57 protein-coding genes and 1 tRNA gene (1 of these 58 running past the window's edge) are annotated in these 55186 nt (G+C 67.4%); 23 read left to right on the forward strand and 35 right to left on the reverse strand.

All coding sequences use genetic code 11. From position 1 onward, the window contains the following. The 11 genes from FOB72_RS15630 to FOB72_RS15680 form a co-directional block, all read left to right on the forward strand. Positions 1–940 carry the 3' portion of an NAD(P)/FAD-dependent oxidoreductase gene (locus FOB72_RS15630; RefSeq protein ID WP_150373451.1) on the forward strand. The gene continues 341 nt to the left of window position 1, outside the view, so only the last 940 of its 1281 coding nucleotides appear in the window; its start codon lies off the left edge, out of view; its stop codon occupies positions 938–940. A 17-nt stretch (positions 941–957) separates the two neighbouring features. Next, positions 958–1866, forward strand: a complete 909-nt coding sequence (locus tag FOB72_RS15635; protein WP_150373452.1) for an EamA family transporter — start codon at positions 958–960, stop codon at positions 1864–1866. Positions 1867–2112: 246 nt separating this feature from the next. Then, positions 2113–2439 (forward strand): c-type cytochrome, encoded by a 327-nt coding sequence (locus FOB72_RS15640; RefSeq protein WP_109585286.1) that lies wholly within the window; start codon positions 2113–2115, stop codon positions 2437–2439. Positions 2440–2557: 118 nt separating this feature from the next. Then, on the forward strand, positions 2558–3013 hold the full coding sequence (gene soxY / locus FOB72_RS15645) for a thiosulfate oxidation carrier protein SoxY (protein ID WP_150373453.1): 456 nt from the start codon (positions 2558–2560) through the stop codon (positions 3011–3013). Between the two features lie 24 nt (positions 3014–3037). Then, on the forward strand, positions 3038–3349 hold the full coding sequence (gene soxZ / locus FOB72_RS15650) for a thiosulfate oxidation carrier complex protein SoxZ (RefSeq protein WP_109585284.1): 312 nt from the start codon (positions 3038–3040) through the stop codon (positions 3347–3349). A gap of 41 nt (positions 3350–3390) precedes the next feature. Then, positions 3391–3849: a DsrE family protein gene (locus FOB72_RS15655; protein ID WP_150373454.1), complete on the forward strand. Its 459-nt coding sequence runs from the start codon at positions 3391–3393 to the stop codon at positions 3847–3849. Positions 3850–3929: 80 nt separating this feature from the next. Then, positions 3930–4769: a sulfur oxidation c-type cytochrome SoxA gene (soxA, locus tag FOB72_RS15660; protein ID WP_150373455.1), complete on the forward strand. Its 840-nt coding sequence runs from the start codon at positions 3930–3932 to the stop codon at positions 4767–4769. Positions 4770–4783: 14 nt separating this feature from the next. Beyond that, positions 4784–5473, forward strand: coding sequence for a sulfur oxidation c-type cytochrome SoxX (soxX, locus tag FOB72_RS15665; protein ID WP_150373456.1), 690 nt, complete (start codon positions 4784–4786; stop codon positions 5471–5473). A 5-nt stretch (positions 5474–5478) separates the two neighbouring features. Next, entirely contained in the window at positions 5479–5979 is a 501-nt protein-coding gene (locus tag FOB72_RS15670) for a TlpA family protein disulfide reductase (protein WP_150373457.1), read from the forward strand. Between the two features lie 11 nt (positions 5980–5990). Further along, positions 5991–7715: a thiosulfohydrolase SoxB gene (soxB, locus tag FOB72_RS15675; protein WP_150373458.1), complete on the forward strand. Its 1725-nt coding sequence runs from the start codon at positions 5991–5993 to the stop codon at positions 7713–7715. A gap of 72 nt (positions 7716–7787) precedes the next feature. Further along, positions 7788–7863 (forward strand) — tRNA-Ala (locus FOB72_RS15680). A 76-nt stretch (positions 7864–7939) separates the two neighbouring features. Here the strand turns inward: FOB72_RS15680 and FOB72_RS15685 are convergent. The 5 genes from FOB72_RS15685 to FOB72_RS15705 form a co-directional block, all read right to left on the reverse strand. Then, a complete protein-coding gene (locus FOB72_RS15685; protein ID WP_150373459.1) occupies positions 7940–8356 on the reverse strand; it encodes a hypothetical protein in 417 nt (138 codons plus the stop codon). A gap of 138 nt (positions 8357–8494) precedes the next feature. Further along, positions 8495–8686 (reverse strand): hypothetical protein, encoded by a 192-nt coding sequence (locus FOB72_RS15690; protein WP_150373460.1) that lies wholly within the window; start codon positions 8684–8686, stop codon positions 8495–8497. A gap of 221 nt (positions 8687–8907) precedes the next feature. Then, a complete protein-coding gene (locus FOB72_RS15695; protein ID WP_150373461.1) occupies positions 8908–9825 on the reverse strand; it encodes a XamI family restriction endonuclease in 918 nt (305 codons plus the stop codon). Then, positions 9822–11402: an Eco57I restriction-modification methylase domain-containing protein gene (locus FOB72_RS15700; RefSeq protein ID WP_150373462.1), complete on the reverse strand. Its 1581-nt coding sequence runs from the start codon at positions 11400–11402 to the stop codon at positions 9822–9824. The genes FOB72_RS15695 and FOB72_RS15700 overlap by 4 nt, the downstream gene beginning before the upstream one ends. Continuing rightward, a complete protein-coding gene (locus tag FOB72_RS15705) occupies positions 11399–11566 on the reverse strand; it encodes a plasmid-related protein (protein WP_223851360.1) in 168 nt (55 codons plus the stop codon). The genes FOB72_RS15700 and FOB72_RS15705 overlap by 4 nt, the downstream gene beginning before the upstream one ends. Positions 11567–11733: 167 nt before the next feature. Here FOB72_RS15705 and FOB72_RS15710 point away from each other — a divergent pair, with 167 nt between their 5' ends. Further along, positions 11734–12651 (forward strand): cation diffusion facilitator family transporter, encoded by a 918-nt coding sequence (locus tag FOB72_RS15710; protein ID WP_150373464.1) that lies wholly within the window; start codon positions 11734–11736, stop codon positions 12649–12651. A 10-nt stretch (positions 12652–12661) separates the two neighbouring features. On the opposite strand, the gene FOB72_RS15715 is transcribed toward FOB72_RS15710, so the two are convergent. Continuing rightward, positions 12662–13291 (reverse strand): LysE family translocator, encoded by a 630-nt coding sequence (locus FOB72_RS15715; RefSeq protein ID WP_150373465.1) that lies wholly within the window; start codon positions 13289–13291, stop codon positions 12662–12664. A 451-nt stretch (positions 13292–13742) separates the two neighbouring features. Between FOB72_RS15715 and FOB72_RS15720 the strand changes: the two genes are divergently transcribed. Further along, on the forward strand, positions 13743–14615 hold the full coding sequence (locus tag FOB72_RS15720) for a CPBP family intramembrane glutamic endopeptidase (RefSeq protein WP_150373466.1): 873 nt from the start codon (positions 13743–13745) through the stop codon (positions 14613–14615). A gap of 15 nt (positions 14616–14630) precedes the next feature. Here FOB72_RS15720 and FOB72_RS15725 read toward each other — a convergent pair whose 3' ends face one another. From FOB72_RS15725 to FOB72_RS32570, 3 genes are all read right to left on the reverse strand, one after another. Next, positions 14631–15251, reverse strand: coding sequence for a DNA-3-methyladenine glycosylase I (locus FOB72_RS15725; RefSeq protein ID WP_150373467.1), 621 nt, complete (start codon positions 15249–15251; stop codon positions 14631–14633). 120 nt (positions 15252–15371) lie between these two features. After that, on the reverse strand, positions 15372–16682 hold the full coding sequence (locus FOB72_RS15730; protein ID WP_150373468.1) for an MFS transporter: 1311 nt from the start codon (positions 16680–16682) through the stop codon (positions 15372–15374). A 93-nt stretch (positions 16683–16775) separates the two neighbouring features. Then, complete coding sequence (locus FOB72_RS32570) at positions 16776–17195, reverse strand: hypothetical protein (RefSeq protein WP_223851361.1); 420 nt, start codon at positions 17193–17195, stop codon at positions 16776–16778. A 198-nt stretch (positions 17196–17393) separates the two neighbouring features. Here FOB72_RS32570 and FOB72_RS15740 point away from each other — a divergent pair, with 198 nt between their 5' ends. Beyond that, entirely contained in the window at positions 17394–18287 is an 894-nt protein-coding gene (locus FOB72_RS15740; RefSeq protein ID WP_150373469.1) for a DODA-type extradiol aromatic ring-opening family dioxygenase, read from the forward strand. Here FOB72_RS15740 and FOB72_RS15745 read toward each other — a convergent pair. The 5 genes from FOB72_RS15745 to FOB72_RS15765 form a co-directional block, all read right to left on the reverse strand. Then, positions 18251–19441, reverse strand: coding sequence for an MFS transporter (locus FOB72_RS15745; RefSeq protein ID WP_223851362.1), 1191 nt, complete (start codon positions 19439–19441; stop codon positions 18251–18253). The genes FOB72_RS15740 and FOB72_RS15745 overlap by 37 nt on opposite strands. A 32-nt stretch (positions 19442–19473) precedes the next feature. Then, positions 19474–20739, reverse strand: coding sequence for an MFS transporter (locus FOB72_RS15750; RefSeq protein ID WP_150373470.1), 1266 nt, complete (start codon positions 20737–20739; stop codon positions 19474–19476). 110 nt (positions 20740–20849) lie between these two features. Next, a complete protein-coding gene (locus FOB72_RS15755) occupies positions 20850–21272 on the reverse strand; it encodes a VOC family protein (RefSeq protein ID WP_150373471.1) in 423 nt (140 codons plus the stop codon). A 42-nt stretch (positions 21273–21314) separates the two neighbouring features. Continuing rightward, positions 21315–21734, reverse strand: a complete 420-nt coding sequence (locus FOB72_RS15760) for a GNAT family acetyltransferase (protein WP_150373472.1) — start codon at positions 21732–21734, stop codon at positions 21315–21317. Between the two features lie 43 nt (positions 21735–21777). Continuing rightward, positions 21778–25371, reverse strand: a complete 3594-nt coding sequence (locus FOB72_RS15765; RefSeq protein WP_150373473.1) for an indolepyruvate ferredoxin oxidoreductase family protein — start codon at positions 25369–25371, stop codon at positions 21778–21780. A 317-nt stretch (positions 25372–25688) separates the two neighbouring features. Between FOB72_RS15765 and FOB72_RS15770 the strand changes: the two genes are divergently transcribed. After that, positions 25689–27053: an NYN domain-containing protein gene (locus FOB72_RS15770; RefSeq protein WP_150373474.1), complete on the forward strand. Its 1365-nt coding sequence runs from the start codon at positions 25689–25691 to the stop codon at positions 27051–27053. Between the two features lie 3 nt (positions 27054–27056). On the opposite strand, the gene gspF is transcribed toward FOB72_RS15770, so the two are convergent. The 11 genes from gspF to gspG all read right to left on the reverse strand — a co-directional run bounded on the left by gspF (position 27057) and on the right by gspG (position 38676). Next, positions 27057–28274 (reverse strand): type II secretion system inner membrane protein GspF, encoded by a 1218-nt coding sequence (gene gspF, locus FOB72_RS15775; protein ID WP_150373475.1) that lies wholly within the window; start codon positions 28272–28274, stop codon positions 27057–27059. 19 nt (positions 28275–28293) lie between these two features. Next, positions 28294–29859, reverse strand: coding sequence for a type II secretion system ATPase GspE (gene gspE / locus FOB72_RS15780; RefSeq protein WP_150373476.1), 1566 nt, complete (start codon positions 29857–29859; stop codon positions 28294–28296). A gap of 9 nt (positions 29860–29868) precedes the next feature. Then, positions 29869–32274 carry a type II secretion system secretin GspD gene (gene gspD, locus FOB72_RS15785; protein ID WP_150373477.1) on the reverse strand — a complete coding sequence of 802 codons (2406 nt, stop codon included), beginning with the start codon at positions 32272–32274 and terminating at the stop codon, positions 29869–29871. Positions 32275–32308: 34 nt separating this feature from the next. Next, positions 32309–33115, reverse strand: coding sequence for a type II secretion system protein N (locus tag FOB72_RS15790; RefSeq protein ID WP_150373478.1), 807 nt, complete (start codon positions 33113–33115; stop codon positions 32309–32311). Beyond that, complete coding sequence (locus FOB72_RS15795; RefSeq protein WP_150373943.1) at positions 33115–33711, reverse strand: type II secretion system protein M; 597 nt, start codon at positions 33709–33711, stop codon at positions 33115–33117. Before FOB72_RS15795 ends, FOB72_RS15790 begins: the two co-directional genes overlap by 1 nt. A 20-nt stretch (positions 33712–33731) precedes the next feature. Further along, on the reverse strand, positions 33732–35309 hold the full coding sequence (gspL, locus tag FOB72_RS15800; RefSeq protein WP_150373479.1) for a type II secretion system protein GspL: 1578 nt from the start codon (positions 35307–35309) through the stop codon (positions 33732–33734). Positions 35310–35540: 231 nt separating this feature from the next. Further along, a complete protein-coding gene (gspK, locus tag FOB72_RS15805) occupies positions 35541–36587 on the reverse strand; it encodes a type II secretion system minor pseudopilin GspK (protein ID WP_150373480.1) in 1047 nt (348 codons plus the stop codon). Beyond that, positions 36584–37327, reverse strand: a complete 744-nt coding sequence (locus FOB72_RS15810; RefSeq protein WP_150373481.1) for a type II secretion system protein J — start codon at positions 37325–37327, stop codon at positions 36584–36586. Before FOB72_RS15810 ends, gspK begins: the two co-directional genes overlap by 4 nt. Further along, positions 37305–37700 carry a type II secretion system minor pseudopilin GspI gene (gene gspI, locus FOB72_RS15815; protein WP_150373482.1) on the reverse strand — a complete coding sequence of 132 codons (396 nt, stop codon included), beginning with the start codon at positions 37698–37700 and terminating at the stop codon, positions 37305–37307. The genes FOB72_RS15810 and gspI overlap by 23 nt, the downstream gene beginning before the upstream one ends. After that, positions 37697–38179: a prepilin-type N-terminal cleavage/methylation domain-containing protein gene (locus tag FOB72_RS15820; RefSeq protein ID WP_150373483.1), complete on the reverse strand. Its 483-nt coding sequence runs from the start codon at positions 38177–38179 to the stop codon at positions 37697–37699. The genes gspI and FOB72_RS15820 overlap by 4 nt, the downstream gene beginning before the upstream one ends. Before the next feature lie 14 nt (positions 38180–38193). Further along, positions 38194–38676: a type II secretion system major pseudopilin GspG gene (gene gspG / locus FOB72_RS15825; protein WP_150373484.1), complete on the reverse strand. Its 483-nt coding sequence runs from the start codon at positions 38674–38676 to the stop codon at positions 38194–38196. A gap of 218 nt (positions 38677–38894) precedes the next feature. On the opposite strand from gspG, the gene FOB72_RS15830 reads away from it, so the two are divergent. The 5 genes from FOB72_RS15830 (at position 38895) to FOB72_RS15850 (ending at position 42976) form a co-directional block, all read left to right on the forward strand. After that, positions 38895–39350, forward strand: a complete 456-nt coding sequence (locus FOB72_RS15830; protein WP_150373944.1) for an RrF2 family transcriptional regulator — start codon at positions 38895–38897, stop codon at positions 39348–39350. Positions 39351–39436: 86 nt separating this feature from the next. After that, positions 39437–40657, forward strand: coding sequence for a globin domain-containing protein (locus FOB72_RS15835; protein WP_150373485.1), 1221 nt, complete (start codon positions 39437–39439; stop codon positions 40655–40657). A gap of 97 nt (positions 40658–40754) precedes the next feature. Then, positions 40755–41459 carry a general secretion pathway protein gene (locus tag FOB72_RS15840; RefSeq protein ID WP_150373486.1) on the forward strand — a complete coding sequence of 235 codons (705 nt, stop codon included), beginning with the start codon at positions 40755–40757 and terminating at the stop codon, positions 41457–41459. A gap of 173 nt (positions 41460–41632) precedes the next feature. Then, on the forward strand, positions 41633–42244 hold the full coding sequence (locus FOB72_RS15845; protein WP_150373487.1) for an EF-hand domain-containing protein: 612 nt from the start codon (positions 41633–41635) through the stop codon (positions 42242–42244). A gap of 240 nt (positions 42245–42484) precedes the next feature. After that, positions 42485–42976, forward strand: coding sequence for an Lrp/AsnC family transcriptional regulator (locus FOB72_RS15850; RefSeq protein ID WP_109585244.1), 492 nt, complete (start codon positions 42485–42487; stop codon positions 42974–42976). Between the two features lie 96 nt (positions 42977–43072). Here FOB72_RS15850 and FOB72_RS15855 read toward each other — a convergent pair whose 3' ends face one another. Continuing rightward, positions 43073–43771, reverse strand: coding sequence for a GNAT family N-acetyltransferase (locus FOB72_RS15855; protein WP_150373488.1), 699 nt, complete (start codon positions 43769–43771; stop codon positions 43073–43075). Between the two features lie 316 nt (positions 43772–44087). Between FOB72_RS15855 and FOB72_RS15860 the strand changes: the two genes are divergently transcribed. Both FOB72_RS15860 and kefC read left to right on the forward strand, forming a co-directional pair. Beyond that, positions 44088–44678: an NAD(P)H-dependent oxidoreductase gene (locus tag FOB72_RS15860; RefSeq protein ID WP_150373489.1), complete on the forward strand. Its 591-nt coding sequence runs from the start codon at positions 44088–44090 to the stop codon at positions 44676–44678. Then, positions 44675–46486, forward strand: coding sequence for a glutathione-regulated potassium-efflux system protein KefC (gene kefC / locus FOB72_RS15865; RefSeq protein WP_150373490.1), 1812 nt, complete (start codon positions 44675–44677; stop codon positions 46484–46486). Before FOB72_RS15860 ends, kefC begins: the two co-directional genes overlap by 4 nt. A gap of 2 nt (positions 46487–46488) precedes the next feature. Here the strand turns inward: kefC and FOB72_RS15870 are convergent, their stop codons facing one another. From FOB72_RS15870 to paaA, 7 genes are all read right to left on the reverse strand, one after another. Next, on the reverse strand, positions 46489–47112 hold the full coding sequence (locus tag FOB72_RS15870; protein ID WP_150373491.1) for a TetR/AcrR family transcriptional regulator: 624 nt from the start codon (positions 47110–47112) through the stop codon (positions 46489–46491). A gap of 22 nt (positions 47113–47134) precedes the next feature. Continuing rightward, positions 47135–47929 carry a DUF1835 domain-containing protein gene (locus FOB72_RS15875; protein ID WP_150373492.1) on the reverse strand — a complete coding sequence of 265 codons (795 nt, stop codon included), beginning with the start codon at positions 47927–47929 and terminating at the stop codon, positions 47135–47137. A gap of 127 nt (positions 47930–48056) precedes the next feature. Beyond that, a complete protein-coding gene (gene paaE, locus FOB72_RS15880; RefSeq protein ID WP_150373493.1) occupies positions 48057–49151 on the reverse strand; it encodes a 1,2-phenylacetyl-CoA epoxidase subunit PaaE in 1095 nt (364 codons plus the stop codon). 13 nt (positions 49152–49164) lie between these two features. Continuing rightward, positions 49165–49710: a 1,2-phenylacetyl-CoA epoxidase subunit PaaD gene (paaD, locus tag FOB72_RS15885; protein WP_150373494.1), complete on the reverse strand. Its 546-nt coding sequence runs from the start codon at positions 49708–49710 to the stop codon at positions 49165–49167. 4 nt (positions 49711–49714) lie between these two features. Continuing rightward, positions 49715–50533: a 1,2-phenylacetyl-CoA epoxidase subunit PaaC gene (gene paaC, locus FOB72_RS15890; RefSeq protein WP_150373495.1), complete on the reverse strand. Its 819-nt coding sequence runs from the start codon at positions 50531–50533 to the stop codon at positions 49715–49717. Then, on the reverse strand, positions 50514–50801 hold the full coding sequence (gene paaB, locus FOB72_RS15895) for a 1,2-phenylacetyl-CoA epoxidase subunit PaaB (protein ID WP_150373496.1): 288 nt from the start codon (positions 50799–50801) through the stop codon (positions 50514–50516). Before paaB ends, paaC begins: the two co-directional genes overlap by 20 nt. Continuing rightward, positions 50791–51801: a 1,2-phenylacetyl-CoA epoxidase subunit PaaA gene (gene paaA, locus FOB72_RS15900; protein ID WP_150373497.1), complete on the reverse strand. Its 1011-nt coding sequence runs from the start codon at positions 51799–51801 to the stop codon at positions 50791–50793. The genes paaB and paaA overlap by 11 nt, the downstream gene beginning before the upstream one ends. A gap of 212 nt (positions 51802–52013) precedes the next feature. Here paaA and FOB72_RS15905 point away from each other — a divergent pair, with 212 nt between their 5' ends. Further along, positions 52014–52484, forward strand: coding sequence for a universal stress protein (locus tag FOB72_RS15905; protein ID WP_150373498.1), 471 nt, complete (start codon positions 52014–52016; stop codon positions 52482–52484). A gap of 14 nt (positions 52485–52498) precedes the next feature. On the opposite strand, the gene FOB72_RS15910 is transcribed toward FOB72_RS15905, so the two are convergent. Next, positions 52499–52774: a DUF1488 domain-containing protein gene (locus FOB72_RS15910; RefSeq protein WP_150373499.1), complete on the reverse strand. Its 276-nt coding sequence runs from the start codon at positions 52772–52774 to the stop codon at positions 52499–52501. 70 nt (positions 52775–52844) lie between these two features. Next, a complete protein-coding gene (locus FOB72_RS15915) occupies positions 52845–54956 on the reverse strand; it encodes an FUSC family protein (RefSeq protein ID WP_150373945.1) in 2112 nt (703 codons plus the stop codon). Between the last annotated feature and the right edge of the window lie 230 nt (positions 54957–55186).

A 55186-nucleotide genomic window follows, 5' to 3' on the forward strand; every position in this document is an offset into this window, starting at 1 on the left:
TCCGTCGCGCCGTACCGTGCGGCTGGCCGGCGGCGATACGCTGCCCTATGACCGGCTGGTGTTGTCGCCGGGCGTGGAGATGCAGACCGGCGCCATCGCGGGCCTGAGCCGTCCCGGCGGCGACCAGATCCTGCATGCGTGGAAGGCCGGCCCGCAGACCGAGGCACTCGCCAGGCAACTGGCGGCCATGCGCGACGGCGGCACGTTCGCGATCACGGTGCCGCTGGCGCCGTACCGCTGCCCGCCCGGGCCATACGAGCGCGCAAGCCTCGTAGCCGACTATCTCAAGCGCAACAAGCCGCGCAGCAAGGTGCTGATCCTCGACGCGAATCCGGACATCACGTCCAAGGGCGCGCTGTTCCGGCAGGTCTGGCAGACGCGCTATGCCGGCATGATCGAGTACCGGCCGCAGTACGAGACCGTCGATGTCGATCCGGCCACGCGCACGCTCAAGTTCGACGTACAGGACGACGAGCGCGCCGACGTGATCAACCTCCTGCCGCCGCAGCGCGCGGGGGCGATCGCGGTCGCCACGGGGCTGGCCACGGCCAATGGCCGCTGGTGCGAGGTGGACTTCCTGACGATGGCGTCGCGCGCGGCGCCCGATATCCACGTGATCGGCGACGCCATCCAGATCGCGCCGCTGATGCCGAAGTCGGGCCATATGGCCAACCAGCACGGCAAGGTGGCCGCGGGCGCCATCGTCGCACTGCTGGCGGGGCAGGCGCCCAATCCCGCGCCGCTCTACAACAACACCTGCTACAGCTTCACGTCGGCCAGCGAGGCCGTCCACATCGCAAGCGTGCACCGCTACGACCCCGCGCAGAAGACCATGGTGACGGTGCCCGGCTCGGGCGGTCTGTCGCCGGCGCCGAGCGATCTCGAAGGCCGCTATGCGCAGGCCTGGGCGCAGGGCATCTGGACGGACATGCTGGGCTAACCCCCGCCCCTATTTTCATGCTGGCCAAAGACCGCCTTCTCGCCCTCGGCATCATCGTCGTCTGGGGCCTCAACTTCGTCGTCATCCGGATGGGCCTCAACGGCATGCCGCCCATGCTGCTGGGCGCGCTGCGATTCCTGCTCGTCGCGTTTCCCGCCGTGCTGTTCGTGCCGCGCCCGCGCGTGCCCTGGCCGAAGCTCGTGGCCTACGGCGCGTTCATCAGCCTGGGCCAGTTCGCGTTCCTGTTCTATGCGATGACGGTGGGCATGCCCGCGGGCGTGGCCTCCCTGGTGATGCAATCGCAGGTGTTTTTCACGGTCGCCTTCGCGGCCCTGTATCTGCGCGAACCCGTGCGCTGGCACCATCTGGCGGGCATGATCGTCGCGGCCGCGGGCCTCGCGCTCATCGGCACCGGCATGTCCGGACAGACGGGCGGCGGCGCGCAGGGCATGACGCTCGCCGGCTTCGTGCTCACGCTGTGTGGCGCGGCCTGCTGGGCCACGGGCAATATCGTCAGCAAGACCATCGGCCCCGTCGATCTGCTCGGACTGGTCGTATGGGGCGCGCTGGTGCCCGTCGTGCCGTTCCTGCTGCTGTCCCTGGCGCTGGAGGGGCCCGCGCGCGTCGCCGACAGCCTGACGCACCTGTCGGGCATGGCCGTCTTCGCGGTCTGCTATCTGGCGTTCGCCGCGACGCTCTTCTGCTACACGATCTGGGGCCGCCTGCTGAACCGTTACCCGGCCAGCAAGGTCGCGCCGCTCACGCTGCTGGTGCCGCCGGTCGGACTGATTTCCGCCCACCTGCTGCTCGGCGAGGACCTCGCGGCCGCGCAGTGGATCGGCGCGATGGTGGTCATGGCCGGGCTGCTGCTCAGCGTGTTCGGCGGCCGGCTGGTGCCGGCGCGCAGGCTGGATCGACCCTCGTGAACCCGCAATGCGAGGGTTAACCCTTAAATCGGCGCCGCGACCCCTTGCCGCAGGCATATCGATATCACCGCGGCGTCCGTAGGGCATTGGATTCTTGAGGCAAAATAGCGGACTGGCCGCTTATGCCCGGGGAACATCGGGCACCGCCCCCCATCCTGATCACCGATACGATGCGGGTGGCCAACACGCGTCGCACGCGGCGCCTTTTGCCGTCCCCACGGCTTACGAGTTTGGAGCCAACAACAAATGAAGCAGTTCGTAATCGCAACGCTGATGCTGGCGGCTGCCGCGTCGGCGCACGCCGTCGATGCCGCCAAGGCACAGGACATCGCCAGCAAGAACGCCTGTATGGGTTGCCATCAGGTCGACAAGAAGCTGGTGGGTCCGTCGTTCAAGGACGTCGCCGCCAAGTACAAGGGTGACAAGGGCGCGCTGGCCAAGCTGACCGCGAAGGTCAAGAACGGCGGCGCGGGCGTCTGGGGTCCGGTGCCGATGCCCGCGAACGCGGGTGTCAGCGATGCCGACATCAAGACCGTGGTCGAGTGGGTCCTCGCGGGCGCGCCGGCCAAGTAAGCCAGATCGCAACGCAACAACGGCGGCGGCCTCCGGCACGACACGGCGGCCGCCGCTGGCAGTCAGGCAGTGCAGCAAAACCTATAGCAGTCGAAACGGGTAGCAGACAAAAGACGACATGAATCAGAAACGACGAGACGTCCTGCGGGTCACCGCCGTGCTGTCGCTGATGGCCGCCACCGGCCTGATCAGCGAAGCGCAGGCCGCGGAGTGGAACAAGAACGCTTTTGACGGCAAGAGCGTGGCCGACGTGATCAAGGCGCTCGGCGGCAACGGTACCGAGAAATCCGGTTCGATCACCTTCACCGCACCCGATATCGCCGAGAACGGTGCCGTGGTGCCCGTGGCGGTAACGAGCAGCATTCCCGATACCGAACAGATCGCGATCCTGGTGGAAAAGAACCCCTACACGCTGGCGGCGGACTTCAAGATCCCGGCCGGCACCGAGCCGTTCGTCTCCACGCGCGTGAAGATGGGCCAGACCTCGGTCGTGTACGCCGCAGTCAAGGCGGGGGGCAAGTGGTACGTGGCCCAGAAGGAAATCAAGGTCACGCTCGGCGGCTGCGGCGGCTGAGGCATTCATCAGGAGAGAGAGAACATGGCAGATCCGATGCGCGTCCGCGCCACCGAGAACGGTGGCGTCGTGGACGTCAAGATTCTGATGAAGCACGACATGGAAACCGGCCAGCGCAAGGATGCGAGCGGCAAGACCGTTCCGGCCTGGCATATCCAGACCGTCGTCGCGCAATGCAATGGCAAGGAAGTCTTCAACGCGCAGTTCGGCACGGCGGTGTCCAAGGACCCGTTCCTGAACTTCAAGTTCAAGGGCGGCAACAAGGGCGACAAGGTCACGGTGACCTGGGTCGACAACCGCGGCGACAAGCGCACCGACGAAGCGACCATCGCCTGATCCGGCGACGCCTCGAACACGCATATACGAAGGAACGCAGCATGCGGCGAGCATTCTTCAAGGCCACGGCGGCACTCGCCGCGGTGGGTCTGTCCGCGAAGGCCATGGCGCAGGCCAGTCCGGCCGCGCAGGGCAAGGGCGGCAACAAGGTCAAGGTCGTCTACCAGATGTCGGAAGGGCTCGATCAGGCCGTCCGCATGATGAGCAACCTGCGTAACCATCTGAACGGCGCGCCGGGCACGAAGATCGTGGTGGTGGCCTTCGGTTACGGCATCGACTTCCTGCTGGAAGGCGCCAAGGATGCGCGCGGCAATGCGTTCGACGCGCCGGTGGCCGCGCTGGCCGCTGATGGCGTGGAATTCCGCGCCTGCGGCAACACGCTGGCCGCGCGCCGCATTTCGCCGTCGAGCCTGCTGCTCGAGGCCAAGGTCGTCCCCGCGGGCGTGGTGGAAGTTGCCAACCTGCAGTTCAACGAAGGGTACGCGTACATCAAGCCGTAACGCTGTCACGGCCCGTACGCCCGAATCCCTCCATAACGCGAACGATGCGGGAGCCACCGCATCGCGAGGAGAAGGTCCCCATGCAGAACCATCGACGCCGCCCCGGTGCGGCGCTGCTGGCCATTGCCGCCACCGCCGCTGCGGCCGCCGCCATGGTCGCGGCACTGCCCGTCCAGGCGCAGGGCAGCACCGCCGAAGAGCTGGCCAAGTACCGCCAGATGCTGGCCGAAGGCAATCCCGCCGAACTGTGGGAAGCCGCTGGCGAGGAGCTGTGGAAAAAACCGGCCGGCCCGAAGAACGTCTCGCTCGAACAGTGCGATCTGGGCAAGGGTCCGGGCGTGACCAAGGGCGCCTACGCCGAACTGCCGCGTTACTTCAAGGACGCGGGCAAGGTCATGGACCTCGAGCAGCGCCTGGCCTGGTGCCGCGTGACGCTGCAGGGTCTGACGCGCGCGCAGGCCACGGCGAATCCGTTCTCCTCGCCCGGAAAATCCTCCGATATCGAACGGCTGGTCTCGTTCATCGCCGGCGAATCGCGCGGCGTGAAGATCAACGTCCAGCTGAGCACGCCTGAAGAGAAGAAGGTCTACGCGCTCGGCCAGAAGATCTTCTTCTACCGCGGCGGCGCGTACGACTTTGCCTGCGCCACCTGCCATGCGGTGGATGGCCAGCGCATCCGGCTGCAGGATCTGCCGAACCTGCTGCACGCCAGCGGCGCGCAGGCGGCCTACACGACGTGGCCCGCCTATCGCGTCTCACAGGGCGAGGTACGCACGATGCAGCACCGCCTGTACGACTGCCTGCGCCAGCAGCGCTTTCCCGAACCCGACTACGGTTCCGACGTGATCACCGCCCTGACGATGTTCCTCGCGAAAAACGCGAACGGCGGCACCTACGACGGTCCGAACCTGAAGCGCTGAGCGGGAGAGCCAATATGAATCGAATCCATGCATGGATGCTGACGAGCGCCGTGGCGACTGCGGCGATCGCAACGCCGGCGTTTGCACAGGACAGCAAGCCGGCCGCGAAAACCGCCGCCAAAGCTTCGGCCAAAACCACCGCGCCCGTCGCGGACGTGGGCGAGGGCGACCTGAAGAAACTCATCGCGCTGTCGTTCCACTCGAAGGGCCCGGCCACGCTCGAAGGCGTGCTCCAGCAGGACGCCACGCAGCAGGCGTGCAGCCAGTATCCGGACCGCACGAGCGTGCCCGAAGCCGTGGCCAAGAAGATCGAGGCGGCCGAGATCAAGCAGGTGAAGTACCCAACGGACGGCAAGTACCTCGGTGACTGGAAGGCGGGCGAGCAGATCGCGCAGAACGGCCGCGGCATGCAGTTCTCCGATCCGGTCGGCGGCACCAACGGCGCCAACTGCTACGCGTGCCACCAGCTCACCAAGGCCGAGATCTCGTTCGGCAATATCGGGCCGTCGCTGTATCAGTACGGCAAGCTGCGCGGCAACTCGGAAGCGGTCATCAAGTACACGTGGGGCAAGATCTGGGACTCGAACGCGTTCAGCGCGTGTTCCAACATGCCGCGCTTCGGGCACAAGGGCATCCTCACCGAGCAGCAGATCCGCGACGTGATGGCACTGCTGCTGGACCCGGCCTCGCCGGTCAACCAGTAAGCACGATGGGCGCGCGCCGGCGGTTCCTGCTCGCCCTCGCGGCCGGGGTCCTGTCCGCCGCCGGCGTGACCGGCGCCACGGCCGCCGAGGTGGGCGACGTCATCGCGCTGCCGCCCGTGCAGCTGCTCGACGGCCGCACGGTGCCGCCCTCGCAGTGGGCCGGCAAGCCGCTCGTGATCGAGGTGTGGGCGTCGTGGTGCCCGTTCTGCGCGCTGCAGAACCCGCGCTTGCAGGCGCTCTACGACAGCACGCGCAAGGCGGGGCATCCGCTTCAGGTGCTGACCATCAGCATCGACAAGGAACCGAAAGTCGCCGCCGAGTACCTGAAGCAGCGCGGCTACACGTTCCCGGCCACGATGGACTCGCCCGATCTGCGCAAGGCGCTGGGTCCGCGCAAGGGCCTGCCCGAACTCTATGTGCTGGACGCGCGCGGCCGCGTCGTCCAGAAGGAGCTCGGCGAAATGCTCGACGACGACGTGGCTGCGCTGGCCCGTTACGCGAAGTAGGCGAAAGACGCATGAATCGGCGCGAATTCCTCCAGATACTGGCCGTCGCGGGGGCTGGCGGCATGGCGTTCCCCACGAGCGAGGCGCTGGCCGCGAGCGCTGTGGATAACCTCTACGACGTGCCGCGCTTCGGCAATGTGCATCTGCTGCACTACACCGATTGCCACGCGCAGCTGCGACCGATCCATTTTCGCGAACCCAACGTCAATCTCGGCGTGGGAGAGTGGGCCGGCAAGCCCCCGCATCTGGTGGGCGACGCGTTCCTGCGCACCTACGGCATCGCGCCGGGCAGTGCCGCCGCGCATGCCTTCACATCCCTGAATTTCACGGATGCCGCGCGGCGCTACGGCAAGGTCGGCGGGTTTGCGCACCTGTCCACGCTGGTCAGGCGCATGCGCGCGGGCCGGCCGGGTGCGCTGCTGCTCGATGGCGGCGACACGTGGCAGGGCTCCGCCACTGCGTTGTGGACCAAGGGTCAGGACATGATCGATGCGGCGCTGCTGCTCGGCGTCGATATCATGACCGCGCACTGGGAAATGACGCTCGGCGCCGAGCGCGTGCGCGAGGTCGTGGAGAAGGATTTCAAGGGACGCGTGGCGTTCCTCGCGCAGAACATCAAGACGAACGACTTCGGCGACCCCGTGTTCGATGCGTACACGATGCGCGAGATGAACGGCGTGCCGGTGGCCATCATCGGCCAGGCATTTCCCTATACGCCGATCGCCAATCCGCGCTACTTCGTGCCCGACTGGACGTTCGGCATCCAGGAAGAGAATCTGCAGCAGGTCATCGACGAGGCGCGCGGCAAGGGCGCGAAGGTCGTGGTGCTGCTGTCGCACAACGGGATGGACGTCGACCTGAAGCTCGCCTCGCGCGTGCGCGGCCTCGACGCGATTCTCGGCGGCCATACGCACGACGGCGTGCCCGCGCCCGTGCCGGTGCGGAATGCGGGCGGCACGACGCTGGTAACCAACGCGGGCTCCAACGGCAAGTTCCTCGGCGTACTCGACTTCGACGTGCGCGACGGCCGCGTGACGGACTTCCGCTACAAGCTGCTGCCGGTGTTCGCGAACTACCTGCCGGCCGATACGGAAATGAACCGGCTGATCACCCGCGTGCGGGCGCCATACGAGAAGCAGCTGAACGAGGTACTGGCCGTGAACCGCGGCCTGCTGTACCGCCGCGGCAACTTCAACGGCACGTTCGACCAGCTGATCCTGGACGGCCTGATGGCGGTCCAGAACGCCGAAATCGCGTTCTCGCCAGGCTTCCGCTGGGGCACCACGCTGCTGCCAGGCGAGGCCATCACGATGGAAGCGCTGATGGACCAGACCGCCATCACGTACCCCTACACGACCGTGACCCCGATGACGGGCGAGACGATCAAGACCGTGCTCGAGGACGTGGCGGACAACCTGTTCAATCCGGACCCGTACTACCAGCAGGGCGGCGACATGGTCCGCGTGGGCGGCCTGCAGTACACGATCGACCCCAACCAGACGATCGGCCACCGCATCACGGACATGCGCCTTCACGGCAAACCGCTGGAAGCGGGCAAAACCTACAAGGTGGCCGGCTGGGCCCCCGTCGCCGAAGAAGCCCGCCAGACCGGCGGCAAGCCGATCTGGGACGTCATGGCCCAGTGGCTACGCACCCAGAAGGAAGTCACGGCCCGCCCGCTGAACGTCCCGAGGGTAGTCGGCATGGACGGCAACGCGGGCATCGCGCCCACCTGAAGACCCATGGTCGTGCGCCTGCAACGGCACGATTGAAAGCGCAAAAGGTTTTGCGCTAGAATCATCCGCTACGGGCCGATAGCTCAGCTGGGAGAGCGCTGCGTTCGCAATGCAGAGGTCGGGAGTTCGATCCTCCTTCGGTCCACCAGAAATTTCCTTGTAGAACAACGCACTACGTCTCGCGATGTAGTGCGTTGTTTTGCTTTGCAGTGCGTTGTTTTGCTTTATACGCCGGAAGATCCCAAGGACAGGTACGTAACGTTCAGCGTCCTGATCTCGTCATAGCGCAGAACAAAAACGTCCCCGGCGATCAGATAGAAGCGGTTCGTGTCTTCTTCGTGCTGATTCATTGCCGCGTCGTAAGCCCGATCGAATGTGAGCTTGCGGCGCTGGGTTTGCACCAGCAGGAGCCGATCCAGATCGCCGGCCTCATTGACTTCGTAGTCGAGCATCATGCCCTGATACAGGTAGGAGCCTTCTGCCTTGAACTCGACGACTGCCGCCACCACCGTGCCGTCTGAGCCAGGCGAGGCCGCTCGCGACATCCTTGAGCGCGCTGGCGCCGCCGACAAGAAGTCGGACAGCGTCCCCGATATCGATCCTGTAACCCAGCCACAACCAGGTTCGCGCAGGCGGCGCATAGCAGCGCTTGCAGGGCAATCGCATTGAACGGGGTGTGGTCAAACGTTCTGACTTCCCGTCTGTGGGCGAACAGCCGGAAGACAAAGCCAGGAAGAACCAGGAGAAAGAGAAGTACGGCCGGAAACGCAATATTCATCTCATGCGCCGCAGCCGATCACCCGAAGGAGCCTGGGCCAATAGCAGACAGGCTTGCCGTGCGCATCGCGCGTTTCGATCCTGACCTGGCTTTCGCCGCCAGCGGATGCGGATGCCAGAAAGGCGCGCAATTGCTCCGCCGCCTTCGGATCGCGAAGGACGTTCTCGAGCTTCTTGCTGCGTATCACTTTCATTCGCCTCGGCATGGTCTTCTCCAGAATAAGGGCGAGCCGACATCCTCACATGGCGGCCGTCACACGGCACGCCAGGTCGTTTGAGGCATCCTGGCGCGACGAGAACCCGCACTGGTGTGTCGACTTGTTACATCGCAAGTCGCAGCCGCCACCCCTGTGGAAATCAAGAAACACCGCAGCAAATTAAGCGAAGAGCGATTTCAATCGCCGCAGCAGCGCACTTACCGCGCGCTGTCGATAAACGCCCCGAGCCGTTCCAGTCCGTGCGACCAGAACAGCGATAGGCCGCGCTCCTGTGCCTGCCGCAGGTTCAGCACCTTGAACACCCCCGCCAGCGCAGCGGCGGGTACGACCTGGATCGTGCCGAATTGCTTGATCCAGTGCTCGGCCTTGACGGCCGCGTCGTTGTTCAGGCGTTTGACGCTGTTGGTGGCGCTGTTCGACACCTTGCATTCGATGGCCATCAGCCGGGTGTCGTGCAGCCGCACGACGACGTCCGCCTTGCGTTCGCCGAGCGGGCATTCCGCGCAGAATTCCATCGCCTGCGGGCCGCGTACCAGCGTGTTGATGGGAACCGCCGCCACCTCGTGGAAGCCGAGCCCGCGCAGGTAGTCCTTGACCATCGTCTCCTGCGTATCCTTGCCATCGTTGCGCCGCTCGGTCGCGATGCGCTGGGCGGCCAGCAGTGCCGCGGAGGCGAGCAGGGCGGCTTCGCGCTCGGCGGCCGTGGGCGCCGTGCCCGCGGCGAACCACGGGAAGCGATGCGGGTCGATCACGCGTTCGATCACGCCGAAGACCTTCCGCAATGCGGCGGCATCCCTGCGCAATACGCCCGGCGCGCTCGAGTCAACGTCGGCGATCACGCGCAGGTCGTCATCCGAGATCGGTGGTCCGGCGAGGTAGCGCAGCGCTTCGCCAAGGCCCTGCCCATACGCGGCCGCCAGGCTCGCGTCGGTAATGCCGGCCGGCGTCAGGTCGCCCAGCGTGCGGAACAGCTGGTCGAACTTGTCACGCGCCTCGCGGTATTTCACATCCCATGCGTCGGAGATTTCCAGTCGCTCGGCACGAAACTGCGCAGCAGCGATGGCCGCGTCGCCGGCGAGCTCCTCATGGGTCCAGTGGCGCGGCAGGACGGTCATCCGAGCAGCCGCTCCAGCGTCGGAATCCGCAGCCGCTCGATCTCCTTCGGCTCGAACTTGGTCAGCCCGCCCGCATAGGTGCGACCGCTCCCGGTATCGATATTCCCATTGAGCCATGCCGCCAGCGCATGCATGACCTCGGGCGCAAGCACCTCGCGCGGATACAGCCCGTGCGCGATATTGATATGCCGCGCGTCGCAGGTATTGACCGTGAACTGCGGCGGGCGTCGCGCCATATAGGTACAGAGGATCGGCGCCGGCGCCTTGAGCCCGACCGACCACCACGCCTTGCGATGCGTCGCGATATACCCCTCGTGCGCGCCTTGCCTGCGCGCCCACGACAGGAACGCGTCGATGCGCTTGCGCTCCTCGCGCGTAAAGCCATCGAGTTCCGCGGGCAGATCGATCACGCTGCGCAGCGCGCCCGCCGTCCGCAGATGCGCGCCCGCCTGAATCAGATCCATCGCCTTGGTCACGGACGGAAACTTGACCCGCGCGGGCAGATCGTGCGCATGATCGCCCGCGATCCAGATACCGTTGGCCCCGGTCACCTGCCCGCGATGCACGCGAAACAGTTCGCCCAGCTCGATCTCGCCCGCCTGCGGCGCCGCCGGCGGCCGCACGATGATCGACCACTTGTGCGCGGACTGCAGCGTCGCCCGCGCGATCTCGGTGCCGCCCGCGAGCCGCCCCAGTTCCGGCAAGGCCTCGACCGCATGCACGGTGACGGGCTCGGCATGCTCGCCCACACGGAAACACGTGATCGCGGCCGTCGTGGCCGTACCCGGAAACGCCTCGATCGTCGGCGCCAGCACATGCAACGCGGTGCCGCCAAGCTCATCGATCAGCAGCTTGCGCAGCGCGGACCCGTAGTTCACGTCCATCCATTCGGCCGACGTGATGAACGCGCCGACATCGCCCTCGTGCGCGAGCAGCCGCGTCTGCAGGAAAAAATGCAGATGGAGCCCGGCCAGCGCACTGGCCTTGATCCCGAGCGAGGCAAAGCGCTCGGCATACCAGGCCTTCCACGCCTCGCCGATATCGTGATGGCGCACGTAGGGCGGATTGCCGATAAACGCGGTCATGCCGTCCACGCGCGGCAGCTTGACCTTGCGATAGTCCTTGACCAGCACGCTGACGCGTCCGGCCCAGCCATGCGCGGCGGCATTCGCGCGCAGCATCAGCGCGGCGAGCGGATCCATCTCCACCGCGACGAGCTCGGCGCCGGGAAACATCTGGCCGGCTGCGAGGATAAAGCGCCCGGACCCGGCACCCGGATCGACGATGCGCACGGGAGTACCCTGCGTGGCCAGCCACGCCATCATCGCGTCCACGATCGGCTGCGGCGTGTAGACCGCGCCGGCCGCGCGCCGGTCGTCCGCGGAACGGATCGACGCAAACGCCTCGCCGAGCGGATCGGCCCCGCGCGCAATCTGCCTGCGCAATGCCTGCACGGCCTTGTTATCCACAGCCTCGACGCCTTTCACGAGCCGGCGCTCGGCCGCGGACAAGCCGCTGTCGTCTCCGATGAGTGCGTGGCACACGGAGACCAGATCCTGTTCGGTCCGCAGCATCATGTCTTGTCTCGATCGCCGGGCGGAAACAGGTCTGCCTGACCCTGCTGCTGTCTTTCGGTGAACGCGCGCATGTAGTCCCGCAGCACATCGGCGGCGGCGCGGTTATGGGCACGGCAGGCCTGCACGAACGCATCGCGCAGGTCTTTCTCGACCCTGATACGCATTCCGGAATCTTTGAGCGACATGGCAACGGAGCGTAGCACAGTGGATACACAATGTGTATCCATCACGGGACGGTGGAATAACGCCCACGGCGCACAAATGCCGCCGCGCGTGGCATGCTAGCCGCGTCTGTCCTCGCCGATCGCGGACATCCTTCGATTTGCCATCCATGACCTTCAGTCCCGCCGAAGCCAACCCGCCCGTCACCGACGAGGCGCTGGAAGTCCGCCACCTCGCCGCACGCCGCAGCACGCTGGTCAGCGTGTTCGTGAATATCGCGCTCACCATCGTGCAGGCGGCCATCGGCGTCGTCGCGGGCTCGCAGGCGCTGATCGCCGATGCCGCGCATTCGCTGTCGGACCTCGTCTCGGATTTCGTGGTGCTGGTCGCGGGCCATCACAGCCGCAAGGACGCCGACCTCGATCACCCCTACGGCCACCAGCGGTTCGAGACCGCGGCGTCGCTGGCGCTGGGCGCGCTGCTGCTGGCCGTCGGCATCGGCATGCTATGGACGGCGGTCCAGAAGATCGAGCATCCGGAGCAGGTCCAGCCCGTCAAGCTCGTCGCATTGTGGGTGGCCATTGGCGCGCTGATCGCCAAGGAACTGCTGTTCCGCTACATGCTGCGCGTGGCCGAACGCGTGCGCTCGAGCATGCTCGTGGCCAACGCGTGGCACGCGCGCTCGGACGCGGCGTCATCGCTCGTGGTCGCGCTCGGCATTGGTGGCAACCTGCTCGGCTATCACGTGCTCGATCCCGTGGCCGCCATCGTGGTCGGCCTGATGGTGGCGCGCATGGGCCTGCAGTTCGGATGGGATGCGCTCAGCGACCTGATGGACCGCGCGGCCGACGAAGATACGGTGGCGGCCCTGCGGCAGACGATGCTCGAGACGCCCGGGGTGCTGGGCCTGCATGATCTCAAGACGCGGAAGATGGGCGACCTGATTCTCGTCGATGTCCATCTGGAGATTGCCGCCGACCTGACCGTCGAGCAGGGCCACGCGATCGCCGTGGACGCGCGCGAACGCGCAATGCGGCGCGACGACGTGCTCAATGTCATGACGCACGTCGATCCGGTCCGGCGTTAAGCCGCTCCGGTTACCGCAGATCGGCCCGCCGGTAGAGGCTCAGGCCCACCGCCAGGAACGCGAGCATCCCCGCGCAGCTGCGGTTGATCCATTTGAGCGTCCGCGCCGAGAACGTGCGCACCGCATGGCGGCCGCCCAGCGCGTAGATCGTCATCACGATCAGGTTGATCGTCGCGCTGATCAGTGCCAGCACCGTGTATTGCAGCGCGATCGGCCCGTCCGCGTGTACGAACTGCGGCAGGAAGGCCGAGACGAACAGCAGCGCCTTGGGGTTGGACAGCGCCACGAACAGCGCACGCAGGAACGCGGCCCGGCCGCTGGCCGAGGCGTCGTCGCGCTCCGCCACGAGCGCATGCGTGGGCGAACGCCAGATGACCCACGCCAGATAGAGCAGATACACCGCGCCGATCCACTTGATGGCCTCGAACAGGCGTTCGGACGCCAGCAGCAGCGCGCCCAGCCCGCAGCCCACGGTCCCGATCAGGATCAGATCCGCCAGCACGGCGCCCGCCATGCCGCAGGCGGCCACGCGCATGCCGCGCGTCGCGCCGTTGTTGAGGGCCAGCAGCACGGTCGGCCCCGGTGTGGCGATCACCGCCGAAACGGCCATCGTGTAAAGCAGCAACGTCGTCGCGTCCATCGATCGGATCCTGTGGAAAAACTCGGGAAAACCCTGTGGCCACGCTGGGGGTTCGCCATGGGATGCGCTGTGGAGCGTATACGAATAACTCGCGGCTTTCGACGTATACGCAAAAGGCCCTGTGGATGACCCAGCGTATACGCACAGCGTTGCCCAGACGGTTGTGAGCGCGGCAACTCACTGAGCCAAAAGGGAAAGTTGCGGTTATCCACGGCGCGAGGCCTGTGTTAACTACTACTACTATCTTCGTATACGTAAACAATGCAGTAAACGTATACGCGTGCCGTTGCAGGAAACGAAAGATTTCCACAGCGGCAATGCAGGAAGGCTTACAGGGGCTGTTGCAGGAATGCACGCATCCTTCCTCAAAAGTGCCGTAAGCCTCGCGTCTGGCAAGTCGCGCGCCTAGAATGGCCGATCCTTCCGCAGATCCCGCTCGGGCCGGTCACCCATGCATGACAAGAACACACCGGATCGTCCTTCCTCGCCGGACGGCCTCCGTCCGATCTCCCTGCAATGGGGATTCGCGCTGACGTTCGTCGCCTGGTTCGCGGAAGTCCTGCTGACGATCCTGCTGCGGCCCACGCTGCAGCGTCATGGCATCCAGCCGATCGCCGCCGGCGGCGTGATTCGCGTGATCTGCTATGGCGGCGTGTTCTCGTGGATGCTGCATGCCAGCCAGATGACGTACCGACAGCTGTTGCACCCGAGCCGGGCGAGCGTAGGCGCCACCGTGGGCCTGCTGGCGCTGCCGATCCTGATGATGGTGCCGATGATCGTTTTGCTCGATGCGGCGGTCAACTGGGTCCTGATGCAGGTGCTGCCGATGTCCGCGGAAGAGTCGAACTGGCTCGAACACGGCCTCACGAGCGGTATCGGCAGCTGGGTGCTGGTCTGTGCCATCGCGCCGATGGTCGAGGAAATGTTCTTCCGCGGCATTCTGCTGCGCGGCATGCTCAAGCGCTATCCGCCAGCCGATGCGATCGTCTACTCGGCGTTCGTGTTCGGCTTCGCTCACCTCAACGTCTACCAGTTCGTTATCGCATTCCTGATGGGACTGTTTGCCGCCGCGCTCTATCGGCGCACGCAGTCGCTCTGGCCCGGCATCCTGCTCCACGCCGGACTCAATACCGCCGTGATGATCTGGGCCAATCTCGGCAGCCAGGTATCCGGCGCCGCGGCGGCATGGCCGCCCGTATGGGTCTGCGCGGTGTTCGCCGCGGCCGGCATCGTGGGCGCGTGGATGCTGCGACGGATCCTGTGGTCCGCGCCATGGGGCGGAGAGATGTCGCCAGACGCGGATCCGACGCCGCCGGCCGCCTGAGCGGCCGCGGACGCCCTAGCGGGGCACCTGGAATGCCTTGCGCGCGCGCAACGCTTCCGCGCGCGTCGTGCAGCCTTCCACGTGATCGTTGACGAGTCCCATGGCCTGCATCAGCGCATACATGGTCGTCGGCCCGACAAACTTCCAGCCACGCTTCTTGAGGTCCTTGGACAGCGCGATGGATTCGGGCGACGTGGTCATCGCGGCCAGCGTCTCGCGCGTGATCTTCTTCGGGCGGGTCGCGGGCTTGGGCTCATAGCGCCAGAAGTACGCGGCGAGGGAAGGTTCGGTCTCCAGCAGCTCCAGCGCGCGCTGGGCATTGTTGATGGCGGCCTCGATCTTGCCGCGATGCCGCACGATGCCGGCATCGCCGAGCAGGCGCTCGACGTCGCGCTCGTCGAAGCGCGCGACCTTGCGGATATCGAAATTGGCGAATGCCTTGCGGAAGGCCTCGCGCTTGCGGAGGATCGTCAGCCAGCTCAGGCCGGACTGAAAGCCCTCCAGGCAGATCTTCTCGAACAGGCGCCGGTCGTCGTCTACCGGAAAGCCCCATTCGTTGTCGTGATAGTGGCAGTAGTCCTCGATGGTGCCGCACCAGCTGCACCGCTCGCGCTCTGCGTTCGGGGATTGGGTCATGAGAGAAGTCCGCGGGAAGGATGGGGATATCGCCAACGGAATATACCCAATCTTCCCGACGGGAAGCGCGACCCGTTGCAGGCGCGCCCAGCCCCCGATCAGAGGGCCGGAAACAGCCAATCAGGCAATCGGCTTGCCGGTACGATCGTGCATGAACAGCAGCGCGACGAAGCTCAGCGCCGCCGCGGCAATCGCGTAGTAGGCGGGTGCATGCTTGTCGCCGCTCGACTGGATCAGCCACGTGACGATCAGCGGCGAGAAGCCGCCGAAGATCGTGACCGCGAAGTTGTATGCGAGCGACAGGCCCGTGGAACGCACGTCGGTCGGGAACTGCTCGGCCAGCACGGCCGGTGCCGGACCCGTGAAGGCGGCAAGCAGGATGCCGAGCACGATCTGCACCTGCAGCAGCGTGCTCGTGGTCGGTGACACGTTGAGCCAGTGGAACAGCGGGTACGCGAGCACGCCGATCAGGAGCGCCACGGTGCCGAGCATGCGCTTGCGGCCCACGCGGTCCGACAGCATGCCCATGAGCGGGCACAGCACGAGGATGATCGCGCCGCAGATGGCCGTCGATTCGAACGTCGCGCCCAGCGGCAGACCGAGCTGCTGCTTGGCGTACGACGGCATGTAGAACACCAGCACGTACGTGCAGACGGTCCACAGCACGGTCACGCCCAGGCCCGCGACCACTTCACGCGGATGCTCGCGCAGCACCTGCGACAGCGGCGAGAACTTGACCTTGGAGGCCGCACGCTCGGCCTGGCGCGCCTCGAACTCGGGCGGCTCTTCCAGTTGCGAGCGGATATACATGCCGACCGGCGCGATCAGCAGGCCGAACAGGAACGGAATGCGCCAGCCCCAGGCATCCACCTGTGCCGGTTCCAGTCCGTTGATGACCAGCGCACCCATCGCGGCACCGAGCATGAACGAGATGCCCTGGCTGGCCTGCTGCCAGCTCGCATAGGCCCCGCGCTCGCTGTCGGGCGCGTGTTCGATCAGGAACGCCGTGGCGCCGCCGACTTCGCCGCCGGCCGAGAAGCCCTGGATCAGGCGGGCCAGCACGATCAGCGCGGGCGCCCACGGGCCGATGGAGGCGTAGGTCGGCGCGAAGCCGATGATGGCTGTGCCCAGCGCCATCAGCAGGATGGTCAGCGTCAGTGCCGCCTTGCGGCCCACGCGATCGGCGTAGACACCGAGCACGATCGCGCCGACGGGGCGCATGACGAAGCCGACGCCGAAGGTCGCCACCGTCAGCAGGAACGACGTGATGTCATCGCCGGTAGGGAAGAACAGCCGCGAGATGATGACCGCGAAGAAGCTGTAGACCGTGAAGTCGAACCATTCGAGACCGTTGCCGATGGTCGCGGCGAGGATGGTTCGTCGTCGTTTGGCGGCGGAAGGAAGGGAATGTTGCGTGGCAGTGGCTTGCATGGATGTTTTGGGAATCGTTGTGCGGGCGATGCGCCGATATGGGGCACGGCCCGACGCCATCTTAAGCGATTCCTTACAACATCCAGAGAGAGGTCAGCCCGGCGGGTGGGGTTTGTGCGCGGCGTCCGCGGCGCCGGAATGGTCCGGCTGGGTGCGCGGGCGCCCGTGCGGGCGCCGCCGCGTGAACCACAGCCACACGGCGCTGGCCAGCCATCCGGTCACGAATACGGTGTCGCCCGCGTGGTTGAACAGGGCGGCGGCCGTCGCGGCATTGCCGAACAGCATGTTCAGGATTTCCGCGGGCAGACGCGCGACGATCCAGAGCAGCACCGCGGGTACGCTGCCATAGACGCCCGCCTGCCACCACAGCGCGTGGGGGAGGGTCGGGTCATGGGGCGTGCGCTTGGCCACGGTCGTGAAGGGGTAGAAAACGCGGTTGCGAGGCGCGCGGACAGGCTGTCCGGGCGTTGCCGGGCGGTACTTGTACAGGAGTTGCCGCCCTGTCTGCATCATAGGCCTAAACCCTTGAGTCCGGCCGTTCCAGTGCCGTGTTGGCCATTCGTGTGTGTGCGTTCACCCACGCTTTCCGGGCGCCGCGACGGCGCGCCGATCTTCAGTTTTTTTGCACGACCCCTTCGCATTTGACTCCCTCCACGGCCATCCATATTGGCCACACTGAATACATCGAAGAAAGCTTTTGAAGGGTGCAACATGCTTCCCGCCATTTATGTTTCGCACGGTTCCCCCATGCTGGCGATCGACCCGGGTCCGACGGGCACCGCGTTCGACGCGCTCGGCGAGCGCCTGCGCGCGCTCGCGCCCAAGGGCATCGTAGTCATCTCCGCGCACTGGATCTACAGCACGCTGGCCGTCAGTACGCGCGAGCGCCAGGAGGCGTGGCACGACTTCGGCGGCTTCCCGCGCGAACTCTACGCGCTGCGCTACGACGCGCCGGGCTCCCCCGCGCTGGCCGCCCGCGTCAAGCAGGCGCTGGAAAGCGCAAAGGTGCCGGGCATCAGCTACGTGGCCGAGGACAACGACCGGCCGCTCGACCACGGCGCGTGGATGCCGCTGCGGTATTTCTTCCCCGATGCCGACGTGCCCGTGATCCAGCTGGCGCTGAACCCGTACCTGCCGCCCTCGCGCCAGATCGAGATCGGCCGCGCGCTGGCGCCGCTGCGCGAGGAGGGTTACCTGATCATGGCGTCGGGCAGCTTCACGCATAACCTGCAGGAAGTGTTCGGCAACGGCCGGCCCGTGCAGCACGGCACCGACGTGGCCCCCTATGTGGACGCGTTCCGCGGCTGGATGCGGTCCGCCCTCGACGAGGCGCTCGCCACCGGCGACACCAGCCGTATTGCCGACTATCGCGAGCAGGCGCCCTATGCGCGCCGCGCGCACCCGACCGACGAGCATCTGCTGCCGTTCTACGTGGCGCTCGGTGCGGCGCTGGGTCCGGCGCCGGACGATGCCGACGGCAGTGCCCATGTCGACCGCGTGGCCGACGACGTCACCTACGGCGTGCTGGCGATGGACACCTTCGTGTTCGAGGGCATCGGTGCCGGCGCTCAGGCGCCGCTGGCCGAGGGCGCCGCGGTCAGGTAACGCCGCGCGGCGCGCGCGCCGAACAGTGCGATCCAGCCCATGGTCAGCGCCACCAGCGCGAGGCCGATGCGCAGGTTCGTCAGGTGCGCCGCGCCGCCGATCAGCACAGGCCCGAGCAGCAGGCCGACGTACGCGAAGCGCGCCACGCGCGCGATGGCCTCGGCCGGCGCCACGCCGGGCAGCCGCGAGGCGGCCACGAAGAAGATCGGCACCATGTTCGCGGCGCCGAGCCCCATCAGGCAGAAGCCGCCCAGCGCTGCGATGGGTATGGGCAGCAGCAGGGCCAGCACGATGCCGGCAAAGCCCGTCCACGCGCTGGCCGTGAGCGTAGGGCCGTCGCCGAGCCGCGCGCGCAGCCAGTCGCCGCCGAAGCGCCCGCAGGCCATGCCGCCCGAGAACGCCGCATAGCCGAAGCTGACCCAGTCGGGCGGCGACGCCGCGACGTCGCGCATGTACACGCTGGTCCAGTCGTACATCGCGCCCTCGCCGATCAGGCCGAGGAAGGCCATCAGCCCGAGCAGCCAGAGCGCGCGCGTCGCATGCTCGCGATGATGGGCCGCGGACGGCATGACCGGATGATCGGCGAGCAGGCCGGGCAGCGTGACCACGGCCACGGTGGCCGTCAGCGCGGCCGTCATCGCCGCGTGCGCGAGCGGCGCGACGCCCAGCGACAGCATCAGTCCGCCGAACGAGGCCCCGGCCATGCCGCCGAGGCTGAACATGCCGTGCAGCGCCGACATCACGGGCCGCGTGCGGCTCGCTTCTACCGTGGCCGCCTGCGCGTTCATGCCGACGTCGAAGGCTGCATTGCACATGCCGAACAGCAGCAGCGCGGGCAGCAGCAGGACGAACGTGGGCATGGCCAGGATGGCGACGGTCGCCAGGGCGTAGGCGAGCCCGCTGAGCATCGAGGCGCGCGCGCTGCCGACGCGGGCAACCCAGCGGCCGACCGGCCCCATTGCGACAATGGCGCCACCCGCGACCGCGAGCATCGCGAACGACAGCATCGCGTCGGACAGTTCGAAGCGGGCCTTGATGGTCGGAATATGAACGCCCCACGTCGCGAAGGTCGCGCCGTTGACGAAGAACAGGGCCATGGTGCCGCGCGTGGCGCGGGAGACGGAATCAGTCGGTACGGTAGTGGAATCGGACATCGGAGGCCATGCGAAAGACAAGCCGCATGGTCTCACAATGCCGTGGCTGTCGCGTGCAGCAGGCCCCGCCGCCGCAACGCAAAGACGAACGCGCCGAGGCCCGCGAAGGCCAGCAGCACCATCGTCCAGAGCATGAGCCAGTATCCGTCCGCCGCGCGCCACATCAACGCGCCAAGCCATGGCGCCACGGCCTGCGCGAGCAGCACCGGCGTCATCATCAGGCCATTGAGCGTGGCGTAGTGATGGCGCGAGATCAGCTCGGGCATCGCCATCGCGCGCAGCATCGTATTGACGCCGTTGGCGCAGCCATAGAGCACGGCGGCCAGCATGAGCCAGCCGCCCTTGCCGACCGCGAGGCAGGCCAGGCCGATGCCGAGCACCGTATAGGTCGGCAGCGAGAGCCGGATGGGCTGCCGGACCGGCAACTGCGTCATCACGAGCCGGCCCGCGACCTGCGCGGGACCGATCAGCGCGGCCACGATCAACTGCTCGGCCAGCGGCAGGCCTTTCTCGTTGAGCATCGGAATCAGGTGCGCGCCCAGCAGCGAGGCGATGACCGCGGTAGCGGTGAACGCGATCACCACGGCCCAGAACACGGGCTCGCGCAGCGTGCCGCGCGCGATGCCCGCATTGGCGCCCGTCGCGGCGCCCTCGAGCGGCGTGGCCGGTTGCACCGCGTGGTAGGTCGGATGGATCGTATAGCGCAGCAGCCGCGCATGCATCGGCGCGCAGACCAGCAGGTTCATCGCCGCAAAGCCGATCAGCGTGGGCCGCCAGCCCACATGGAGCACGAGCCATTGGGCGAGCGGAATAAACACGGTACTCGCCAGCCCGGCCATCAGCGTCACGTGCACGATCGGCTTCTGATACCCGTCGCCGAACGCCTGCCGCAGCACCACGAACGCGGGTTCGTACAGCGTGGAGGCCATGGCCACGCCGAGCGGGATCCACATCAGCAGGAACATCGTCTCCGACGGGCTCCACGCCCAGAGCAGCAGGCCGATGCCCGCGAGCACCGAGCCGCCGCACATCACGCGATGCGCGGGCACGCGATCGAGCAATCGGCCCACCGCGAACGAGCACAGCGCCCAGACCAGCAGCCCAAGCGAGAAGCCGCCCGCGAGGAACGGCTTGCTGAAGCCGAGCGCGGCCTGCATCGGATCGATGAGTACGGTGAAGGAGAAGTAGAGCGTGCCCCAGCTGATGACTTCGGTCAGGCCGAGGGTCCAGACGAGCGTCCGGGGGGAGGGTAAAGGCCGGCTATACGCGTTCTGCGGAGAGGGAGCGGACTGAGTCATGGCGCGCCCGCGGCTGCGCGCAGGTCACGGAGATGGGGGTCGGCCCATTGTATCGGGGGTGGTGCCGGCGGTGGCCGCGCGTGACCATGGCGTCGCATCGCAGCCACATGTCATGGCACATCGTCAGCAAGATCCGGTGGCCCCTTGAGCTCGACCATATTGCCGTCCGGATCGTGCAGATAGATCGACGGCCCCAGTCCCTCGGCACCATATCGCTGTTCCACGGGCCCGGCATCCACGCCATGAATACGAAAATGCTCGTAGATGGCCTTGGGATCGAACGGCTCGATACGCACGCAGAAATGATCGAGATTGCGTCCCTCGCGGCCCGGGCCGGCGCCGCCCATCCGGCCGAGCGTGCCGTCGAGCGAAATCACGTCGATCAGCGCACTGCCCGCGCGAAGCTGCGTGAGGCCGAGAGCCACCTGCTCGCGTTCCACATGGCAGCCGAGCGCTTCCACGTAGAAGCGCACGAGGCGCGGGACATCTGCGGTGCGCAGCACGAGGTGATCGAGGCCGGCAATGCGGAACATGGTGGCTCCCTTCGTGGGTGGCTTCGTGGGTGGCGGCCGGACTCAGTTGTCCGGAATCAGGCGCTTGCCGAGACTCACGGCGGCATCGGCGCCGTAGCCGAGCTTCTCGTAGAACGCCATGACGGCGTCGTTGCCCTTGCGCACGAGCAGGTTGATCTTGGGGCAGCCGCGTTCCAGCAGCAGCGCCTCGGCGCGCGCCATCAGCATGCGCCCGTACCCGCGTCCCTGCAATGCGGGTTCCACCGCCACGTAGTACACCCAGCCGCGATGACCGTCGTATCCGATCATCGCGGTGGCCACGACGCGGCCGTCGTCCTCGCCGACGAGAAACAGCTCGGGCTGCTCGGTGAGCTTGCGCGCGATATCGCGCTTCGGATCGTTCCATGGCCGCGTGAGGCCGCAGGCGTGCCAGAGGGCAATCACGGCCGCTTCGTCGGCCGGGGTGTAGGAGCGAAGTTGCATGGGACTGGTGTCGGGCCAAACCACCAGTGTACCCATGCCGGACTCAGGCGGCGCGCTGTCCCGTCTCCGGATGCCGGAACTGCTCGAGCAACTTCGCCCACCGCGCCCGCGCCGCCGCGAGGTTGTTCTCCTTCACATGGCCGAACCCGCGAATATCGTCCGGCAGATTCGCCAGCGCGACCGCGGTGTCGTGATTGGCCTGCGACAGCCCGCCAGCCAGTTCCTCGACCAGCGACCGATACTCGCCGATCAGTGCGCGCTCGGTGCGGCGTTCCTCGGTACGGCCGAAGATATCGAGCACGCCGCCACGCAGCCCCTTGAGCTTCGCAAGGATCCTGAACAGCGTCATCGTCGATGGCCCAAAGCGGCGCTTGACCAGATGTCCCTTCTCGTCGCGCCGGGCCATCAGCGGCGGCGCAAGCCAGAAGTTGAGCTGGTAGTCGCGCCCCGGCTCGCCTTCGAACTGCGCGCGCAGCTTGTCGAGGAACACGGGGTCCGTATAGAGCCGCGCCACCTCGTACTCGTCCTTGTACGCCATGAGCTTGGCCAGATTGCGCGCCACACCCTCGGTCACCGGCAGCGGCTTGCCACCCCCCACCAAAGCCGACTCCGCGGCGCGGACCCGCTGCACCACCTCGCGGTACTGCTCGGCATACGCGGCGTTCTGGTACTTCGTCAGCAGATCCACACGGCTGGCAATCAGCTTCTCCAGCAGCGCGCCCGACGACGTCGGCAGCTTCACCACGTCGCCACCCTCGGCCACGTTGCCGAGCTTGCCCGTCAGCGACAGCACATGCTCGGGGTCGTGCGCCATATGGCGGCCCCAGTCGAACGCGGCCTTGTTCTTCTCGACGGACACGCCGTTGAGTTCGATCGCGCGTTCGAGCGCTTCCAGCGTCAGCGGAATCCAGCCCTTCTGCCAGGCATAGCCGAGCACGAGCGGGTTCGTGTAGATGGCATCGCCGATCAGTGCCACGGCCAGCGCGCTCGCGTTGATGAAGTCGCACGACTCGCCCACCGCGTTGCGCAGATCCTGCTCGGCCGACAGGCCCGGGAATTGCCACTTCGGATTGCGGATGAACTCCGCCGTCGGGGTTTGCGCGGTATTGACCACCGCGCGCGTCCGGCCCGCCTGCGTCTTCGAGATGACCTCGTCGGTTGCCGAGACGATCGCATCGCAGCCGATCACGAGATCGGCCTCGCCCATCGCGATCCGCGTCGCATGCAGGTCATCGGGTCGCGCGGCAATCTGCACGTGCGAGAGCACCGCGCCACCCTTCTGCGCGAGGCCTGCCATGTCCAGTACCGTCACGCCCTTGTTCTCGAGGTGCGCGGCCATGCCGAGCAACCCGCCGATCGTCACCACGCCGGTGCCCCCCACGCCCGTCACCAGCACGCCATACGCGCGGTTCAGCGTTGGCAGCACGGGCAGCGGCAGCGCGGGCAGGCTCGACATCGAGATGCCATGCGCCTCGGGCTTGCGCACCTGCGCGCCTTCCGCCGTGACAAAGCTCGGGCAGAAGCCGTTGAGACACGAGAAGTCCTTGTTGCACGACGACTGGTTGATCTGGCGCTTGGTGCCCAGCTCGGTCTCGAGCGGCTCCACCGACAGGCAGTTCGACTTCACCGAGCAATCGCCACAGCCCTCGCACACCGCGTCGTTGATAAACGCGCGCCGTGCCGGATCGGGATACGTGCCGCGCTTGCGGCGGCGGCGCTTCTCGGTCGCGCAGGTCTGGTCGTAGATCAGGATCGTGCAGCCGGGCACCTCGCGCAGCTCGCGCTGCATGGCATCGAGCTGCTCGCGGCCATGGACCGTCACGCCTTCCGGCAGCCGGATGGCGCTGTTGTACTTCTCGGGCTGGTCCGTGACGATGACGATGCGCTTCGCGCCCTCGGCATGCACCTGGAACGCGATGTCCTGCACCGACAGCTGGCCATCGACGGGCTGGCCGCCGGTCATGGCCACCGCGTCGTTGTAGAGGATCTTGTATGTGATGTTCACACCCGCGGCAATCGACGCGCGAATCGCGAGCAGTCCCGAATGGAAGTACGTGCCGTCGCCGAGGTTGGCAAACACATGCTTGTCGCCCGCGAACGGCGCCTGCCCGATCCACGCCACGCCCTCGCCGCCCATCTGGCTGAACGTGCTCGTATTGCGGTCCATCCAGACCGTCATGTAGTGGCAGCCGATGCCGGCCAGCGCGCGCGACCCCTCGGGTACGTTCGTGGACGTGTTGTGCGGGCAGCCCGAGCAGAACCAGGGCTTGCGCTCGGCCGTCACGCGCGGCGTGGCGAGCGCGCGCTCCTTGGCTTCGATGATTGCCAGCCGCGAGGCGATGCGCGCGCGCACGTCGGCGGGCAGCTCGAACTTCTCGAGCCGCGTCGCAATCGCCTTCGCGATGATCGCCGGCGACAGCTCGTAGTGGGCCGGCAGCAGCCAGTTGTTCTGCGGAATCGACCATTCGCCGCCCGCATTGTCCTTCTCGTCGAACTTGCCGTAGACCTTGGGCCGCACGTCGTCGCGCCAGTTGTACAGCTCTTCCTTGAGCGCGTACTCCATGATCTGGCGCTTTTCCTCGACCACGAGGATTTCCTGCAGCCCTTCGGCGAACGCGCGCGCGCCGTGCGCTTCCAGCGGCCAGACGCAGCCGACCTTGTACAGGCGGATGCCAAGCTGCGAGCAGGTCTCGTTATCGAGCCCGAGGTCGCACAGGGCCTGGCGCGTATCGAGGTATGCCTTGCCACCGGTCATGATGCCGAAGCGCGCGTGCGGCGAATCGATCTCGATACGGTCGATCTTGTTGGCACGCACGTACGAGAGCGCCGCGTACCACTTGTAGTCGAGCAGCCGCGCTTCCTGCTCCAGCGGCGGATCGGGCCAGCGGATATTGAGCCCGCCCGGCGGCAGGATGAAATCCTCGGGCAGCACGATGCGCACGCGGTGCGGATCCAGCTCCACCGACGCCGACGACTCCACCACGTCGGTCACGCATTTCATCGCGACCCATAGTCCGGAGTAGCGGCTCATTGCCCAGCCGTGCAGGCCGTAGTCCAGGTATTCCTGCACGTTGGACGGAAACAGCACGGGCAGCCCGCAGGCCTTGAAGATATGCTCGGACTGGTGCGCGAGCGTGGAGGATTTGGCCGAGTGATCGTCGCCGGCAAGGACCAGCACACCGCCATGGCGCGAGGAGCCCGCCGAGTTCGCATGCTTGAACACGTCGCCGGTCCGATCGACGCCCGGTCCCTTGCCGTACCACATGCCGAACACGCCATCGAACTTCGCGTCCGGGTACATGTTGACCTGTTGCGAGCCCCAGACCGCCGTGGCGGCAAGGTCCTCGTTGAGTCCAGGCTGGAAGACCACCTCGTGCGCGGCCAGATGCTTCTTGGCTTTCCAGAGCGACTGGTCGAGCGCGCCGAGCGGGGAGCCGCGGTAGCCGGAGATAAAGCCCGCGGTATTCAACCCGGCGGCGCGATCGCGTTCGCGCTGGAGCATGGGCAGGCGTACCAGGGCCTGCGTGCCGCTGATGTAGATACGGCCGCGTTCCAGCGTGTACTTGTCGTCCAGGGAAACATTGTCGAGCGCGCGACGGATGGCGTCGCTGACCGGGGCGGTCAGGGGTGCGTTCATGAAGGCTCCTCTATGGGGCATGCTGTCGGGATCGCCGACACATCATTTATGGGGCAGGCAGGCATTGCCTCTTGTGAAGGCGCCGCGTGACTGTGTCTCTGCGCGGATGGTAGCACTGCCGCCGCGCCGGCGGTACCTTGCCATGCAGCATAAAACGGGCCAGATCCCCCATGGTTTCCCCTAAGGACAGGTCTATCGCGTGTACACTGCGTTGCATCCAAGACCGCACCACCGGGTGTCTTTCCCGAGCCAAAGATGCGCATGCGCCGCATCGCACAGACCGCCAGATTCGCCCGGCCGCTTATTCCGCAAACGACATGACCATTGTTCCCCGCCAGGGCACCGCGACCCTGGCCGTGCTGATCGACGCCGACAACGCGACGCCCGCCATCGTGGAAGGCCTGCTGGCCGAAGTCGCCAAGTACGGCGTCGCCGCCGTCAAGCGCATCTACGGCGACTGGACCAAGCCCAACCTTGCCGGATGGAAGGAAAAGCTGCTGTCGCACTCGATCCAGCCGATCCAGCAGTTCCGTTACACGGTCGGCAAGAATGCCACCGACAGCGCGATGATCATCGACGCGATGGACCTGCTGTACACGGGCCGCTTCCAGGGCTTCTGCATCGTGTCGTCCGACAGCGACTTCACGCGCCTGGCCTCCCGTATCCGCGAGCAGGGCCTGACGGTCTATGGGTTCGGCGAGCGCAAGACGCCCAAGCCTTTCGTCACGGCCTGCGACAAGTTCATCTACTCGGACGTGCTGCGCGCCGAAGTGGATGTGGAAGGTGTGGAGGGTGTCGAGGGGGTGGACGGCGCCGAGGGCGCGGTGGCACCGGCCCGCCGCCGCAACACGGGCGAACTGCGCCAGGACTCGCGCCTCGTGCGCCTGCTGCAGAGCGCCTCGAAGGCGGTGTCCGACGAGGACGGCTGGTCGACGCTGGGCGGCATGGGCAACCACATCGCCAAGCAGGCGCCCGAATTCGATTCGCGCAACTATGGCTACGGCAAGCTCTCGGAACTCGTGGCGGCCACGGGCCTGTTCGAGGTGGAGACGCGCAACGGCGGCAACAACAAGACGATCTGGGTACGCCTGAAGAAGCGCAACAAGGGTGGCGGACAGGACGTGAAACCGCCGCAGCGCCCCGTACCCGCGCCTGCGTCGGACGCCGCCTTCGGCGTCGATCTGGACGAGGTGGACCACGCGCCGGCCGTACCCGCCGCGGCGCCTGACTTCGACGACGAACCCGAATCGGATCTCGACCTCGACCTTACGCCCGAACCGGCACCGGTCACCCTGACCCCGGAAGTGGAAGAGAACGCGGGCTCGGCATCGACGCTGATTCCGGAAACCGTGGACGAGGGGGAAGACGAGGCACCCCGGCAGTCCCGCTCGCGCGGCAAGCGCACGCGGCGTCCCGAGGTGACCCTCGGCGACAAGCCCTGGCCGATCGACGCATCGGTGTTCGCGGCGCCGGGCAATACGGTGGTATCGGCCAGACCGGAAACCGCGCCGGTGGCCGAGCCCGAATCCGAGCCCGAATCCGAGCCGGCCGTCGCTCCAGCTATCGACACACCGGAAGCGGACGAGGCGGCCCCGGCCCCCGCGAGGAAGGCCCCCGCCAAGCGCGCACCGCGAAAGCGCGCCCCAAAGAAGGCGGAGGGCTCAAAGAAGGCGGAGGGCTAATCCTCAGCGCACCAGCTGGTTGATCTCGATAATCGGCATCAGCACCGCCAGCACGATCAGCAGCACCACGACGCCCATCGTCAGGATCAACAGCGGTTCGAGCAGGCTGGTCAGGAACAGTGTCCGCCGCTCGAGCTCCTGCCCCTCGCCGGTGGCGGCCCGCTCGAGCATCACCGGCAGGTTGCCGGTCGCCTCGCCCGAGCGAATCAGATGCACGAGCACGGGCGGAAACTGGTTCTGCGCCGCCAGCGCGCGCGCCAGCGACGCGCCTTCGCGCACGCGCGTGGTCGCATCATCGACGTTGGTCTTGAGCGCCTGATTGGTCAGCGTCTCGCCGGCCGCCTGCAGGCTGCGCAGAATCGGCACGCCAGCCGATACGAGAATCGCCAGCGTGCTCGCAAACCGCGCGGTGTTGTACCCGCGGATCAGCTTGCCCATCAGCGGTGCCGTCAACAGCCAGCGATGCCACGCGAGCCGGACATCGGGCTGCCGCAGCAGACTGCGGACGATCAGCGCGATGACCGCGATCACGCCCAGCGCCGCCCACCACCAGTTCCGCACGAAGTCCGACAGTGCCAGCATGACGATCGTCAGCGTCGGCAGCTTCTGCTTGGTGTTGGCGAACACGCTGACGACCTGCGGCACCACGTACGACAGCAGGAAGATCACGATCGCGAACGCCACCACCGTGACGATCGCCGGATAGGTGAACGCGAGCCGGATCTTCGAGGTCAGCGTGTTGCGCGTCTCGATATAGGTCGCCAGCCGCTCGAGCACGAGCCCCAGATGCCCCGAATGCTCACCGGCCGACACGAGCGCGCGGTAGATATCGGGAAAGTCCTTCGGATGCTGGGACAGCGCCACGGACAGCGAACTGCCGCCCATGACCTCGGCGCGAATGCCGGCGAGCAGTTCGTGCACGTACTGCCGCTCGGCCTGGTCGGCGAGCGCGCCGAGCGCTTCGTCGAGCGGCAGTCCGGACACGATCAGGCTGGCCAGCTGCCGCGTGAACAGCGCCTGCTCCTGCGTGCTGAGCCGGCGCACGAACAGCGCGCCGCCGGTCCGCTTGGCCATGCCGCTGCCCGCGAGCGGATCCACGATGATGGGCGTGAGCCCGCGCGCGCGCAGCTGGCTGCGCGCCTGCTTGGGACTGTCGGCCTCGATGACGCCGCGATCGGCGCGTCCGGCGGCGTCCGCGGCTTCGTAACGATATGCGGGCATGCTGCGTCAGGCTCCGGGGCTAATCGCGCGTGACGCGCAGCACTTCCTCGAGTGCCGTCGCGCCGCTGTCGATCCAGCGCTGCGCATCGCCACGCATCGTGTGCATGCCCTTGGCCAGCGCGGCCTGCTTGATCTCGGACTCCGGCACCTGTCGATGGATCATCGTGCGAATCTCGTCATCGACGCTCAGCAGTTCGTAGACACCCATCCGCCCCTGGTAACCCGAATTGCCGCACTTGTCGCAACCCACCGCGTGCCAGACGCGCTGCAGCGGCTTGCCCTCGGTGCGCAACACCTCGGCCTCCGCGGCGGTGACCTCGATGACCTCTTCGCGCTTGCAGTGCGGGCACAGCCGGCGTACCAGCCGCTGCGCGAGCACGCCGAGCAGCGACGACGACAGCAGGAACGGCTCGATCCCCATATCGACGAGACGCGTGACCGCCGAGGCCGAATCGTTCGTGTGCAGCGTGGCCAGCACGAGGTGGCCCGTCAGCGATGCCTGCACCGCGATCTGCGCGGTCTCGAGATCCCGGATTTCCCCGATCATCACCACGTCCGGATCCTGCCGCAGGATCGCGCGCAGGGCCTTGCCGAACGTCATGTCGATCCGCGGATTGACCTGCGTCTGACCGATGCCGTCGAGGTCGTACTCGATCGGATCCTCCACGGTCATGATGTTGGTCGTGTGCGAATCCAGCCGCGACAGCGCCGCGTACAGCGTGGTCGTCTTGCCCGAACCGGTCGGCCCCGTCACCAGCACGATGCCGTGCGGCTGGTGGATCAGGTGATCGAAATTGACGAGCGTCTCGCGCGCCATGCCGAGCTTGGCAAGGTCGAGGCGACCCGCTTCCTTGTCGAGCAGACGCAGCACCGCGCGTTCGCCGTGGCCGGTCGGCAGCGTCGAGACGCGGACGTCCACCGGACGCCCGCCCACGCGCAGCGTGATACGGCCATCCTGCGGCAGTCGCTTCTCGGCGATGTCGAGCTGCGCCATGATCTTGATCCGCGAGATCAGCGCGCCGTGAAGGGCCTTCTTGGGCCGCACCACGTCGCGCAGCGTGCCATCCACGCGGAAGCGCACCACCGAGGACGACTCGAACGGCTCGATATGGATATCGGAGGCGCCTTCGCGCGCGGCCTGCGTGAGCAGCGCATTGATCATGCGGATGATCGGCGCGTCGTCTTCGGATTCGAGCAGATCCTCGACCGCCGGAATGTCCTGCATCAGCCGGGACAGATCGACTTCGCCCTCCACCTCGCCAACCACCTGCGCGGCGCTGCCGTCCTGGCGGTTATAGGCATCGGACATCGCGCGTTCGAGCGCTTCCGGCTCCAGCACGCGCAGGCGCAGCGCGCCATGGACGCGGGTCACTTCGGCCAGCGCGGACGGGGCCGTGGCGCGGCTGACCCAGACCTCGAGGCCATCGGGACGCTGGTGCGCGATCAGCAGCCCGGCTTCGCGGGCAAAGCTGTACGGCACGAGCCGCGCGGCAACGGCCGAGGGCGGCTCGAGCGCGTCCAGCGCGTCGGGCGTGCCGGGCGCGAGGTCGGTCTCGTCAGGCTGGGTGGATACGTCGGTGGCCATGACAGGACTTTAGTTGATGGGGCCGCGCGAGAACGCATCGGCGAGCGCCACGGCCGGATTCGAGCGCTGCGACAGCGGCCGCGACGGCTGCAGCGCCGGATCCGGCACCTGCTGCGGCGGCGTCAGCGGCTGCGGCGTCTGCTGCAGCGGCAGCGGCGGGGCCAGCGGCGTGGTGCTGCGCGGATCGACAAATGGTGCGGTCGGCGCCTCGGCCGGCGGCAGCTGCGGCGTGTCGCGCTGAGGGATCATGATGTTCTGCGGCACGAAGCCGGACTGCTGCGCACGCATGAAATCGTAACGGTCCTGCGCGAGCCGATCGGTCGCCGCGCCGGTACGCATGACGTAGGGCCGCAGGAATACGAGCAGGTTGGTCTTCTCGCGAACCTTGCTCTCGTAGCGGAACAGGCCGCCGATCCACGGCAGATCGCCAAGGCCGGGGACCTTCTGCACGTTCTCGGTGGCATTGTCCTGGATCAGGCCGCCCAGCACGATGATCTGGCCGTCGTCGACGAGCACGTTCGTCTCGATCGACCGCACATTGGTGGTCGGGCCCGACGTATTGTTCTGCGTGCCGTTCAACACCGATGACGATTCCTGATAGATCTGCAACTTCACGAGACCGCCGTCGGTGATCTGCGGGCGCACGCGCAGCGTGATACCGACGTCCTTGCGGTCGAACGTGTTGAACGGCGTCACGGTAGACGTGCTGCCGGTCTGCGCGTACGAGCCCGTCGTGATCGGGATGTTCTGGCCGATCAGGATCTTCGCTTCCTCGTTCTCGAGCGTGATCAGGTTCGGCGTGGACAGCAGGTTGACGCTCGAATTGGTCCCGAGCGCGCGCAGCAGCGCGCCCAGCCCGATCGCGCGATTCACGATGCCGAGGTTCAGGCCGCCCAGCGACGGGACGAACTGGCTTGCCGCGGCGAGTCCCGCCGTCGGATTCTGGTTGTACGCGGCGACGGCACCGGTCAGGTTGAGGATGTTCTGCCCGCCCACCCCGAAGTTCGTGCCCGCGAACACGCCCGTATTGTTGTTGTCCGAGCTCAGCAGCCCCTGCCACTGAATGCCCAGCTCGGCCGAGTTGTTGGCCGTCACCTCGACGATCATCGACTCGATATAGACCTGCGCGCGGCGCTGGTCGAGGTCGTCGATGACGCTGCGCAGGTTCCGGTAGACCGGTTCCGTCGCCGTGATGATCAGCGTATTGGTCGCCGGATCGGCCTGGATGATGCCGCCCGTGGTCGGCTGCTGGTTCGTGGCGAACGACGCGGAGAACGCATTGCCGCCGCCGCTGCCGAAGCTCGACCCGCTGCCCGACCGGCTGCCGCTGCTGCCGAAACCGCCGTACCCGCCCGAGCTGCTGCCACCAAACTGCCCGCCAGTCTGCGAGCCCTGCGACTGCGCGTAACCCCCCGCGCCCGCGGCGGCCGTGCCGCCCGCGCCGCCAGGCTGCGTCGTGGACGCAAAACTGCTGTCGGCCGCGACGATCGCGCGCAGCGTGGCCGCGAGCTTCACCGCATCGGCATTGCGCAGCGGCACGACCCAGATATTGCCGGGGCGCGCATAGGGCTGATCGATCTTCTCGATCAGCATGCGCGCCTGTTGCACGCGCGCGCGACTCGACGCGCGAATCATCAGCGAATTGCTACGCGGCTCGGCCACCACGGTCGTGCGCAGGCTCGAATCGCCCGTACCCGCCGCCGCGGTGCCGCCGGCCGCGGACGGATCGAGCAGCTTCTGCAGCGTGAGGGCCGCATCGCTGGCAATCGCGTTCTTGAGCGGCACGATCTCGACTTCCCCGGTCGCCGGCGCATCGACGGCCGCGATGATGCGGGCCAGGCGGCGCAGGTTGTCGGCGTAGTCGGTAATGACGAGCGTGTTGTTGGCCGGGTACGCGGTAATCGTGTTGTTCGGCGCGATCATCGGCCGCAGCACGGGCACGAGGTTGTTCGCGGACTCGTAGTTGAGCCGGAATACCTGCGTCACGACCTGGTCGCCGCGTCCCGCCGCGCCGCCGATCACGGTCGGCGAGCCCTGCAGCTTGGCGTCGGCTTCGGGCACGACCTTGGTGAAGCCGTTGCTCTCGACCATCGCGTAGCCCTGCATGCGCAGCACGGAGCCGAGTGTCTCGAGCGCCTGCGCGCGCGACACCGGCTGTTCGGTCACCAGGTTCACGGTGCCCTTGACGCGCGGGTCGATCACGAAGTTCTTGCCTGTCGCCTGGCCCACCGCCTTGACCACGGAGTCGAGGTCCGCGTTGACGAAGTTCAGCACAACCTGGTCCCGGCTTGGCGGCGAGACGTCGGCCTGCTGCGCCCAGAGCGGCGCGGGCGCAAGCAGGGAAAGGCCGCACAGCAGGGCGGTGGCGCGCGCGAGGGCGGTGCGGATGAAGGGTCGGTGTGCTTGGGTTTTCATAATCGGTTCCAGCCGGCTTCGGATGCGTCGTAGTTCAGAAGCGCAGCCTTGTCACATTGTCCTCTCGTCGTCCCAGCAGGCTCAGCAGCCCAGCCAGTTGCGCGGCCGCATCGGGATCGGCCTTCGCCGTTCCATCGAATCGTGCCGGCTTGCCCAGCGTGCCGCTGCCCTCCAGGTACAGCGGCCCCGCCATGGTCTTCAATTCCAGTCTTCCCGCCGTGCCGGTCCAGTCGATCTCGGCGCGGTAGCTGCCCAGCGGCCGCAGCCGGCTGACCGCCGATGATACTTGCTCGATGCGCAGGGTCAGATGACCCTCGAGCGCGCCGTCGGCAAAGCGTCCGCGCATCGCCGTCCAGTCCAGCCGCATCTGCCCGTCGGGGCGCAGCGTATTGAACGGTGCGCCCACGCCCTCCAGCAGCGACGCGGGCAGGCGCATCGCGCCGGCCTGCGCGGTCCATCCGCGCGGCGTCACCGCCAGCGCGACGGGCGCGGCCAGCGAGTGGTCATGCGACACGACCACGCGCAGCGTGCCCGTGAGCAGCGGCCAGAACGGCACGGACCACGCCAGCCGCCCCGGCAATACGGTTGCGGTCTGGCTGCCCGCGCCGGCCGACAGCGCCAGCGTGGCGCTGCCGTGCCAGATCGTGCCGGCCGCGTCGGCCAGCAGCACGCGCTGCCCCGATCGTGCCGCCACGCTGTCCGCCAGCCAGGCGGCGGGCAACTGCGCGATCAGCGTGGCGATGACCACCATCACGCCCAGCAGCGCCCATCGCACGCGCCGCCAGACGTTCGACTCGCGCCGGCGCCGGCGCGGCAGCCGCAGGGACTCCAGCCGGGCCATCAGTTGCGCCCGCCGGCGCCAGGGCCTTGCAGTGTGGCGGTGACGTTGACCAGCGCGGTGGCGCCGACGTACTGGAACCGCGCATCCGTGACCTTGAGGCGCTGTTGCAGGCGTACGTCCTGCAGCCAGCTCGCCACCGATCCGAACGCCACCTTCTCCAACTGCACCTGCACCGCGTTGTCCCCGGTCGTTGCCAGCCGCGTGGCCTTGAGGCCGTGCTGGCCGAGGCTGTCCTGCAATGCCTGCGTCAGCGCATCGCCGCGCAGCGACGGCGCGGGGCTCGCGGACAGGCCGCGTGCTTCCTGCGCAAGCGTTTCCATTTCCGCGAGACTGGCGCGCAGGCCGGGCAGCGTTTTGGCCAGCGCCACGCGACCGGCGGCGGCAGGCTCCCACAGCACCGTGTAACCGACCACCAGCAGCAGGATCAGCGAGCCGCCGCCGAGAATCGCCTGTTCGCGCGGATTGCGGGCTTCCCAGAAGGCATCGAACCGTTCGTGCCAGCGCTCGGGAATGCGGGGACGCAGCCGCGCGAAGCGCGCCATCACGTTGGCCCCGCGCGGGCCCTTGCCGCGCGCGGCGGCTTTGCCCGTGTTCATCCCGGTATTTGTCTTGTCTTTCATGATCCGGGCTTCACCGTCCAGCGCGAGCCCGCGGGCCCGGGCGTGCCGGTGGCGCGCGTCATCGCGTCCGGCGGGTTCTTGTCTTCATCCATCTGCAGGCCCGACTGGCGCACGCTATTGCGCAGCGCGTTCGTGTCGGTGCCGGGTTTCAGCGTCACGTACAGCGTGTGGCCGCGATACTCGAGCGCCTGCAGCGCATCGGGCGCCAGGCTGCGCGCGGCGCTGGCGAAGCGGTCCGCGAGCGGCAGGAAATCGTCGGGCGTGCTGCGCCCGGAGGCCAGCCGCAGCTGCTCCACCTGCCGGCGCATCTGCAACGGCGGGTCGATCACGACCGGGATCTGCGGAAATGCCGTGCGCAGGGCCTGGGTTTGCGCGGCTTCCAGCTGATCGCGCTCCTTGCGCAGCATCAGCCAGTGCACGTTCATGCCGATCAGCTGCACGAGCAGCACGCCGCAGGCCAGCACCAGCGGCAGGCGCCACGCGCGCAGGTTCCAGCGGTCGATGCGGCCCTGCGCGAATTCGAACTGCGCGAGGTCGAGGTCGCGTTGCCGCAGGCAATCCTCGGCACCCTCGAGCCAGACGCGCCAGTCGTCCAGCGGCCGGGGCGCGCGGCCCGTATGCCGGCGTTCGTAGAGCGCGGGGACCGGCGCATGCGCGAGCGCGGCGCGGTCGCCGTGCCAGCGCCCGGCCGGCGCAAGGGCCTGCCACGCGGCCAGCGCGTCGTCGCCGAGCAGCAGGCCGTAGCCGTCATAGGCGCCCGTGCGCACCGTCACCTGCCAGAGCCGGCCATTGCCGATGCGGGTGGCGGGCGCGTTCTCGAGCAGCGACGCGGAGTCCGCGAGGGCCGCCGTGGCGCCCTCGACCACGAGCGTCGCCAGCTGTACGGGCGCGACCGCAGCCCCTCCGGCCGCGACCCCGGCACCGTTTGAAGCGCCGTCGATGGCGCGCTGGTCCGCGCCCTGGTCCTCGCTCTCGTCCTCGGGATCCGCCAGCGGATCGACCTCGGCATCCGCGCCCTCGGTCGCCGTCGCGAGCTTCGGCTCGTATTTGCGCAGGACCTGCGGCGACGCCAGCGGTGTCAGCGGAATACACAACTGGGCGGGCACCACATGGCGCCGGCGGTGCTTGTGATCGGCAAATGCGTCGAGTACCGCCCGCAGCCACGCCCGGTCGGCCACCATCAGCAGCCGCCGCCGTGCGCCGCGCGGCGGCGCGCCGGGCTCCAGACCCGGGCCGATCGCGATATGGCACGGCTGGGCATCGGTCGCGAGCGCATCCTCGACCAGATTCGGCAGCGCAAGCTTGAGGCGGGCCGGCGGCAGCGGCGGCACCATGGCCGTGGTCAGCAGCACGTCGCTCGCGGCGACGATCAGGACGAGACGATCCGCCGCCGGCAGTTCGGACACCGAAGCGTGGCCTTCGCGCAACAGATCGAGCGCGCTGGCGTCGCCGACGCGGCGGCTCTTGTCCCCCACGGGCGTGCGTACCAATGCAAAAGGCATCGCGCCGAGCTGCCACGGTTGCGGCTGGTCATGCGGCCGTTGCGGCAGGCGGACGTAGAGGGTGGTACTCAAAATATCCTTGAATTCAGGGAATACTTATGGACTTGCAGCGGGCTTGTATCGCGTCGGATCGCACGAAGACGCTTCCGGACGGCCGCCCCGAAGCGGTCTGGATAACCGGTGCGCCAGGCAGGCGCAGCAGCATACCTTGCCTGTGTGACTAACTGGCGTCAATAGCAGCCCGTCCGATTGTGCAGGCCCAGATTTAGCGCTAGTCAAATCCCCCGGCGGGCGGCACCCCGTCTAGCGCACCTCGGGCAGACGGTCGGCGTCGTGCACCCACACCACGCGTGTCGTATTGCCGCTACCGAGCACGTCCGCGCGGAACACCAGCGACACCTGCAGCCGGTTCGCGCGCTCGTGCCGGACCAGCCCGTAGATGAAGAAGTAATGCGTGCGCACGTCGAGCCGGCTCGTGGCGGTGCTCGCATTCACCTGCGGGGCAATCGCGGACAGCTGGTTGACGATGTCGTTGGTGTTGTTGAAATACGCGCGGTCGCGCTGGCGCACCAGTTCGCGCGCCTTGTCGATCGGCAGGTTGATGACCGCCGCGAGCACCTCGGGATCGGCAGTGTTGGCATTCACCTTCGTGGACTCGGGCAGCACGGCCACGAACGGCTCCAGCAGCGCGACCATGTCCGGCGTAAAGCCCGGCACCGCGAGCAGGTCGTCGGCACTTTCCGGCGGGCGCGGCGCGGGCTCGCCATTGCTGCTCGTGCCGCGGGCCGCGCGCACCATGTACTGCGCGGTGGGCTCCGCCAGCCCGGCATTGAGGCCGAGGGTCTGCAGCAGCCGCTGGAACGCGACCATCTGCGTGTTGTCGATGCTGTAGGCGCGGGTTTCGCCATCGGCGGTCCGCAGCACCAGGTTCGTCAGATTGAATCGCGCCTGCGCGTCCATGATGCGGCCGGACAGGAACGAGGTCTCGCCGGCCTGATCGGTTCGCAACCCGGCACCGAGGAAGTCCGACAGCTTGGTCTCCGCCACCGGCACCGACCACGGCTCGCCGATGTAGTCGACCTGCGAGCGGCGCTGGTCGTCACGCAGGATCAGCCGGGCCCAGTCCACGGCCGCGCGCTGAATCCAGGTGGCCTGTGCGAGCAGCCGCTGGTTCTCGATCGAGCGGATCTGCACCTGCTGCCGCCACAGCATGCCGGAGACGACCACCACGGCCAGCGTGACCATGAGCAGCGCCGTCACGACCGCAGCGCCACGCTGGGCGCGGCCGTGGAGACGCGCGGTCGGGGCAGGGCGGGCGGGGCGGGGTGGATGGATGTCGCGCACGGTCATAGCCCCGTCATGCAGACCTTCTGGAACTGCCGTGGCGAATCGCCGTCGCCCATGCGCGCGAAAATCGTCAGCTCCACCGCGCGAATCGCGGTCGCGGTGGCGACATTGCCGAAATTCGCCTCGGCATCGCTCGCGCCGGTCGCCCCGGCGATCGCCGCGTTCGCCGCCGCGGCGGCGCTGGCCGCGGCATTGCCCTGAATCAGCGCGCCGTAGATCCGTCCCGTGTCGGCCTGCCATCCGCCCGGCTCCACCCACGCGCGGGCGAACATGTTGTTGACGTCGCGCACGAGCGGCCGCACCTGCACGGCCTGTCCGGCGGCCTGCCGCATATTCAGCAGCGCGCCGCGCACTTCGTTGCGTGAGGCCAGGTAGGGGCTCGCGGCGCGTACCAGCGTATTGCCGTCGAGCCGGTAGGCGATGACCTGCCAAGCCGTCGGCTGGCCCGTGTCCCGGCGGTCGCGCACCATCAGCAGCTGTCCCGGCCCAAGTTCCAGCGGGCTCGCCTGCAGCAGCGACGCGGTGGCCAGATGCTCGCAATCGGACTGGAGCTGGCCGTACAGCACCTTGAGCGCGTCGAGCCGCAGGTCGTGGTCGGTCAGCCGTTCTCGGCTGCGCGTCAGCGAGTCGAGCGCGCGCCAGCCGATCACGGCCATCACGGCCAGCAGCGTGATCGCGACCAGCATCTCCAGCAGCGTGAAGCCGCGTGCGCGCGACCGGTCAGAGCATGTTGCGCGTTTCATTGGGGACGATGGTGACGAGCCACGCGAGGCGCACGGACTTGTTCGCGGCGGAAGGGTAGACCGCGATTTCCACGCGGCGGAAAGACGGGTTCGGCGTGCCGGAGACCGACTCCTCGCACCACAGCGGCGTGCCGCCCTGCGGGCAATCGTACCCGCGCGTGCCCGGTTCGGGCCATGTCTTGGACAGGCGCAGCGTGGCGAGGTGATTCTCGGCGCTCCATTCGGCCAGCATGCGCGTCTGCAGCGAGATGCCGGCTTCCACCATGGAGCCCATGGCGCGCATGGCCGCCGTCAGCGCGACCGCGAGGATGGTGAGCGCGACGAGGACCTCGATCAGGGTGAAGCCCCGCGCGGGGCGCTTGCGTTGGATCATGGCCGCGCCGTGGCGAGATACCGGCCGCTGCCGTCGCCAGTCACCTCGACGCGGATCGGGCCGCGCACGAGTACCAGCCGCTGCGGCCCATCGACGAGTTCGCGGCCGAAGACGAGCCGGAAGATACCGTTGCCGCCGGAGCGGCCGCCCTCGACGATCGCCACGCTGTCCATGGCCAGGCGCCAGCGGCCCGGCGCGAACACGTCGGTGCGCATCGGCTGCCAGCCCTGCGGCGTGGCTTCCAGAAAGCGCCATCCCGACGAGTTGCCTTCCCAGGCGATCGGGCGCGCGCCGAGCTGCGCTTCTTCCTGCGCGAGCTCGAACAGGCGGGCAATGCGCTGGCCGTCGTCGAGAATGCGCCCACGCTCGTTCGGCGAGGCATTGACGGCGACCAGCGAGATCACGATGCCGGCAATCACCATGACCACCAGCAGTTCCAGCAGCGTGAAGCCGCGGGTGGCAAGGGAATGTCGGCGCATCGGAGGCGGGTGGCTTAGTCCCAGTTACCGATGTCGGCGTCGTTGGCGGCACCGCCGGCCTGGCCGTCGGCACCGAAGCTGAAGACGTCGATCTCGCCGCGCACGCCGGGGTTCAGGTACTGGTACGGATGGCCCCAGGGATCCTTGGGCAGCTTCTCGAGGTAACCCTCGCCCTTCCAGTTGTTGGGCACGGGCTCGGTGGTCGGCTTGGAGACCAGCGCGGGCAGGCCCTGCTCGGTCGTCGGATAGCGGCCGTTGTCGAGGCGGTACAGCTTGAGCGCCTGCATGATCGACGAGATGTCCTGGCGCGCGGCCACGACCCGCGCCTCGTCCGGGCGGCTCATGATCTTGGGGACCACCAGCGCCGCCAGCACCCCGAGGATCACGATCACCACCATGATTTCGATCAGGGTGAAGCCGCGCGCGCGCCCGGCGCGGGCGAGTCGGGAACGTGAGGCGCGTGGGGCTTGAAGGAGGGAGGTGGCGAATCTTTGCATCGTGTCTGGCCTCGTGCCTGGTGTGCCGGGATCATCCCCGCCGGGCAGCGTCGGCGTGGCCGGAATGGCCAGCCAGTATAACGCCACGGGCATGACCGTTTGATGTGCGGGCGCATTCCGTTCCACATTTCGTCGATCCGCGCCCGGTTGGATCCCTCGTGTTGCAGGGCAACTAAATCTTGCATTTGAAATACATGTTATCTATCATTGCCCTCACGATGCAACTGACCCGATTCTCCGACTACGCGCTCCGGATGCTGATGTACGTATCCCGCGGCGACGGCAGCCGGCCGATCACCATCGCCGAGGTCGGCCAGCAGTTCGATATCTCGCACAACCACCTCGTCAAGGTGGCGGCGCGGCTGTCGAAGCTGGGCTGGCTGACCGCGACGCGTGGCCGGCACGGCGGGCTGCAGCTCGGCCCCGGCGCCGAGCGCCTGTCCGTTGGCACGATCCTGCGCGAACTGGAAGGGCACCGGTCGATCATCGACTGCGCGGATCCGCCCTGCGCGCTGAACGGCAACTGCCGGCTCAAGCGCGCGCTGGACGAGGCCGAAGAGTCCTTCTACCGCGCGCTCGACGGCATTACGCTGGGCGAGGTCTCCGGCAACGGCCGGACGGCCGAGTCGATCATCAGCCTGCATCGCGATTATCTGAGCCGGCGCACGGCCTGAGCGGAGGTTTGCCGCAATGCTTGTGCCGGCTTTATTGTGAGCGAAATCATGCATTTGCAATGCATGAATAAACCGGAGTTCTCCTGATGTTGTCCGCTGCTTCCCGCCCCTATATCGATGCAAGCATCCCCGTCCTGCGCCAGCACGGCGTGGCCATCACGACGCGCTTCTACGCGGACATGTTCGCGGCGCGCCCGGAGCTGACCCGCCTGTTCAATATGGGCAACCAGGCCAACGGGTCGCAGCAGCAGTCGCTCGCATCGGGCCTGTTCGCCTATGCGGCCAACATCGACAACGCCGGCGCGCTCGCGCCCGTCATCGAACGCATCGTCCACAAGCACGTCGCCGTGGGACTGACCCCCGCGCACTATCCCATCGTGGGCAAGTACCTGATCGGCGCGATCAAGATCGTGCTCGGGGATGCCGCGACGCCCGAACTCATTGCCGCGTGGGACGAGGCGTACTGGCTGCTGGCCGGCGAATTCATCGCCGCCGAGTCGCGCCTCTACGATCGCAGCGGCATGGCCGCGGGCCAGCTGCTGCCGGTGCGCGTGGTCGCGCGCGAGGAACAGAGCGAGACCGTGGCGTCGCTCACGCTGGCATCGCCGGACGGCAAGCCGCTGCGCGACTTCGAGCCCGGCCAGTACATCAGCGTGGAAGCCACGTTCCCGGACGGCCGTCGCCAGCTGCGCCAGTATTCGCTGTCGGCCGAACGCGGCCTGCCGACCTGGCGCATCTCGGTCAAGCGCGAAACCGGCAGCGCCGAGACGCCCGAAGGCGCGGTCTCCAACTGGCTGCACGACAACGTCCAGGTCGGCGCAACGCTCCACGTGAGCACGCCGTGGGGCGAGTTCACGCCGGAGATCGACGACCGTTCGCCGATCGCGCTGCTGTCCGCCGGCATCGGGATCACCCCGATGCTGTCGGTCCTGCGCACGCTCGCGGTCGAGCAGCCGGACCGTCCCGTGCTGTTCGCCCACGCCGCGCGCCACGGCGGCCACCACGCGCACCGGGCCGACCTCGGGTGGGCGCGGGAACGTCTCACGAAACTGCGTACCCACATCAGCTATGAAACGCCGACGGACGCCGACGTCGCGGGCCGCGACTACGACCATGCCGGGACCATGCCCATCCGCGCGTTGCTCGACCACCGCGACACCGCGGCGTTCGCCGATGGGCGCTTCTACCTGTGCGGACCGCTCGGCTTCATGCAGGCGCAGCGCCATGCGCTGATCTCCGCGGGCGTGCCCGTGCAGAACATCCATCGCGAGGTGTTCGGCCCGGACCTGCTCGACGATCTGCTCTGACTGCGTCGAAGGCGGCAATTGTCGGTCTTGTGTGACAGACAGTTGCCGCATGGCTCTGGTACGCTTGGCGCCTGATCTCATCCGACCCCGCGTACCCGTGCCTGCGATTTCCCGGCCTGCCTTCCGCTTCGACCCCTCCGCCGCCTGGCTGCCGAGGCTTGCAAGCCTCGTATGCTTCGTTGCCCTCTGCGCGCTCGCGACGCACTGGGTACTCACTTTCAGTGCGATGAAGACGATCGCGGTGCCCAACACCGCGCGCGTCGCGCAGACGGAGGCCGTCGAAACCGGCGCGATTGCCACGCTGTTCGGCGGCACCGTGCAGACGGGTGTCCGCGACGTGCAACTGATCGGTGTCGTCGCGAACGTCGATGGCTCCGGCCCCAGCGCGGCCATCCTGTCGCTCGACGGGGGCGCGCCGAAGGCCGTGCGCGTGGGCGCCGCGCTGTCGCCGCAGATCAAGGTCGTCGAAATCCGTGGCCGTGGCATCGTGATCGAACGAAACGGCGCGCGCCAGGAAATCGCGCTGCCGATCCAGAACAACGCGCTCGCGGGTCGCGCCTCGGGCCTCCCGGCCGTACCACCTTCGGGGGCCGCGGCGCCGCTGTCCACCCCGATGCCCACCCCGGCCGCACCGGCGCCCGCGCCAACCGTCAGCCAGCCGGCGACGATCCCGCAGCAGCCGTTCGTGCCGCAGCAGCAACCTTATCCTCAGCAGATCCCCTCGCAGTCGCAGCCCATTCCTGCGCCTCCGGGGTACACGCCGCAAGGCATCCCGGCCGACCAGACCATCCCCAAGGACTGATTTGGACGGCCAGCCGTAACGCATTGTTAGCGCAATATATGGCTTCGATTTCGTCCGATTACGGCGAAGTGCGACTTCTGTGAGCCCGGTAACATCGTATTAAAAGCGCCAACTTCGCGGGATCCGCTGCGTTCTAATCCGTACATGCACAACGCATGAAGAGGAGCACGGATATGCAACGCATGCAGAAGACCCGCACGATCAAGACCTTCCTGGCCACGTCGGCGCTGTTCCTGGCAGCAGGCGCCGCCTTCGCCCAGACCACCACCGCGCCCACGGCGCCTACCGCACCGCCGGCGACCTCCGCCCAGCCGGCACCGCCCGCAGGCGGCCCCGGCCAAATGCGCGGCGAACACCGGCACCACCATGGTGGCGGCATGTGGCTGAAGTCGGTGGACACCGACGGCGACGGCGCGATCTCGAAGGCCGAAGCCGATGCGGTCTTCAACAAGATCGACACGAACCACGACGGCAAGCTGGACAAGGCCGAACTGGCCGCGTATCACAAGGCGCAGTGGGAAGCCCGCCGTACCGAGATGAAGGCAAAGTTCGACGCCAGGTTCAAGGAAGCGGACAAGAACGGTGACGGCGCGCTGACCCGCGACGAGATGAAGGCCGCGTTCCCGCGCATGGCCGCGCATTTCGACCAGATCGACGTGAACAAGGACGGCAAGGTCACGCAGGACGAGATCCAGAAGGCCATGGCGAAGATGCATCGCGACGGCCCGAAGGACGGCCCGAAGCGCCGCGGCCCGCCCCCGGCCTCGGCGCCGGCAGCGAACTAAGCCGCCCGTAGTGCCAGCGAAAAGCGACCCCGCGGGGTCGCTTTTTTCATTCCCCGCGCCGGCTCAGGGTTGCCGGCGCAAGGCGTTGGCACCACTCTTGCCTGTCCATTACGGTAGCCCCGCGCTGGCGCGGGCTAGGGGAAAGTACGGGTCCCGCATCAAAAAAATTGCAGGCTTGTGCACGACTTGTTAAATTTGCGCAAAAAAATTGCCGACAAACATATTGCGGAGCAACAAACCGTGAGCAAGGTGGAGCTGGATAAGATCGATCGCAAGATCCTCGAGGTGCTGCAGACCAATGGACGGCTGACGAACCTCGAAGTGGCGGAGCGCGTGAATTTGTCGCCGAGCCCCTGCCTGCGCCGCATCCGGCGGCTCGAGGAAATCGGCGTGATTCGCCAGTATGCCGCGCTGCTCGAGCCCAACAAGATCGGGCTCGGCCTGCTGGCCTATATCAACGTCCGGCTGGAGAAGCAGGGCGGCACGCCCAAGGGCAAGGCCCCGCTGGACCTGTTCCGCGCGGCCATCGCCACGTGGCCGGAAGTGGCGGCCTGCCATGCGATGACCGGCGAGATGGATCTGCTGCTGAAGGTGTACGTCGAGGACATGGAGCACTTTGCGCGCTTCATGCAGGAACAGCTGCTCGCGCATCCGTCGGTGATCGACGTGCGCTCGAGCTTCGCGCTGGAATCGATCAAGGACACCACGGCGCTCCCCGTCGCCGGCGGCTGAGCGGACATCCTTCCGCGGACGTCCCTCGGCGGACGGCGCAAAAACAAACGGCGCACCGCGGTGGTGCGCCGTTGTCATTCGGGCGGGAGCGCTGCCTCAGACGGTGCGCTTCTGCGGCACCATCGAGCGCCAGAATCGCAGGCCAAAGCGGCGGACGTCGCGCAGGTTGCGGCGGACCACGTAGTCAAGATCGGCCATCTGCTCGTCGAGCGCTTCCGTCAGGCGGCTGACGGTATCGGCGGGCGGCAGTTCCAGATAGGCATCGGCCTCGCCGTAGGCGTACTGCACCTTCATGCCGGCCTTCTTCGCGATATGCATCATCGCGGCGTTGCGCGACAGGCAATGCATATACAGCGTGCGCACATGCGAGTTGCGGCCGTGCATCGCGGCGCGCTGGAACAGGGCGCTGCCGATGCCGCGCCCGCGCGCGCTCTTCGACACGGATACGCCGAACTCGGCCACGCGGCCCTGGGCGTTATCGCGCAGGTTCGCGAAGTGCCCCACGCCCACCAGTTCCAGATGCTCGTCGTAGACGCCGAACACGGTGTCGTGATCGAAGTCGATGCTCTCGACGTAGGCTTCGATGACGTGATTCCCGACGGCTTGGCCGAAACGGAGCAGGCGATCTTCCTCGCCGAGCGCGAGGAAATGCTTCACCAGCCGCGAGCGATGATGGGCGGCAAGCTCGCGCACCAGCACGCTCGGGCGCTGCGCGGCCTGGCTGGCCTTGGCGGCACGGCGAAGATCTTCGTCGGAGACTGCGCCGACGGCCTTGCTCAGTTCGAGCGGGTTCACTTTGAGGTCCTTACTGTTGAATGGTGTGCAACAACCAAGTTGCGGCAATCCGGGTATAACAACGCGAGATCAAAATTCTGATCGCGAGCACCTCGCGCACCCGTTATGCGGGCAAACACTAGGTTGCTGCAACGCGGAAAGTATTGTAGTGGATTTGTCAGTCTCGCGTAAGCTGTGCCCTGCGGCACCTGACCCATCCGTCGCGCCGTATCAAAAACTTCCATCGATTCATAGACTTATACGTGAGACGATTGCATCACGCCCGTTGGCGTTGTGGGTTTGCTGCAACGCCGCACTGCCCAGACCATCCGATTTGATGACCGAGCCCCCGATCGTAGTGATTTATGCGCATCCCGCGCCGCGCCGCTCGCGCGTCAACCATCCGCTCGCCGAAGCCCTGGCCGCACTGCCTCATGTCGAGGTCCGTGAACTCTACAAGCGCTATGTCGACTATGACATCGATGTCGTTGCCGAGCAGCGCGGGCTGTCCACGGCCGACACCATCGTCCTCCAGTTCCCGCTGCGCTGGTATAGCGTGCCGGCGCTGCTCAAGCTCTGGCTCGATGACGTCCTCGAGTACGGCTGGGCCTACGGCCCGGGTGGCACCGCGCTGCGCGGCAAGTCGATGCTGGCGGTGGTGAGCACGGGCGGCCAGGCCGACGCCTATGGCCCGGAGGGCATCCATGGCCGGCCCATCGAGGACTTCCTGCTGCCGCTGCGGCAGACCGCCACGCGCTGCGATATGGAATGGCTGCCGCCGATCGTCCTGCACGATGCCGACAACGCCGACGCCGACGCGCTGGCCCACCATATCGAACACGTGGCCCGCCATCTGTCGCCGTCGCTGCCGCTGCCGCCCGATATCGAGCCGGAGACCGAAGCCTCGCAGGAGATCGAGCCATCATGACCCAGCACGACTTTCTCATCGCCCTGCTGGTCTTCCTCGTCGCCGCCGTGGTCGCGGTGCCGCTCGCCCGCCGTTTCGGGCTGGGCGCGGTGCTCGGGTACCTGATCGCCGGCGCCGCCATCGGCCCGCATGCGCTGCGGCTCGTCACCAACGTCGAATCGATTCTCCATTTCTCGGAGTTCGGCGTCGTGATGATGCTGTTCGTGATCGGCCTCGAACTGGAGCCGAAGAAGCTGCGCATGCTCAAGCAGACCATCTTCCGCTACGGCTCCATGCAGCTCGTCGCGTGCGCGCTCGCGCTCGGCGGCATCGCTGCACTGCTCGGCGCGCCGTGGCAGGTGGCGCTCGTGGCCGGCCTCGGGCTTGCGCTGTCGTCCACGGCGATCGCCTTCGCCACGCTGGCCGAGCGCAATCTCATGAGTACGCCGGCCGGTGCCGCGAGCTTCGGCATCCTGCTCTTCCAGGACATCGCCGCGATCCCGATGATCGCGCTGCTGCCGCTGCTCGCGATCGATGCCTCGGACGCGCTCCATTCGGGCACGCCGCACTGGCAGACCGCCGCCAAGGCCGTGGCCGTGATGGGCGCGGTCGTCGTGGGCGGCCGCTATCTGGTCCGCCCCGTGCTGCGGTTCATCGCGCGGACCGACATGCGCGAGATGTTCACGGCGTTCGCGCTGCTGCTCGTCATCGGCATCGCGCTGATGATGGACGCGGTGGGCCTGTCGATGGCGCTGGGCACCTTCGTCGCGGGCGTGCTGCTCGCGGACTCGGAGTACCGCCACGCGCTGGAGGCCGATATCGAGCCGTTCAAGGGACTGCTGCTCGGGCTGTTCTTCATGGCCGTCGGCATGTCGATCGATTTCGGCATCTTTGCCCAGTCGCCCTGGCAGGTGACGGGCCTCGTGCTCGGCTTCGTGCTGGTCAAGACCGCGGTGTTGATGCTGCTGGCGCGCCGGTTCGCGATCGCGCGCGGCCAGCGCATGCTGTTCGCGCTGCTGATCTCGCAGGGCGGCGAGTTCGCGTTCGTGGTGTTCTCGGTGGCCGGCGGCGCGGGCCTGCTGCCCGAGCGGACCGAGGCGCTGCTCGTGCTGATGGTCGCGCTGTCGATGGTCGCCACGCCGCTGCTGCTACTGCTGTTCGATCGCTTCGTGGCGCCGGGCCTGAACGCCAGCGGCCGTCCGGACGACGTCATCCCGCCCCAGCACGACCCGGTCATCATCGCGGGCTTCGGTCGCTTCGGCCAGATCATCGGCCGTCTGCTCTATGCGCAGGGCATCGGCGTGACCGTGCTGGACCACGATCCCGACCAGATCGAATTCCTGCGCGAGTTCGGGTTCAATGTGTACTACGGCGATGCCACGCGGGTAGACCTGCTGGAGGCCGCCGGCGCGGGCCGCGCGAAGATTCTCGTGGTGGCCGTCGATGGCATGGAGGACAGCCTCGCGCTGATCGACCGCGTACGCGAACGCTGGCCGGACCTCCGGATCTACGCGCGGGCCCGGCACGTGTCGCATGTGTACCAGCTCAAGGACCGGGGCGTGGAAACGTTCGAGCGGGAACTGTTCGAAGGTTCGCTGATGATGGGCCGCCGCGTGCTGGAAGGCCTCGGCTTCGACCCGTCCGACGCGCGCAACGTGGCCCTGCGCTTCCGCCGCCACAACATCGCGGCCATCGACCGGTTCTATCCGCACTACACGGATCAGAAGAAACTGGTCTCGCTGGCCCGCCAGGCCCGCGACGAACTGGAAGAAATGTTCCGCCAGGACCGGGAACAGCGCCAGAAGAACCAGGACGCGGAGTGGTCGTGACCTCAGGGGGGCGGGGGTGAGGGCATCCCCTTCACCAGCCCGCCTTCGATCAGATCCACCACCATCTCCGCGAACGCCGCATACGACAGCTTGCCCCCGGGCTTCAGCCACGTGAACGTCCAGTTGATCATGCCGAACACGGTCATGGTCAGCGGTGTCTGGTTGTCAGGCGTGACCCGCTCCGGATAAGCCAGCCGCAGCTGCCGCCCGAACGCCGCCACGACATCGCGCTCGCGCTGCAGAATCCGGTCGCGCTGTTCGTCGGCAAGAAACTTCACGTCGTTGATCAGCGCGATATGCCGCGTCTGCGAGGTCTCGTACTCGGCCAGGAACGCGCGCAGCAAATCCGCAAACCGCTCCCGGGCCGTCCGCCCATGGCGTTCGCCCTCGGCCTCGACGCGCTTCACCACCGCCATGAGCCGCTGCGTGTACCGATCGAGCAGATCGAACAGAATCGCTTCCTTGCTCTCGTAATAGTGGTACAGCCGCGCCTTCGAAGTCCCGCATGCGGCCGCGAGGTCCGACATCGACGTGCTGGGATAGCTGCTCGCCGCGAACGCCGCGGCGGCAAGCTCGAGAATCTGTTCGCGCTGGGCCTCGAAATCGGGCGCCTTGGTTCTGGCCATGGAGGCGGGCTTCGTCCTGACGTTACTCGGCGCTCAGCGAGGGATTGCGGCGCAGCTCGCAGTTCTGCATGGCGTCGGCATTGCCGCGCAGCACGAGCTGCCCCGCGCCGATCAGCTCGCGGCACCGCCAGAATACGAACCAGTCGCTCGCGAGCAGGCCATCCACGGCGCCCATCACGCTGGCCACCACCTGTACGGCAGGCGTCCAGTCGTCGGGCGTGCGCTCGAGAATCACGTCGTCCACCGTGTGATAGGCCGCGGGCACGATCGTATTGCCCTTCCACAGCCGCACGTCGGCGTTCTCCTTCACGTTCTGCTGCCACTCGTAGCCCAGCCGGCCCAGACGCAGCACGGACACGGGGGCGATCGTCGAGAAACGCCTTGCCAGACGGGCCGCCGGATACATGCCGATGGCCGCGAGATTGCCCTGCGGCGGCGTTTCCAGCTCGCGCAGGTCCATCGACACCTCGTTGATCCGCTGCGGTGCCTGATAGAGATGCGACACCACCCGGCGCAGCATCAGCTGGTCGGCGGCACTCTGCCCGTGCCAGATCGCGACTTCCTTGTCGTCGCGGCGCAGCGCCTGCAACTGCTCGAGCGCGTGCCGCATTTCGGCCGCGAAATCGATGTCGGTCTTTGGCGCCACGCGCTGCCAGAACCCCGACCGGATCAGCCCGGTGCTATCGACGTCGGCGAGCGGCCCGACCGCGAGATCGTCGCGCAGCACCACGACTGGGTCGGGGCGGGAGGCTTGTGCCAGCGCCTGACGCAGCGTATTGCCCGCGGCATCGCCGTTGACGACGTGGATATATTGCATGGCCGTGATTGGTTGGGTGGAACGACGCCGCATCGAAGCATGGCGTCGCCGGAGCCGCCGCGGATGCCGGGAATGCGGGGCGCGAGTTTTCCGCCATTGTAATCACGGTGCGTGGCGCTGCGCGACTTCAGCGTTCGTCGTAGCTCACAACGACGCGCGGCGTGAGGGCGCGCGCCTGGCAGGTCAGCACGAACCCCTTTGCCATTTCCCATGCCTCGAGCGTGTAGTTCTTTTCCATCTCCACCTCGCCCTCGAGCACGCGCGCCCTGCACGTACAACAGACGCCGCCCTTGCACGCGTAGGGCAGGTCCAGTCCCGCCGCCAGCGCGGTGTCCAGCACTTTCGCATCGGGTCCCGGCAGCCGCATGCGATGCTGCTTGCCGTCGAGCACCACCACCAGATCGCTTCCGCCGGCTGCCGTCTCGGCGCGCTGCGCGCGCGGCGCGGGCACCGCTGCGGCGGGGGCGGGCACGCCAAACCGTTCCGCATGGATGCGGTGCGCATCGAGCCCCGCCTCGCGCAACGCCAGCTCGACCTCGTCGATCATCGACGCCGGCCCGCAGACAAACGCGGCATCGATATCGTCCACCGGCAGCAGCGTGGACAGAAACCGCCCCACGCGCGCGCGATCGAGCCGCCCGTGCAGCAAGTCCACCTCCTGCGGCTGCCGCGACAGCACGTGATAGAGCGTGAAGCGTGACAGGTAAGCGTTCTTGAGATCCTCGAGCGCCTCCGAAAAAATGATGCTGTCCACGCTTCGATTGCCGTAGACCAGCGTGAAACGGCTGTTCGGTTCATGCGCCAGCGTGGTGCGGATCAGCGAGAGCACGGGCGTGATGCCGCTACCGGCGGCAAATGCCACGTAGTGCCGCGCGGCCTCTGCATCGAGTGGAACGTGAAACCGGCCATCGGGCACCATCACGTCGAACGTGCGTCCCGGCGCCACGTTCTCGTGCAGCCAGGTGGAGAACACGCCGTCGTGCACGCGCTTGACCGCCACGCGCAACTCCCCGCGCGCGTCGTAGTCCTGCACGCCGCAGCAGATCGAGTACGAGCGCCGCAACTCCTGCCCATCGATGGGCACCTTCAGCGTCAGGAACTGGCCCTGCGTAAACCGGTACGCCTCGCGCAGGGCGGGCGGCACCTCGAAGGCAATGGACACCGTATCGGCGGTTTCGGATCGGACCTGCGCCACGCGCAGCGGATGGAACTGAGGTGTCATGGCGCCATCGGCCTCAATACGGTTTGAAATAATCGAACGGCTCGCGGCAGTCGAGGCACCGGTACAGCGCCTTGCACGCGGTGGAGGCAAACCGCGCGAGCTCCTCGGTGTGCGTGCTGCCGCAACGCGGGCAGGCGATGGCCGGGGGCCGGCCGGCTCGTGGAACGAAGCGCAGCGGCCTGACCACGCCATCGGCCTCGGCCACCGCGTGGGGCGGGGCGATTCCATACGCGCGCAGCCGGGCGTGGCCGGAGGCCGTGATCCAGTCGGTGGTCCATGCCGGCGCCAGCACCGTCCGCACGCGCCATGGCGCCAGTCCGGCCGCATCCAGCGCCCGTCCCACGTCCGCCTCGATCTGCGACATCGCCGGGCACCCCGAGTACGTCGGCGTGATCACCGCTTCGAGCGTCTCCCCGTCGTCGGCCATCCGCACGTCGCGCAGAATGCCCAGATCGCGGATCGACACGACAGGAATCTCCGGGTCCGGCACGGCCTCGAGCGCCTGCCATGCGCGCGCGACGCGCGCGCCGCGGTCAACGAGACTGGCGATATCGGTCATGGCATCACCACTGCGCACCGGGATGCGCGCGCGCTAGCCCCTGCATCTCGCCCAGCAGGTAGCTCATATGCTCCGAGTGCACGCCACGCTTGCCCGTGGAGACGAAGCCCGAACGCTCCGGCATGCGCAGCGTCGCCTCGGCGAACGTGTCACGCACGGTCGCCTCCCATGACGCGCGCAGGTCCGCGACCGCAACGCCGATTCCCTGCGAAGCCGCCTCGCGCTCGATGTCGTCGGCCTCGAAACACTCGTTCATATATGGCATCAGATGATCGGCCGCGCGCTGCATGCGCGCGTGCGATACGTCGGTGCCATCGCCCAGCCGCACCACCCAGCCGGCCGCGTGCTGCAGGTGGTAGCGCGCCTCCTTGAGGGACTTCGCCGCAATCGCCGCCAGTGCTTCGTCCTGGCTGCCTGACAGCCGCTCCCAGAGCTCCACCATCAGCGCGCTGAACAGGAAGTTGCGCACCGTCGTCACCGCATAGTCGCGCGCGGTACGCGCCGTCCCGGCAAGCGGTCCGTGGTGCGGCAGTTCGACCAGCGTCCAGTTGCGAAACTCGCGCTCGTCGCGCCAGTACGCGTAATCGTCCTCGCGCCGCGCGTGGCCGGTGACCGTCGCCTCGAGCGTGCCCGCGTGCGTGTAGAGCAGGCGGGCCTGCCCGATCAGGTCGAGGCTCAGGTTCGCGAGCGCGATGTCTTCCTCCAGCGCGGGCCCATGGCCGCACCACTCGGCATTGCGCTGCCCGAGGATCAGCGCGTTGTCGGCAAGGCGCAGCACGTATTGCGCCGCCGCGGGGAGCGCATCACATGTGATTGACTTCATCGGGCAGCTCGTAGAACGTCGGATGCCGGTAGATCTTGTCCGCCATCGGGTCGAACAGCGCCGCCTTCTCGTCGGGCGCGCTCGCGGTGATCGCCGACGACGGCACCACCCAGATCGACACGCCTTCCTGACGGCGCGTATAGACATCGCGCGCCATGTGCAGCGCCTGCCGGGCGTCGGCCGCATGCAGGCTGCCGCAATGCTTGTGCTCGAGGCCCTGCTTGCTGCGGACGAAGACTTCCCACAGGGGCCATGGATTAGCGTTCATTGCGTTCTCCGAGATCGTGGCCGTTGCGCCGCCGAGCATGTGCCATGGCGGCCTCGCGTACCCATTCGCCTTCCTCGTGCGCGCGCACCCGCGTCGCCAGCCGCTCGCGATTGCACGGACCGTCGCCATTGATCACGCGCCAGAACTCGTCCCAGTCGAGCGGGCTGAAATCGTAGTGGCCGCGCGCGGCGTTCCATTGCAGCCCCGGATCGGGCAATGTCACGCCGAGCACGCGCGCCTGCTCCACGGTGGCATCGACGAACTTCTGGCGCAGGTCGTCGTTGGAAATCCGCTTGATACCCCACGCCATGGTCTGCGTGCTGTTGGTGGAGGCGGCATCGGGCGGCCCGAACATCATCAGCACCGGATGCCACCAGCGATCGACGGCGTCCTGCACCATCGCGCGCTGCGCCGCGGTGCCGCCCATCATCGCGAGCAGCGCGTCGAAGCCCTGCCGCTGATGGAACGACTCCTCCTTGCAGATGCGGATCATCGCGCGGGCGTAAGGTCCATACGAGCAGCGGCACAGCGGCACCTGGTTCATGATCGCCGCGCCATCGACCAGCCAGCCGATCACGCCGACGTCCGCCCAGGTCAGGGTCGGGTAATTGAAGATGGACGAGTATTTGGCGCGCCCGGCATGCAGCGCGTCCACGAGGTCGTCGCGCGAGACGTCGAGCGTCTCGGCCGCGCTATAGAGATACAGCCCGTGGCCGCCTTCGTCCTGCACCTTGGCAAGCAGGATGGCCTTGCGCTTGAGCGATGGCGCCCGGCTGATCCAGTTGCCTTCGGGCTGCATGCCGATGATCTCCGAATGCGCATGCTGCGAGATCTGCCGCACGAGCGTCTTGCGGTAGGCATCGGGCATCCAGTCCTGCGGTTCGATCTTCGCGTCCGCGGCAATATGCGCATCGAACGCGGCCTGCCGTGCATCGAGATCCGTCTCCAGCCCGGTTTCCGAACCGCGCGGTCCCGGCAAGTCCAGACTCTGCGTGTACATGGCACCTCCTTGTGGCCATCGACGTGGGTACTATATATATATGCCGACCGGTCGGTCAATTTATTGGTGCCCCTTTTCTGGTGAATTAGGGGAACGCCGATTGATCTGGCGCAAGTTGTAGGAATTCAGCGCCGCATTTTCGGCATGGGGTTACTTCCGCTGCGCACGGCCGGAGTAGTATCAATAAGCATCCACACCTCCGGAGGACTGAAATGACCAATGCGGCATACAGCAGGATCGTGGTGGCGGTCGATGGCAGCGCGACCGCCGATCTCGCACTCGGCGAGGCCATTCGCGTGGCCAGCGGCGGCGGCGCGACGGTCCTGGCGCTTTTTATCGTCGATAGCGGCGTGCTGCTGTTCGACGCGGGCTACTACGACGTCGGCCAGATGGAAAAGGCCTACGTCGATAGCGGGAAGGAAGCGCTGGAAAAGGCGGCGGCCCGACTGTCCGCGGCCGGCGTCGCCTACGAGACGCGCCTCGTCACCGAGCCCGCGGTCGTGGGCGATATCGCGGCCTCGCTCAACGAAGCCGCGCGGGAATGGAACGGCGATCTGCTCGTCATCGGCACGCACGGGCGCCGCGGCGTGCGCCGCATCGTGCTCGGAAGCGTGGCGGAAGCCGTGATTCGCGAATCGACGATGCCCGTGCTGCTGGTACGCGGAAAGCCTGCGGAAAAATAATGCCGCGAGGCGCGTCAGCCGGCGAAGCGGAAATGCCCGCTGCGCAGCACGATCTCGCGCGCCTCCGTCAGCTGGAACAGGCTCTCGGCAAGCTGCTCGATGCGTGAACGGTTGCTCGTGAACGCATCGACGAGGTCTTCCTTGCGCGTCGATCTGGCCCCGAAATGTGACTCGAGTGCCTCGGCGGTAATCGAGTAGAGCGTGTCGTTGCCATCGACCATGGCCGGGCAGGAAAGGGTCAGGCTGGCGGCGCAGTAGGTGGGCGTGGCGTGCGGGAACGAGATGGACATGGCGGACCTCGGGCGGTGGCGCGACCGATTGTGTAAAGCGGGTGAGACGGTCGCAAAGGTTCCAGTCATTCTAGGATATGGCCGTCGTCCGTAAAGGCCGGTCGAGCGCCGCCGCCGCCTCGCGCACGCTGTGCATGGCCGCATGGCCCGCTTCCACGCAGTGCAGCACGAAACGCGTCTGCTCGAGCAGGAACGCGTCGGCATCGCTGGCGGCTTCGGGCGTATCGGACAGTCCGCTGCCCATCGCGTCCGCAGCATCGAACGTCCGCCCGCGCCCCGCGCTGCCCGGGCGTACGGCCAGCTCCGCGAGGCTCGCCTCGATACCCTCGAGCATCGCCTGCACCGCTTCCGACGGTGCCGCTTCCGTCGCACCGGCGCGCACCACACCCGCAAGCGCAGCCATGCGGCGCGCCGTGGCGTGGACCCGCCCATACGCCACCTTGAGGTCCGTACTCAGATCCTCCGCACTCTGCGCCAGCGTATCCTCGGCACGCGTGGAGGCCCGCCCGGCCGCCACCCGAAGCGCCTCGAGCCGCGTGTGCGCGGACGATCCAGTCCGTGCGGCGCCGATGGCCGCGCGCAGGTACACGGCATTGGCCGCCAGCGCATCCAGTCCGTGCCGGAACGCGCGCGACAGCTCCGCGCGCGGCGACAGCACGAAATAGCTGGCCAGCGCGATCAGGCACCCGATCGCGGTATCGACACCGCGCAACGCCGCCACGTGGCTGCTGCTCGCCGCGGGTTCGCCCGTCCAGGAGAACAGGATCACCGCCGGCGTCAGGCAGAACGCGAACAGCCCCGCATTGCCGGCGAGCCGGCCGGCATAGGCCGCGGCAAGGAACAGCGCGCTGATGCCGAGCGCCAGCACCGGCGTCGGATGCGCAAGGCTGATCAGGCAGGCCGCGAGCGCCCCGGCCAGCGAACCGGCAAAGCGCTTGAACGAGATCTGGCGCGTCGTCTGCAGGCGCGGGCTCAGGACCATGATCACGGTCACGGCCACCCAGTAACCGTGGTCGAGCCGCCAGATCTGCGACGGCAGCAGGCTCAGTCCGCCGGCCATGGCCAGCCGCAGCCCGTGGCGCGTCACCTGCGCATCGCGCGCGGCCACTTCCGCAAGCCAGTGACCGAGCCGATCGATCCCGTGATGCAGGCCGCGACGGGGCCACGCAAACGACTCCTTCCAGTCCGCGAACACTGGAAACCTTGCCAGCGCGGCCAAAGCCGACTGATAGGTCGGCGGCGCGGAGGCGTTGGCGCGCTGCGCCACGAGCCGCCGCAACTCCTGCGCGAGAATCGCGGACAGCGCCGGCAGGTCGGGCGCGTGCTGCGTCAGCGCTTCGCGCACCAGTTGCTCGACCTCCCCGAGGCATCGCGCCGCATAGGCCAGCGGCAGATGGTGGGGCGTCGCGTCGGTATGCCTGCCGCGCAGTTCCGCGGCGACGATCAGCAGCGCAAAGATGGCGTCCGCCACGGCCACCGTGTACGCATAACGCAACATCCCGAGCGGATCGCGCCATCCGCGCCGCGCGAGCACGGCCGTGCGCGCCGCCTCGATCCGGCGCCGGATGTCCTGCTTGTACGGCATGGTGTCGTCAGGAAAGACCTCGGCCGCGATCGCGTGGGCAAAGCGGCTCAGCGCCTCGTACACCGCGATGATCTCCGCGCGCGGCCGCGTATCGCGCTGCGAGGGCAGCAGCACCAGACAGGCAAGGCAGGCGAAGAGTCCACCGCGCAGATAATCGAGGCTTGCGGTTGCCGCATGGGCCAGCACGGGCACATCGCCCGCCATGGGTTGCAGGCACGCGGCGATCAGCACGACATAGAGCAGCTTGGCACTGAGCGCCGCCGCAGGGCCGCGAACCTCGGCCAGTCCCGCCGCGATGCCGCCGGCAACCACGATCGGCAGCGCCAGCCAGGGCGCCTGCGACACCGCGCTACCGATCGCGCAGGCCAGTCCACCGCCAATGCCCACGGCACCGAGCACGCGCATCCGCGCGGCAGCCGTGCCGGATCGATCGGCCAGGCAGGTCCAGATCGACGCCGTTGCAGACCACAGATATCCGTTGTCGCCGGTCAGCACGCTCAGGCTCGCAAGCGCGAGGAACGCCAGCGCATAGACCACTCCACGCCGCACGAAGGCGGCATCCGGCCAATATCGAAGAAGACGCAGCGCGGCCGGCATGGCAAACATTCAGAGGGCGATCGGACTTGGTGGAAACACGGAGAAATACGACGATTGCATCGATTTCACTGTAATCGAACGATTGTTGCGTCGCAACAAAATAAGCCTTTTCGATGGGTTTGCCTCGCCCTTGTGCGGGGTTGCACCAACTTGGGGATAGGATGCTACGGAGACGGGCAGAAATGGGGCCAGAACGGCCGGATGGGCGGCGCGGTGCAAAAAATGCCGAA

This window comes from Cupriavidus pauculus, assembly GCF_008693385.1.
Lineage (GTDB): Bacteria > Pseudomonadota > Gammaproteobacteria > Burkholderiales > Burkholderiaceae > Cupriavidus > Cupriavidus pauculus_D.

What these genes read in the sequence shown, in the direction of transcription:
- FOB72_RS15755 (WP_150373471.1), bottom strand. Translation starts at nt 21,272, where the DNA reads ATGTTCCGCATTGCCGGCCTCGATCACCTCGTGCTGCGCACCGCAGAT.
- FOB72_RS15760 (WP_150373472.1), bottom strand. Translation starts at nt 21,734, where the DNA reads ATGCAACTTCGCTCCTACACCCCGGCCGACGAAGCGGCCGTGATTGCC.
- FOB72_RS15725 (WP_150373467.1), bottom strand. Translation starts at nt 15,251, where the DNA reads ATGACCCAATCCCCGAACGCAGAGCGCGAGCGGTGCAGCTGGTGCGGC.
- soxA (WP_150373455.1), top strand. Translation starts at nt 3,930, where the DNA reads ATGCAGAACCATCGACGCCGCCCCGGTGCGGCGCTGCTGGCCATTGCC.
- FOB72_RS15685 (WP_150373459.1), bottom strand. Translation starts at nt 8,356, where the DNA reads ATGCGCCGCCTGCGCGAACCTGGTTGTGGCTGGGTTACAGGATCGATA.
- FOB72_RS15795 (WP_150373943.1), bottom strand. Translation starts at nt 33,711, where the DNA reads ATGAACACGGGCAAAGCCGCCGCGCGCGGCAAGGGCCCGCGCGGGGCC.
- FOB72_RS15870 (WP_150373491.1), bottom strand. Translation starts at nt 47,112, where the DNA reads ATGGCCAGAACCAAGGCGCCCGATTTCGAGGCCCAGCGCGAACAGATT.
- gspI (WP_150373482.1), bottom strand. Translation starts at nt 37,700, where the DNA reads ATGATCCAACGCAAGCGCCCCGCGCGGGGCTTCACCCTGATCGAGGTC.
- paaB (WP_150373496.1), bottom strand. Translation starts at nt 50,801, where the DNA reads ATGAACGCTAATCCATGGCCCCTGTGGGAAGTCTTCGTCCGCAGCAAG.
- FOB72_RS15705 (WP_223851360.1), bottom strand. Translation starts at nt 11,566, where the DNA reads ATGCGTATCAGGGTCGAGAAAGACCTGCGCGATGCGTTCGTGCAGGCC.
- soxY (WP_150373453.1), top strand. Translation starts at nt 2,558, where the DNA reads ATGAATCAGAAACGACGAGACGTCCTGCGGGTCACCGCCGTGCTGTCG.
- FOB72_RS15740 (WP_150373469.1), top strand. Translation starts at nt 17,394, where the DNA reads ATGCTTCCCGCCATTTATGTTTCGCACGGTTCCCCCATGCTGGCGATC.
- soxX (WP_150373456.1), top strand. Translation starts at nt 4,784, where the DNA reads ATGAATCGAATCCATGCATGGATGCTGACGAGCGCCGTGGCGACTGCG.
- FOB72_RS15690 (WP_150373460.1), bottom strand. Translation starts at nt 8,686, where the DNA reads ATGAAAGTGATACGCAGCAAGAAGCTCGAGAACGTCCTTCGCGATCCG.
- paaD (WP_150373494.1), bottom strand. Translation starts at nt 49,710, where the DNA reads ATGACCGATATCGCCAGTCTCGTTGACCGCGGCGCGCGCGTCGCGCGC.
- FOB72_RS15770 (WP_150373474.1), top strand. Translation starts at nt 25,689, where the DNA reads ATGACCATTGTTCCCCGCCAGGGCACCGCGACCCTGGCCGTGCTGATC.
- FOB72_RS15910 (WP_150373499.1), bottom strand. Translation starts at nt 52,774, where the DNA reads ATGTCCATCTCGTTCCCGCACGCCACGCCCACCTACTGCGCCGCCAGC.
- FOB72_RS15715 (WP_150373465.1), bottom strand. Translation starts at nt 13,291, where the DNA reads ATGGACGCGACGACGTTGCTGCTTTACACGATGGCCGTTTCGGCGGTG.
- FOB72_RS15860 (WP_150373489.1), top strand. Translation starts at nt 44,088, where the DNA reads ATGACCGAGCCCCCGATCGTAGTGATTTATGCGCATCCCGCGCCGCGC.
- FOB72_RS15765 (WP_150373473.1), bottom strand. Translation starts at nt 25,371, where the DNA reads ATGAACGCACCCCTGACCGCCCCGGTCAGCGACGCCATCCGTCGCGCG.
- kefC (WP_150373490.1), top strand. Translation starts at nt 44,675, where the DNA reads ATGACCCAGCACGACTTTCTCATCGCCCTGCTGGTCTTCCTCGTCGCC.
- FOB72_RS15820 (WP_150373483.1), bottom strand. Translation starts at nt 38,179, where the DNA reads ATGCGCCGACATTCCCTTGCCACCCGCGGCTTCACGCTGCTGGAACTG.
- paaA (WP_150373497.1), bottom strand. Translation starts at nt 51,801, where the DNA reads ATGTACACGCAGAGTCTGGACTTGCCGGGACCGCGCGGTTCGGAAACC.
- FOB72_RS15835 (WP_150373485.1), top strand. Translation starts at nt 39,437, where the DNA reads ATGTTGTCCGCTGCTTCCCGCCCCTATATCGATGCAAGCATCCCCGTC.
- FOB72_RS15810 (WP_150373481.1), bottom strand. Translation starts at nt 37,327, where the DNA reads ATGAAACGCGCAACATGCTCTGACCGGTCGCGCGCACGCGGCTTCACG.
- FOB72_RS15750 (WP_150373470.1), bottom strand. Translation starts at nt 20,739, where the DNA reads ATGACTCAGTCCGCTCCCTCTCCGCAGAACGCGTATAGCCGGCCTTTA.
- FOB72_RS15830 (WP_150373944.1), top strand. Translation starts at nt 38,895, where the DNA reads ATGCAACTGACCCGATTCTCCGACTACGCGCTCCGGATGCTGATGTAC.
- FOB72_RS15845 (WP_150373487.1), top strand. Translation starts at nt 41,633, where the DNA reads ATGCAACGCATGCAGAAGACCCGCACGATCAAGACCTTCCTGGCCACG.
- FOB72_RS32570 (WP_223851361.1), bottom strand. Translation starts at nt 17,195, where the DNA reads ATGATGCAGACAGGGCGGCAACTCCTGTACAAGTACCGCCCGGCAACG.
- FOB72_RS15875 (WP_150373492.1), bottom strand. Translation starts at nt 47,929, where the DNA reads ATGCAATATATCCACGTCGTCAACGGCGATGCCGCGGGCAATACGCTG.
- FOB72_RS15670 (WP_150373457.1), top strand. Translation starts at nt 5,479, where the DNA reads ATGGGCGCGCGCCGGCGGTTCCTGCTCGCCCTCGCGGCCGGGGTCCTG.
- FOB72_RS15710 (WP_150373464.1), top strand. Translation starts at nt 11,734, where the DNA reads ATGACCTTCAGTCCCGCCGAAGCCAACCCGCCCGTCACCGACGAGGCG.
- gspE (WP_150373476.1), bottom strand. Translation starts at nt 29,859, where the DNA reads ATGGCCACCGACGTATCCACCCAGCCTGACGAGACCGACCTCGCGCCC.
- gspF (WP_150373475.1), bottom strand. Translation starts at nt 28,274, where the DNA reads ATGCCCGCATATCGTTACGAAGCCGCGGACGCCGCCGGACGCGCCGAT.
- paaE (WP_150373493.1), bottom strand. Translation starts at nt 49,151, where the DNA reads ATGACACCTCAGTTCCATCCGCTGCGCGTGGCGCAGGTCCGATCCGAA.
- FOB72_RS15695 (WP_150373461.1), bottom strand. Translation starts at nt 9,825, where the DNA reads ATGACCGTCCTGCCGCGCCACTGGACCCATGAGGAGCTCGCCGGCGAC.
- FOB72_RS15790 (WP_150373478.1), bottom strand. Translation starts at nt 33,115, where the DNA reads ATGGCCCGGCTGGAGTCCCTGCGGCTGCCGCGCCGGCGCCGGCGCGAG.
- FOB72_RS15655 (WP_150373454.1), top strand. Translation starts at nt 3,391, where the DNA reads ATGCGGCGAGCATTCTTCAAGGCCACGGCGGCACTCGCCGCGGTGGGT.
- gspG (WP_150373484.1), bottom strand. Translation starts at nt 38,676, where the DNA reads ATGCAAAGATTCGCCACCTCCCTCCTTCAAGCCCCACGCGCCTCACGT.
- paaC (WP_150373495.1), bottom strand. Translation starts at nt 50,533, where the DNA reads ATGAAGTCAATCACATGTGATGCGCTCCCCGCGGCGGCGCAATACGTG.
- FOB72_RS15640 (WP_109585286.1), top strand. Translation starts at nt 2,113, where the DNA reads ATGAAGCAGTTCGTAATCGCAACGCTGATGCTGGCGGCTGCCGCGTCG.
- FOB72_RS15720 (WP_150373466.1), top strand. Translation starts at nt 13,743, where the DNA reads ATGCATGACAAGAACACACCGGATCGTCCTTCCTCGCCGGACGGCCTC.
- gspD (WP_150373477.1), bottom strand. Translation starts at nt 32,274, where the DNA reads ATGAAAACCCAAGCACACCGACCCTTCATCCGCACCGCCCTCGCGCGC.
- FOB72_RS15730 (WP_150373468.1), bottom strand. Translation starts at nt 16,682, where the DNA reads ATGCAAGCCACTGCCACGCAACATTCCCTTCCTTCCGCCGCCAAACGA.
- FOB72_RS15745 (WP_223851362.1), bottom strand. Translation starts at nt 19,441, where the DNA reads ATGTCCGATTCCACTACCGTACCGACTGATTCCGTCTCCCGCGCCACG.
- soxZ (WP_109585284.1), top strand. Translation starts at nt 3,038, where the DNA reads ATGGCAGATCCGATGCGCGTCCGCGCCACCGAGAACGGTGGCGTCGTG.
- gspK (WP_150373480.1), bottom strand. Translation starts at nt 36,587, where the DNA reads ATGACCGTGCGCGACATCCATCCACCCCGCCCCGCCCGCCCTGCCCCG.
- FOB72_RS15700 (WP_150373462.1), bottom strand. Translation starts at nt 11,402, where the DNA reads ATGATGCTGCGGACCGAACAGGATCTGGTCTCCGTGTGCCACGCACTC.
- FOB72_RS15915 (WP_150373945.1), bottom strand. Translation starts at nt 54,956, where the DNA reads ATGCCGGCCGCGCTGCGTCTTCTTCGATATTGGCCGGATGCCGCCTTC.
- FOB72_RS15905 (WP_150373498.1), top strand. Translation starts at nt 52,014, where the DNA reads ATGACCAATGCGGCATACAGCAGGATCGTGGTGGCGGTCGATGGCAGC.
- soxB (WP_150373458.1), top strand. Translation starts at nt 5,991, where the DNA reads ATGAATCGGCGCGAATTCCTCCAGATACTGGCCGTCGCGGGGGCTGGC.
- FOB72_RS15635 (WP_150373452.1), top strand. Translation starts at nt 958, where the DNA reads ATGCTGGCCAAAGACCGCCTTCTCGCCCTCGGCATCATCGTCGTCTGG.